Below are 54,231 nucleotides of genomic sequence, written 5' to 3'. Positions count from 1 at the left end.
CGTCGACGAGCACGAGGCGTACGACCGTCCCCGGGTCGTCGGCGCCGGCGGGGTCGGTGTCGGGGAGCGTCGTCACGCGTCCCACGGTAGCCACGCCTCCACCGCGAAGCCGCGCGACCCGTCGGGCGCGCCGTCCGGGCCCGCCGAGAGCGTGCCGCCCAGCAGCGTGGCCCGCTCGCGCAGCCCGACCAGCCCCGTCCCGGTCCCCACGCCGGCGGGGGGCGTGCTGCCCGGGGCGGCACCGTCGTCGGCCACGCGGACCCGGACCTCGCCGGGCGCGGTCGCGACCGTCACCCGCACCGCCGAGCCGGGGGCGTGCCGGCGGGCGTTCGTGAGGCCCTCCTGCACGACGCGGAACACGGCCGTCGCGACGGCGGCGGGCGGGACGTCGTCACCCGTGCGCTCGAAGGCGACCGTGGTGCCGGCGGCGCGCGAGTCGTCGACCAGGCGGCGCACGTCGTCGAGGCCGGGCACCGGGCCGAGGTCGTCGGGGCCGGCCCGCAGCAGCCGGATCACCTGGCGCAGGTCCTCCAGGGCGTCGCTCACGCCGGCACGCACCCGGCCCGCGGCCGCCGCGAGCTGCGCCGGGTCGGCGTCGGGCCGGTACTCCATCGCGCCGGCCGTGGCGGCCAGGAGCGACAGGCGGTGCGCGAGCGTGTCGTGCATCTCGCGGGCGATGCGGGTGCGCTCCGCGGTCCGCGCCTCGGCGACGCGCTGCTCCTGCGCAGCCTCGGCCCGGCGCGCGCGGTCGCGCAGCGACCACAGCACGAGGGCGCGCTCGCGCCCGTACGCGCCCCAGCCGAAGAGCGCGGCGTGCACCGCGACGTCGCACAGGAGCCACCAGCCCAGGGGCAGGCCCACCGGCCGCCACAGCGCCTGGACGGCGTGCCCCAGCACCCCCGCGCCGGCGACCCACGCCGCGGTGCGGACCGGGTACCAGCGCGCCACCTGCAACGTGGCGACGGTCGAGGCGGGCGTCGCCGCCCCCGAGATCGCGGCGAGGGCCGCGAGGGCGACCGCGGCCGCCACGCTGCGGCGCGTGAAGAGCAGCGGGACCAGCGCGACCGCAGCGACGCCGACGGCGACGTCCACGCCCGCGGGCACGAGGACGGAGATCGTCCCGGTGCCGCGCACCGGGGCCGCGCCCGCGACGGCGAACGTCGCGGCCGCCGTCAGCGCGGCGACGAGCGCCCATGCCGCCACGAGGATCCCGCGCGGCGCGGGGGGCGGGCCCTGGTCGGTCGGGGCCCACGGGTCGTACTCCGACCAGCCGCCGGGACGGGCCTCGGCGGGGTTCGGGGTGGTGCCGGTGGTGGTCATGACCGGGACGCTACGGCGGACCTCCCACGGGCGACACCGACGAAAGTCGGGGGTGCTCCCGCCTGGCGGCGCGCCGACGACCGACCACGGCAGGGCGCGCACCAGGTGGCCCGCGCGGGACCGTCGTCCCGTCGGCAGGGCGCCGGCGCCGAAGGAGGGGACGACATGGACGGGACGCAGAGCACGACGGACGGCACCGGCACCGGCACCGGCACCGCGGCGCAGGGCCGGGCGCCCGGCGGCCCGGCGGGGCGCTCCTGGCGCGACCGGGCCTGGTGGAACCGTCCGCGGTCGGTGGTGGTGGGCGCGGTGCTGGCCGGGGCGGTGGTCTTCCTCGTCGGGACGCTGGCCGGCGTCGACCCGCAGGTGCGGGCCGGCACGGGCACTTTCGAGGTCACGATCTCCCTGGTCATCGCGACGAGCCTCACCGCGGCGCTCGGCGGGTGGGGGGTCCGCGCGCTCCTGCTCCGCCGCCCGGGCGGCGGCCGCACGGCGTGGCTGGTGCTGAGCGGCACGGTCCTGCTGGTCTCGCTGCTGGGCCCGCTGGGGGCGGCGAACGCCGGCGCGGTCGTGCTGCTCCAGCTGGAGCACCTCGCCGTGGGCGGCGTGATCATGCTGGGCCTCAGCGGGGCGGAGCCTCGGGAAGCAGGGGCCCGAAAGCCTGCCGCGCCGCGAGCATGAGCACGAGGAGCGGCTCGCGGCGCAGCTCGAACGCGGGCCGGTCGACCAGCCCGCGCTCCGCGCGACGGTGCAGCATGGCGAGCTCGGTGGCCGCCTGCTGGTAGTCGCGCAGGGCGCGGGCGGGGCCGTTCCCGCCCGCGGCACGCACCCGGTCGCGCGCCCGCCGCCGGGCGGGCAGCGACACGAGCATGGCGACGTCCTGCCCGGTCACGACGCCCGCCGCCCGGTACGGCGGCAGGTACCGGCCGATCGACGCGACGGTGCGGACCCGGTCGGCGCGCACGACGACGAGCAGGCCCGCCAGGACGCCGAGGCCCACGACGTAGACGGCGACCGTGGCGCCGGTGCCGAGGGTCGCGGCCCCGTTCCACAGCGCGTGGTACGCGACGGCGCCGAGCAGGCCGAGCAGCACGGGGACCGCCCGGCGCAGGCCGGGGGCGGCGAGGGCCGCCGCCGCGACGCCGATGCCGGTCAGGGACGAGCACAGCGGGTGCACCAGGGGCGTCGCGATCCCGCGGGCGACGAACGTCGCGGCCAGGGCGTCGGGGCCGGCGACCGTGTAGTAGTGGATGTTCTCCACGGTGGCGAAGCCGAGGCCCACCATCGAGCCGTAGATGATGCCGTCGGTCGGCCCGTCGATCTCGTGCCGCCGGAACCAGAGCATCCCCACCAGCACGAGGCCCTTGAGCGTCTCCTCGACGAGCGGGGCCCCGAGCACCGCCGTCACGACGAACCCCTCCTCCTGGCCCAGCAGCGGCGCCCACAGCAGCGTGAGGCCGGCCGTGTTGAGCACCATCGCCAGCAGCACCGCGACGCCCGCGCCCCATAGGAACGCCAGCACGAGGGCGTCGGGCGGCTCCGGCTCGAGGCGGTCGAGGGAGAGGACGCCCGCGAGCAGCAGGGGCAGCGGCAGCAGGGCGAGCAGCAGCCCCTGCGCGAAGGTCGGTCCCTCGCCGGCCGTCACCGCGAGCACCACCAGCAGGCAGAGCGACGACACCGCGATCACGACGAGGGCGCCCACCGGCGGGCGACCGGGCCGCCGACCGGCGAGGATGGCCTTCGGGTCGAGGGCTGCCATGGGCCTCGATCCTAGAACCCGCACCAGGAGGTCGTGTCGTGACCACGGTCGTGTCCACGCTGTTCATCTCGCTCGACGGGGTCGCGGAGATCGACCCCGCCTGGCACTTCCCCTACTACGACGACCGGATGGCGCTCGCCGTCGACGACGACTACCAGGGCACCGACGTGCTGCTGGTCGGCCGCGTCACCTACGACAGCTTCGCGGGTGCGTGGCCCGAGCGGGAGCTGGCGGGCGAGGTCGACGCGCCGTTCGCCAAGCGTCTCGGCGACATGCGGAAGGTGGTCGCCACGCGCGGCGACGCCGACCTCGGCTGGCGGAACGTGGAGCGGCTCGACGGCGACCTGCCGGCCGCGGTCGAGGCGTTGAAGGGCGAGGACGGCGTCGAGAAGATCCTGGTGCCGGGCTCGCTGTCGATCGTGCGGCAGCTCCTCGCGGCAGGCCTGCTCGACGAGCTCCGGCTGCTGGTGCACCCCGTGGCCGCCCGGCACGGCGAGCGGCTCTTCGACGAGGGCGAGCCGATCTACCCGCTCACGCTGCTGCGCTCCGAGGCGCTGCCGACCGGCGTCGTGCGGCTGATCTACGCGCCCAGCGCGCTGCCGAACCACGCCGGCTACGAGGACGTCAAGGACAAGGTGCCGAGCGGCGACTGACCCGACGGCGCGCCGAGGCGCACGATCACGACGGCGACGTCGTCCTCGCGTCCTGCATCGTCGAAGGCGTCGACGAGCCGGTCGCAGGCCTCCGCCGGGGCCAGCCCCGCCAGGGGCGCCGCGGCGGTCACGAGCTCCCCGACGCCCTGGCGCAGGGTGCGGTCGCGCCGCTCGACGAGGCCGTCGGTGACGAGGACGAGGAGGTCGCCGGGCCCCAGGCGGTCCCGGCGCACGGGGCGCGCCGGGGGGCCCGTCAGCCCGAGGAGGCGCGCGCCCGACTTCTCGGCGACCACCGCGCCGTCGGTCCGGACGAGGAGCGGCGGGAGGTGGCCGGCGTCGGTCATCTCCGTCGTGCCGTCGACGGGGTCGACGACGCACACGCAGACGGTGACGAGCTCCGGGTGGTCCTGCTGGAGCGAGTCGTTGAGCAGGTCGAGCGCCTGCGCCGCGTCGTGCCCCTCCCGGAGGTAGGCGCGCAGCGTGAGGCGCACCTCGGCCATCACCGTGGCCGCGCGCAGCGAGTGGCCCTGCACGTCGCCGATCACCACGGCGACCCTGCCGTCGGGCAGGTCGAACGCGTCGTAGAAGTCGCCGCCGACGTCGAGCCGGGCGTCGGACGCCTCGTAGCGCGCCGCGATCTCCAGGCCGCCGCGCACCGCGAGGTCGGCCGGCAGCAGGCGGCGCTGCAGCGCCATCGCGATGCGGTGCTCCTCCGCGAAGGTCCGGAGGTTCGCGAGGGCCACCGTGATGGCCTCCGTGAACCGCGCGGCGACCTCGCGCTCCTCCGCCGAGGGACCGTGGCCGGTGTCGTCGACCTGGAGCGCCAGGCCGCCCACGAGCGCGCCCTCGGCGTCGCGGAGCCACACGGTCCACCACGCCGACCGCGGCACCCCGGCCGCGGCGAGGAGCGGCCGCCAGTGCTCGGGCACCTCGTCCGCCCCGAACCGCGCCGAGCTCGCCGAGCCCGGCGGCAGCACCGGGACGCTCCCGCGGCCGCGGACCAGCGGCGCGTCCCCGGCGGCGGCGACGGCCCGGACCACCGTCTGCGGGTCGACGACGACCATCGCGACCGCCGCCCGCCCCAGGACGTCGCGCGCCCCCCGGGCCACGAGGTCGGCGACGAGCTCCTGGGTGCGTGCCTGGTGCAGGGGGGCGAGGGCGTCCGCGAGGGCCCCGAGGCGCTGGGCCGTGCGCCCGGCGCCCCGCTGGGCGGCGTGGGAGCGGCACAGCGCGCTCACGGTCGCGAGGAACTCGTCCCGGTCGAGCGGCTCGGGCAGGTACGCGTCGGCGCCCCCCTCGAGCCCGGCGGTCCGCGCGGCCGCGTCGATCGAGGTGGCGGAGACGTGCAGCACCGGCACGTGCGCGGTGCCCGCGTCCGCCTTGATGCGCCGGCAGACCTCCGACCCCGTCATGTCGGGGAGGTTGACGTCGAGCACGACCGCGTCGGTGGAGGCCCGCGCGAGCGCCAGGGCCTCGGTGCCGGTCGCGGCCTCGACGACGTCGAAGCCGGCGTCGCGCAGCCACGTCGCCATGACGTAGCGGTGCGCGCGGGTGTCGTCGACGACGAGGACGCTCCGGGCGGTCCCGGGGCTCGTCACGAGTCCTGCCCCTCGGCGCGCAGCGCCCGGACGAGCACGTCCTGGGTGAGACCCGACTTCGGCAGGAAGGCGGCCGGGCGCTCGATGCCGCCCTGCTCGGGAGCGGAGCCGCTCGACATGAGCACGACGGTGAGCCGGGGATGTTCCGCCCGCAGCCGCTCGAGGAGCTGCACCCCGTCGATGCCGGGGAGGCGCACGTCGACGACGGCGGCGTCCGCGGCGGCGTCCCGCAGCAGGGCCAGCGCGTGCTGGCCGTCGTGGGCGACGCTCACCCGCGCGGCGTTCTCGCGGAGCAACCCGGCCACGTAGCCGCCGAACGCGCGGTCGTCGTCGACGACCATCACGTGGCCCAGGTCGAGGCCCCGCGCCTCGTCGGTCGCGGGCGCCGGGGCGGGCGGTCGTGGGGCGGACGCCGTGACGGGGACGGGCGGCGCGGACGGCAGCGCCACCGTGAAGCTGCTGCCGACGTCGGGCTCGGAGCGGGCGGTGAGCGTGCCGCCCAGGGCCTCGGAGGTGCGTCGCGCGTACGGCAGCCCCAGCCCCGTCCCGCGGACCGTCGGCTGGAGCCGGTTGGGGACCTGGACGAACTCCTCGAACACCGCGTCCAGGTGCTCGGGGCCGATGCCCAGACCCGTGTCCTCCACGGTGAACCGGACGGTCCCGTCGGTGGCGCTCGCGTCGAGCCGGACGGCGCCCCGCTCCGTGAACTTCACGGCGTTGGTCAGGAGGTTGCGCAGCACGCGGGCGACCAGCCGCCGGTCGCTCACCAGGGACACGTCGGGGGCGCACACGACCACGAGGTCCACGCCGTCGCGGACGAGGGGGAGCGTCGTGCCGCGCAGCTCCTCGAAGAGCTCGGGCACGTCGATGGGCGCCAGGGCGACGTCCTCGTGGCCCGCCTCGGCGCGGGCGAGGTCGAGGAGCTCGTCCACGAGGGTGAGCAGCGTGGTGGCGCTCTCCCGCACGAAGTCGACCTGCTCGGCCTGCGCGGCGGCGAGGGACGACGACTCGAGCAGCGACGAGAGCCCGATGATCGAGTTCACCGGGCTCCGCAGCTCGTGGCTGACGTTGCGCAGGAACCGCGACTTCGCCTCGTTCGCCGCCGCGAGCTCCCGGCCCCGCTCGTCGAGCTCGGCGTACAGCGCGACGACGCCCGTGTTCGTCTCCTCCAGCTCCGCGGAGAGCTGGTGGTACATCGCGAGGACGCCGCGGTTGGTCTCCTCCAGCTCGGAGTTGAGGCGGCGGAGCTCCTCCTTCTGCGCGAGGAGCTCGTCGTGGGTGCGCAGCAGCTCCGCGTTCTGCACCCGGAGCTCGTCGAGCGCGTCCGCCCCGTACCCCATCGTGACCGACCGGCCGAGGGCGTCGAGCGTGGCGGCGTCGGTCTGCGCGGACGCCCCGAGCCGCACGGTGAGCGTGACGTGCCGGCCGTCGACCGCGCGCGAGACCTCGTCCACCAGCCGCCGGGCCGCGGGGACGCCGCCGTCCGCGGCGAGCCCGGAGTCCTGCAGGGCGGCGGCGGACGCGACGTCCGCCCGCAGCCGGGCGCCGCCGACGCCCCGGTCGAGGTCGATCGTGACCTCCGCGGGTCCGAGGGCGATCGCGGCGCGCCCCACCTCGGAGAGCGCGGTGGCGACGCGGACCTGCGCGTGCAGGTCGAGGCCCAGGGTCCGGGCGATCTCCCGGCCCGCACGGCGCAGCGCGAGCAGGTCGGTGTCCGACTCGAGGCGGGTCGCCAGCAGGGGCGTCGCACGGGCCGGCATCAGGGCCTCGCCCCGACGGGCGCGACGACGACGCACGCGTCGTCCCGGCGCACCGCGAAGTCCCGCATCAGCAGGCCCGCGACGACGAGCGGCCCGGCGTCGGCGACCCGCGGGTAGCCCCCGATCCCCGTGCGGTCCGTCAGCCCGTCCGAGTGCATGAGCAGGAGGTCGCCCGCGTCGAGCGGCAGGGTGGTCTCGCGGACGGTGCGGGTGTGCGTCCCGGCGATCCCGGGCTGGCTCAGCAGGCTGCGGGGCCGGCCGGCGCCCTGCACCGACCCGACGATGTTGCCGAGGCCGGCGTACCGCAGCGTGCCGCCCTCCGCGCGCGCCACGGCGACGGCCGCGCCCCGGGTGCCGCCGAGGGCCGCGTGCACGCGCCCCAGCAGCGCCGACGGGCCCGCGTCCGGCGCGTCGAGGAAGGCCCGGACGGCGGCCTGCGACGCTGCGGCGGCCAGCGGGCCGTGCCCGAGCCCGTCGGCGACGAGGACGGTCGTCGCCCCCGCGTCGTGCCGGATCGCGTGGGCGTCGCCGCTGACCGGCTGCCCGGTCATGGCGCGGACGAGCCCGGCGGGCTCGGCGGGGTCCGGCCGCGCGCCGGGAGAGGCGAAGGTCGCCGCGACCACCGTGCCCTGGCCCGGCGACGACCAGGCGTCCCACGTGGTCGTGAGCCGCGGCAGCGTCCCCAGCCCGATGCCGAGCGTGCCGCGCGACGAGACGCCGTCCCGCATCGCGGCGCCGAGGTCGCGCATGCCCGGCCCCGCGTCGACGGCGAGCACCTCGAGCGCCGCGTGGCCGTCCCAGCGCCGGACGCGCAGCAGCACGGAGCCCGAGCCCGCGTGGCGCGACTGGTTCGTCGCGAGCTCCGACACGACGAGACCGGCCTCCGCGGCCCGGGCGTCGCCGAGCCCCAGCCGGGTCGCCGCCGTCGTCGCCGCGCGGCGCACCGCTCCCACCGCCGACGAGTGGTCGACGGTGTGCCAGACGCCGGCCTCGGAGGCGATCGTCGTCGCGTCCGTCGCGGCACTTCCGGGCCCCGACGTCATCGCGACCAGGTCGCGATCTCGACCCGTGTCCCGGCGCCCGGGCGGGTGTCGATCGAGAAGTGCTCGACCAGCCGGCGGGAGCCGGACAGGCCGAGACCCAGCCCGCTCCCGCTCGTCCAGCCGTCGGTGAGCGCCAGGTCGAGGTCGGGGATCCCCGGCCCCTCGTCGGAGAACACCGCGCGGACGCCGGAGCGCCCGCCGTCGGCGAGGAGCTCGACCTCGACCTCGCCGCCGCCCCCGTACACGAGCGTGTTCCGGGCGAGCTCGCTCGCCGCCGTCACCAGCTTGGTCTGGTCGACGAGCGACAGCCGCGCCTGCTGGGCGACGGCACGGACCAGCTGCCGCACGCGGACGACGTCGGCGTCCGCCCGCACCGTCAGGGTCTCCACGGTCGAGACCGCGGGGGCCGTCGTCATCTCGCCTCGCGCTCGGCGGCGGCGAGCAGGACGTCCTCTGCCGACTCCTCCTCGGGCGCGAGCAGGGCGAGTCCACGCTCGACGTCGAGCGCCGTGCGCACCCCCCCGAGGGAGAGGCCCAGCTCGACCATGGTGATCGCCACGGCAGGACGCATGCCGACGACCACCGTGCGGGCGTCGAGCACGCGCGAGATCGCCGCCACGGCCGCGAGCATGCGGCCGATGAAGCTGTCCACGATCTCCAGGCCGGAGATGTCGATGACCACGCCCCGCGCCCCGGTCCGCGTGATGCGGTCGGCCAGGTCCTGCTGCAGGGCGAGCGCCGTGTCGTCCTGGAGGTCGACCTGGATCGAGACCAGCAGCGTCGACCCGATCTTGAGGATGGGGACCGCGTCGCTCACGCGAGCACCCCGGCGGGGGAGCGGCGACCCTCCCGCAGCGCGTCCACGAGGGCGTCCGCCAGGGTGGCGCGGGTACGGATGTCCCCGAACTCGATGCCGAGGGCCACGATCGTCTGCGCGATCTGGGGCCGGATGCCGCTGATCGTGCACTCCGCGCCCATGAGCCGGGCCGCGACCACGGTCTTCAGGAGGTGCTGCGCGACCTGCGTGTCGACGGCCGGGACGCCCGTGATGTCGATGATGGCCTGCGTGCTGCCGGTCTCCACGAGGGAGTTGAGCAGCTTCTCCATGACGACCTGGGTGCGCGCCGAGTCGAGCGTGCCGACGAGCGGGACCGCGACGATGCCCTCCCACAGCTTCACCACGGGCGTCGAGAGCTCGAGGAGCTGCTCGGCCTGCTCGCTGATGATCGCCTCGCGCGCCGCGGCGAAGGTCTCGAACGTGAACAGCCCGAGCTCGTCGACCAGGCGCAGGAGCGGCAGGAGGTCGGTGGAGCCGCCGGAGCCGCCGGAGCCGTCCGCCAGGGCGTACAGGCCCTCCTTGAGGGCGAAGACGCCGACGGCGGTCTCCCGGGGCGTGAAGCCGAGCCGGGCGCGGGCCGCGGAGACGTCCGACAGGATGCCGCGCAGCTGGTCGAAGGCCTCGGCCCCGACCGTCGTGGCGCCGGCGCGGAGGCCGTCGACGAGGGCGTCGAAGATGTCCGACTGCTCTCGCTCGAGCTCGCCGCGCGTCGTGCGTCCGCGCAGCTCGTGCGCGGCGGCGTCCAGCCAGGCGGAACGGACGGTCTCCGCGCGGTCGGTGAGGGACTGTGCCAGGTCGGCGGGCGCGAGAGTGGGCATCGCGGATCCTCCCGGAGGTGCAGGGGGGTGGCGGCCGGCTGCTCGACCGCGGATCAGTGTACGCAGCGGCGGGCGGGGTGCCGCACCGTGCACGGCACCCCGCCCGCCCCCTGCCGGGATTTCACCCGCCCGCGACGTGGCTCAGGCGCGGTGCTCGCGGTAGTAGCGGATCAGCGCCTGGGTGGAGGAGTCCTGCGCGGCGAGGGCGGCGTCGTCGCCGGAGACCGCCGGCGCGATCTCGAGGGCGAGCTTCTTGCCCAGCTCCACGCCCCACTGGTCGAAGCTGTCGATGCCCCACACGACGCCCTGGACGAACGTGATGTGCTCGTACAGGGCCACGAGCTGGCCCAGCACCGACGGCGTGAGCGACGGCGCGACGATCGACGTCGTGGGCCGGTTGCCGGAGAAGACGCGCGCGGCGACGATCTCCTCGGGCGTGCCCTCGGCGTGCACCTCGTCGGCCGTCTTGCCGAAGGCCAGGGCCTTGGTCTGGGCGAAGAAGTTCGCGAGGAACAGCTCGTGCACGTCGGCGCCCGGCGCCACGGCCTTGCCGTCGCCCTCGGCGTCCGCCAGCGGGTAGGCGGGGGTCGCGACGGCGATGAAGTCGGCGGGGATGAGGCGCGTGCCCTGGTGGATGAGCTGGTAGAACGCGTGCTGCCCGTTGGTGCCCGGCTCGCCCCAGAAGACCTCGCCCGTCTGCGTCGTGACCGGGGAGCCGTCCGAGCGCACGGACTTGCCGTTCGACTCCATCGTGAGCTGCTGCAGGTAGGCCGGGAACCGGTGCAGCTGCTGGGCGTAGGGCAGCACGGCGTGCGTGTGCGCGCCGAGGAAGTTGCCGTACCAGACGTTCAGCATCCCCATGAGGACGGGGACGTTGGCCTCGAACGGCGTGCTGCGGAAGTGCTCGTCGACGGTGCGGAAGCCCGCGAGCAGGTCGCGGAAGACGTCGGGGCCGAACGCGATCGCGAGCGACGTGCCGATCGCGGAGTCCACGGAGTAGCGGCCGCCCACCCAGTCCCAGAAGCCGAAGGCGTTGGCCGGGTCGATGCCGAAGGCCGCAACCTTGTCGAGCGCGGTGGAGACGGCGACGAAGTGCTTCCCGACGGCGGCCTGGCGGGCCTCGTCCGTGTCCTCGATGGCGCCCGCCGCGACCAGGCCCTCCCAGAGCCAGGCGCGGGCGAGGCGTGCGTTGGTGAGCGTCTCGAGGGTGCCGAACGTCTTCGAGGCCACGATGAACAGCGTGGTCTCCGGGTCGAGGTCGGCCGTCTTCTGCGCGACGTCCGTCGGGTCGATGTTCGACACGAAGCGGGCCTCGAGGTCCGCGCGGCCGTACGGCTTGAGCGCCTCGTAGACCATGACCGGCCCGAGGTCGGAGCCGCCGATGCCGATGTTCACCACCGTGCGCACCGGCTTGCCGGTCACGCCCGTCCACGACCCGTCGCGGACCTGGTCGGCGAACGCGCCGAGCTTGTCGAGCTCGGCCTGCACGTCTGCGTCCACGTCCTGCCCGTCGACCACCAGCCGCGGCTGCGTGCCCGGCGCGCGGCGCAGCGCCGTGTGCAGCACCGCACGGTCCTCGGTGACGTTGATGTGCTCGCCGGTGAACATCGCCTCGATGCGCTCCGGCAGGTGCACCTCGTGGGCGAGCCGGACCAGCAGGTCCAGGGTCTCGTCCGTCGCGAGGTTCTTCGACAGGTCGACGTGCAGGTCGCCCGCGACGTGGGTCATGCGCTCGGCGCGGCCCGGGTCGTCGGCGAACCAGCCGCGCAGGTCGCCCCGGAACTCCTGGTAGTGGGCGTAGAGGTCGCCCCAGGAGGTCGTGGTGGTGGGATCGACGGGGGAGGAGGTCATGGGCTCAACGGTACTGACCTCCCCGGCGGCCAGCCACGGCGACCGCCTGTCGGCCGCGCCCCGGGGGCGCTGCCGCTTGGAACGGTTCAGGAGTCCACCCGCCGCAGCGGTTGCGCGGCCCGCGCGCGCTGCCAGGATGACGACCAGCCGGGAACGGGCCCGGCCTGGCGTAGGAGAGGGACGCATGGCGAATTTCACGGTCTGGAAGTTCGACGACCCGGACGGCGCCGACCGCGCCTTCAAGGCCCTCAAGGGCGGCGAGGCCGACGGCCTCGTGAAGGTCGTCGACCACGCGGTGGTGACCTGGCCGGAGGGTGCGGCGAAGCCGGACACCCACGGCTCGCACGACGACACCGCCAAGGCCACCGGCTGGGGCGCCGTCTGGGGCCTCCTGCTCGGCGCGCTGTTCTTCCTGCCGGTCCTGGGCGCCGCTGCGGGCGCCGTGATCGCCGGCATCACCCGGTCGCTGTCCGACGTGGGCATCACCGGCAAGGACCTCGAGACGATGAAGAAGGAGATCGTGCCCGGCACGTCGGCGCTGTTCGTCGTGACCGAGCCGATCGACCCCGACCGCCTGGGGGAGCGCCTGCACGGCATCAACGCGACCCTGGTCAGCACCAACCTCACGGACGAGGAGCGCAGGATCCTGCTGGAGTCCTTCGGCCAGTGAGGCCCGGCCGGCCCTCGCGCCGCCCGGCCGACGAGCCCGCCGCGCCCCTCGGGGTCGGCGGGCTCGCCCGCGTCAGGCGGGCTGCCAGCGGTTGCCCCACCGGCGCGTGAGCACGGCGCCGAAGGTGTCCGCCAGCGCGTCGACCCGGTCGTGCACGGCGTCCGCCACGCGGTGCGCGGCCGCGTCGTCGTCGGCCGTGAAGCGCACCGTCACGCGCGCCCGCCCGCGCACGACCCCGACGTCGAACGCCTCGACGGTCACGAGGTCGCGGGCCGCGCCGGCCGCGGCCGGCAGCACGTCGGCAGGGTCGACGCCCGGTTGCAGGAGGCCGACGCCGAGCGTCACGCGGTAGGAGGGCACGCGGCGATCCTGCCACCCGGGGACGACGGCGGACCTCCCGGCCGCCCCGCGTCGCGACCCGTCCGACGCGCACCGTCCCGTCACAGGTCGCCCCGGTCGCCGACACGCCCGCCCCCGTAGACTCGCCGCCGTGACTGCCGACCCGTCGACCTCACCCTCCCCCGCGCCGGTCCCCGGCCCGGCGACCGGCCCCCGGGCCGTCGCCCTCGAGATCGCCGTGCAGGACGTGGCCGGCGCGCGCGTCGCCGCCGCGGGCGGGGCCGACCGGCTCGAGCTGTGCGCCGCGCTCGCGGGCACCGGCGGCCTCACCCCGTCCACGGGGATGGTCGCCGCCGTCGCCGACGCGCTGCGCGGCACCGGCGTGGGCGTGCACGTGCTCGTGCGGCCCCGCGCCGGCGGGTTCGTCTTCTCGGCCGAGGAGACCGACGTCCAGGTGCGCGACGTGCGCTCCGTGCTCGACGCCGGCGCTGACGGCGTCGTCGTCGGCGCGATGACCCCGGCCGGCGAGGTCGACGCCGCGGCGCTCGCGGCGTTCGTCGCCGCGGCCGGCGACGCGGAGGTGACCTTCCACCGCGCGATCGACCAGGTCGCGCGGCCCGTCGACGTGCTGGAGGTCCTCGCGTCCGCCGGCGTGCGGCGCGTGCTGACCTCGGGCGGGGCGCCGCGCGCGGGAGAGGGCCTGGACGCGCTCGCCGCCCTCGCCGGCCGCGGCCGCGAGCTCGGCGTCGAGATCATGGCCGGCGGCGGCGTCCGGGTCGAGGACCTGCCCGCCCTCGTCGCGGCCGGCGTGCACGCCGTCCACCTCTCCGCGCGTCGCACCGTGGTCGCCGACGGCGGCCCCGGCGGCGGCGGAGCCAGCGGCTACGACGTCACCGACCCCGACGTGGTCGCCGCGACCCGTGCCGCCCTCGACGCCGGGACCGCCCCGTGAGCGGCGCCGTCCAGGCCCTGGCCGTCGCGGCGACGACCGACCCCGCCCAGGGGTACGACGGCTTCATCGGCTGGGTGCTCGGCCTGATGACCACGCTCGGCGAGGTCGGCGTCGGCGCCGCCGTCCTGCTCGAGACGTTCATCCCGCCCATCCCGTCCGAGGCCGTGCTGCCCGCCGCCGGCTTCCTCGCCTACGACGGCCAGATGAACGCCTGGCTCGCCATCGCCGCGGCGACCGCGGGCGCCGTCGTCGGCGCCTGGATCTGGTGGGGCCTGGGGCTCGCGCTGGGCCGCCACCGCACCCGCGCCATCGTCGACGCCATCCCCCTGATGGACGGGACCGACTTCGACAAGGCCGAGGCGTTCTTCGCCAGGTGGGGCCGCATCGCCGTGCTCGCCGGCCGCTGCGTGCCGCTGGTGCGCAGCTTCATCTCCATCCCCGCCGGCATCGAGCGCATGCCGTTCTGGTCGTTCACGCTCTACACCGCCATCGGCTCCGGCGTCTGGAACGCCATCTGGGTGGGCCTGGGCTACGCCTTCGGCCCCGCCATCGAGCCCGTGCTGGAGCAGTGGAGCGGCATCATCTCCAACGCCGTGCTCGTGGTCATCGGGCTGCTCGTGCTGTGGTTCGTCGTGGTGCGGCTGCGGCAGCGCTACCTCGCCCGCCGCGGCCCGCGCGAGCCCGAGCGCCGGCACGGTCGCACGCGCTGACGCACGGCGTCGCCGCGCCGCCGGTGATGTTCCCGGACGCCGCGACGTTCGTCGTCCGCTGACCTACCTCGGCACGATCGGGACTAGCTCGGCGGGGGCGCCGTCGAGGAGCGGACGACGAGGGACGTGGGCAGGCGCAGGTGGCGCTCGCGGGCGGTGCCCTCGAGCAGGTCGAGGACGAGGCGCAGGGCCTCGGCACCCATGCGGTGCATGGGCTGCGCGACGGTGGTGAGCGGGGGAGTGCTGCCCCAGGACTCGGGGACGTTGTCGAAGCCGACGACGGACAGGTCGTCGGGGACGCGCAGGCCCAGCTCCTGGGCGACCTCGAGCACGCGGATGGCGGACAGGTCGTTGGCGGCGAACACGGCGGTGGGCCGGTCGGGGCGGTCGAGCAGGGAGCGGACGGGCGCGTCGGCGAGGTCCGGGCGGTAGCCGCCGACCTTGACGAGCAGCGGGTCGACCGGGATGCCCGCGGCGTCCAGGGCCTGCCGGTAGCCGAGCTCGCGCAGGCGGGCGGACTCCAGGTCCGGGCGGCCGCCCAGGTGGGCGATGCGCCGGTGCCCGAGGGCGATGAGGTGCTCGACGGCCTCGCGGGCGCCGGTCGTGTTGTCGGAGTCGACGGTGGGGGTGCCCTCCGGCCCGGTGTGCGGGTCGACCGCGACGACGGGGACGGGGGAGTCGGGCGACATCACCATCGTGGGCGTCACGACGATGGCCGCGTCCACGAGCGTCCCGGCGAGCCGGGACAGCGACCGCCGCTCCCAGCCGGCCTGCGCGCCGCCGTCGGTGCGGCCGGCGTAGGCGAGGAGCTCGTAGCCGGTGCCGTCGACGGCGGCGGAGATGCCCTTGAGCAGCTCGGTGGAGTACGGCTCGAACTCGGCGACGAGGACGCCGATGACGTTGGTGCTGGTGCGGCGCAGGCTGCGCGCCACCAGGGAGGACTCGTAGCCGAGGTCCTCGACGACGGCCAGCACCCGCTCCGAGGTGGCCGCCGCGACGCCGTACCGGCTGTTCACCACCTTCGACACGGTGGCCACCGAGACGCCGGCGACGCGCGCCACGTCGGAGATGGTGACGCGCCCCGGTGCGGGGGCGGGGACACCCGCGGCGGGCGGGTCGGCGGCGGTGCTCACGAGTCGACAGTATGCGGCACGGGCGCGCCCGTCACGCGGCTCGCCCGCCGTCTGGAGGGGGAGGGGGTGAGGTTTCGAAATCGTTATCGACAACGATTGACGAATCGGCCGGGCGCCTGCCACTCTCGTGCTCAGGCACTCACCACCTCGCGGCAGCGCCGCTGCCGTGCCCGTCGACGAAGACAAGGGATCGATGATGACGAGGACGAGGATCATGCGCGGCGCCACCGCGGTCGCGCTCGGGACCACCGTGGCGCTCCTGGGCGCCGCCTGCGCGGGCCAGGGCAGCGGCTCCCAGGGCGGCGACGACGGCGGCAGCACGGCCGACGCCAGCACGATCACGTGGTGGCACAACTCGAACACCGGCGAGGGCAAGGAGTACTACGACAAGGTCGCCGCCGACTTCGAGAAGGACCACCCCGGCACGACCGTCAAGGTCAGCGCCATGCAGCACGAGGACATGCTGACCAAGCTCGACGCCGCCTTCCAGGCCGGCGACGCCCCCGACGTGTTCATGGAGCGCGGCGGCGGCGAGCTCGCCTCCCACGTCGAGGCCGGCCTGCTCAAGGACATCTCCGAGCCCGCCGCCGACACGATCAGCACCATCGAGCCGTACATGTCCGGCTTCCAGGTGGACGGCGCGTCCTACGCGCTGCCGTTCTCCATCGGCGTCGTCGGCTTCTGGTACAACAAGTCGCTCTTCGACAAGGCGGGGATCACCGAGACCCCCACCACGATGGACGAGCTGTACGCCGACTTCGACAAGCTGAAGGCCGCGGACGTCACGCCCGTGTCCGTGGGCGCCGGCGACAAGTGGCCGGCCGCGCACTACTGGTACTACAACGTGATCCGGCAGTGCTCCGCGGACACGCTCGACGCGGCGATCAAGGACGTCGACTACTCCGACCCGTGCTTCGTCAAGGCCGGCGACACCCTCGACGAGCTCATCGCCACCCAGCCCTTCAACAAGGGCTTCCTCACCACCCCGGCGCAGTCCGGCCCGACGTCGGCGTCCGGCCTGCTCGCCACCGGCAAGGTCGCGATGGAGCTGGCCGGCCACTGGGAGCCCGGCGTCATGCAGGGCCTCACCGAGGACGGCAACGGCCTCGGCGACGACACGGGCTGGTTCCCGTACCCGTCCATCGAGGGCCAGCAGGGCACCGACGGCGCCCAGATGGGCGGCGGCGACGCGTGGGCCGTGTCGAAGGACGCGCCGGACGCGGCGGTCGACTTCGCGCAGTACCTGCTGAGCGACGAGGTGCAGAAGGGCTTCGCCGAGCTCGACATGGGCCTGCCGACCAACCCGACGGCGTCGTCGTCGGTCTCCGACCCGGCGCTCGCCGAGCTCCTCGACGTGCGCGACAACGCCCCGTCGATCCAGCTCTACCTGGACACGCTGCTCGGCACCTCCGTGGGCGGCGCGATGAACGACGAGATCGCCCTGCAGTTCGCCGGCAAGGCGACCCCGCAGGACGTCGTCGACGCGGTGCAGTCCGCGGCCGAAGCGGACCAGTGACCGGCCGATGACGGACACCGTCCTCCGGTCCGCCGACCGTGCCTCCGCACGGTCGGCGGACCGCCGTCCGCACGGGCACCGCAGCACGGCCGCGGTGTGGCGCAAGCGGGCGGAGATCGCCCTCTTCGTGACGCCGGCCCTCGCGCTCCTGGTGGCCTTCGTGGTGGTCCCGATCGCCACGGCCGTGCAGATGTCGCTGTACAGGTGGAAGGGCTTCGGCCCGATGGTCGACTTCGTCGGCCTGCGCAACTACGTCTCGGTGCTGACCAACGAGGTCTTCACGGACGCCGTCGTGCACAACCTCGTCATCGTGGTGGGCTCGATCCTGCTGCAGCTGCCCCTCGGCCTCGCGATCGCGCTGCTGCTCAACCGCAAGATGTGGGGCCAGGGCCTGCTGCGCACCATCATCTTCGTCCCGTACGTGCTGGCGGAGGTCATCGCGGGCGTCGTCTGGTTCCAGCTGCTGCAGCCGGAGTACGGCGTCATCGACACGATGCTCGCGGCCGTCGGGCTGCACGGGCCGGAGCAGGGCTTCCTCGGCACCCCCGAGTACGCCCTGTGGACCGTGCTCGTCGTGCTCACCTGGAAGTACCTGGGCCTGGCCGTGATCCTCTTCCTCGCCGGCCTGCAGGGCGTGCCCGAGGAGCTGTACGAGGCCGCCCAGCTCGACGGCGCCACCTGGTGGCAGGTGCAGCGCCGCATCACCATCCCCCTGCTCGGGCCGACCATGCGCACGTGGGGGTTCCTGTCGATGATCGGCTCGCTGCAGCTCTTCGACATGGTGTGGATCCTCACCGGCGGCGGCCCCGCCAACGCGACCACCACGATGGCCACGTTCCTGGTCAACGAGGGCACCAAGCGGCAGAACTTCGGCATCGCCGGCGCCGCCTCGGTGGTGCTGTTCGTCGTCGCCCTGGTGCTCGCCCTCGCCTACCAGCGCTTCGTGCTGCGCCGTGACACCCAGGAGGCCGACCAATGAGCCGCAGACGCGCCGGCGGCGGCAACGTCCTCGTCTACGCGATCGCCCTCGTGGTGGTGGCCGTGACCCTCGGCCCCGTGCTCTACGGGGTGCTCGGCGGGTTCCGCACCAACGCGCAGATCGCCGAGGACCCGGCCGCGATGCCCAGCCCCTGGGTGCTGTCCAACTACGCGAAGGTGCTCGCGCCCGGGTCGCCGTTCTGGGGCTACTTCCTCAACTCGACGATCATCGCCGTGCTCACCACCGCCGTCGTGGTCGTGTTCGGCGTGATGGCCGCGTACCCGCTGGCGCGCTACCGGTTCAAGGGGCGCGAGGCGCTGTTCCTGGTGTTCGTCATCGGGCTGCTGTTCCCCGCCACGGTGGCGATCATCCCGCTGTTCATCCTCGTGACGCAGAACTACCAGATGGGCAACACCTGGTGGGGCGTCGCGCTGCCGCAGGCGGCGTTCGCGCTGCCCATGACGGTCGTGATCCTGCGCCCGTTCCTCATGGCGCTGCCCGCCGAGCTCGAGGAGGCGGCGCAGCTCGACGGCGCCAGCCGGATCGGGTTCTTCTGGCGGATCCTCGTGCCCCTGTCGGGGCCCGGGATGGTGACCGTCGGCGTGCTCGCGTTCGTCGGGTCCTGGAACGCCTACCTCCTGCCGCTGCTCCTGCTGCAGGGCGACATGCGGACGCTGCCCCTCGGCGTCGCCGACTTCTCCTCGGAGCACTCGGCCGACACCGCGGGCGTGTTCGCCTTCACGACGCTGGCGATGATCCCTGCGCTGGTGTTCTTCCTCGCGATGCAGAAGCGCATCGTGAACGGCCTGCAGGGAGCCGTGAAGGGATGACCGAAGGAGAGCACGTGACCCACGCCCCCGCGACGCCCGCGCCCGCCGCGCAGCCCCCGCTGCCCGCGACGCCCGTCGTGACCGAGCGCGTCCGCGCGCTGCACGCCCGGATGACGCTCGAGGAGAAGCTCGCGCAGCTCGTCGGGTACTGGCTCGACCAGGGCGGCGAGGTGGTGGCACCGATGCAGGGGGAGATGGCGGCCGGCGACGGCGGCCGGCTCGAGGAGATCACCCGGCACGGCATCGGCCACTACACCCGCGTGTACGGCACCCGGCCGGTGGACCCGGCCGAGCGGGCCGCCTGGCTGTGGGCGGAGCAGCAGCGCCTGCGCCGCGAGACCCGGCTCGGCATCCCCGCCCTCGTGCACGAGGAGTGCCTCACCGGCCTGTCCGCGTGGAAGGCCGCGACGTTCCCGACCCCGCTGGCGTGGGGCGCGTCGTTCGACCCGGAGCTCGTGGCCGAGATGGGCCGCGTCATCGGCGCCTCGATGCACGAGCTGGGCGTGCACCAGGGGCTCGCGCCCGTGCTCGACGTCGTCCGCGACCCCCGCTGGGGCCGCGTCGACGAGTGCATCGGCGAGGACCCGTACCTCGTCGGCACGGTCGGCACCGCCTACGTGCGCGGCCTGCAGGACGCCGGCGTGCACGCCACGCTCAAGCACTTCGTCGGGTACTCCGGCTCCCGCGCCGGGCGCAACCACGCGCCCGTCTCGGCGGGCCCCCGCGAGATGGCCGACGTCTACCTGCCGCCGTTCGAGATGGCGGTGCGCGACGGCGGCGTGCGGTCCGTCATGGCGTCGTACGTCGACGTCGACGGCGTGCCGATGCACGCCAGCGCGGAGCACCTCACGGAGATCCTGCGCGAGCGGTGGGGCTTCGACGGCACCGTCGTCGCCGACTACTTCGGCGTCGCCTTCCTCGAGGTGATGCACCGCGTGGCCGCCGACCGTGGCGAGGCCGCCGCCCAGGCGCTCGAGGCCGGCCTCGACATCGAGCTGCCGTCGGGCGACGCGTACCTCGAGCCGCTCGCGGAGCTCGTCCGCGCGGGCGGGCTCGACGAGCGGTACGTGGACCGCGCCGTGCTGCGCGCCCTCGCGCAGAAGGAGGAGCTCGGGCTGCTCGACGACGACGCCTTCGCCGGCGAGCCGCCGGCGGTCGTCGACCTCGACTCGCCCGCGCACCGCGACGTGGCCCGCCGCCTCGCCGAGGAGTCGCTCGTCCTGCTCACCAACGACGGCGTGCTGCCCCTGAAGGGATGGAGCGCCGCGCCCGCGCGCGTCGCCGTCGTCGGCCCCAACGCGCACCGCAGCGACGCCCTCATGGGCTGCTACTCGTTCGCCAACCACGTGCTGGCGCACCACCCCGAGGTGCCGAAGGGCTTCCACATCCCCACCGTCTTCGAGGCGATCGGGGGCGCGTTCCGCTCCGCCGGGCTGCCCCAGCCGGAGCTGGTGCACGCCGCCGGCTGCGACGTCGAGGGCGAGGACACGTCCGGCTTCGCGGAGGCCGTCGCGGCCGCCGCGTCCTCGGACGTGGCCGTCGTCGTGGTGGGCGACCACGCGGGACTCTTCGGCCGCGGCACCGTGGGCGAGGGCAACGACGCGGAGTCGCTGGAGCTGCCCGGCGTGCAGCGGGGCCTCGTCGAGGCCGTGCTGGCCACCGGCACCCCCGTCGTCATGGTGGTGCTCAGCGGCCGCCCGTACGCGATCGACTGGGCGCTCGACGTCGCCGGGGACGACGACGACCGCCGTCCCGGCGCCGTGCTGCAGGCCTTCTTCCCGGGGGAGGAGGGCGGCACGGCCGTCGCCGCCGTGATCGCGGGCGCCGTCAACCCGTCCGGCCGCCTGCCCGTCTCGCTGCCCCGGTCGGCGGGCGCGCAGCCCTACTCCTACCTGCACCCCGTGCTGGGCGGGCCGTCCGACGTCACGTCCACCGACTCGACGCCGCTGCGGCCGTTCGGGTTCGGCCTGTCGTACACGTCGTTCGCGTACACCGACCTGGACGTCGACGCCGAGGTGGCCGCGGGCGGCGACTTCGCGGCCGCCGTGCGCGTCACGAACACGGGGACGGTCGCCGGGTCGGACGTCGTGCAGCTCTACGGGCGCGACGTGCACGGGTCGGTCACCCGGCCCGTGGCGCAGCTCCTCGCCTACCACCGGGTGGCGCTGGAGCCGGGGGAGTCGGCGGTCGTGCGGTTCGACGTCCCCACGACGCGGCTCGCGTTCGCCGACCGCCGCCTCGTGCGCGTCGTCGAGCCCGGCGACGTCGAGGTGTGGGTCGGGTCGCACGTGGCCGCCACGCCCGACGCAGACGCCGAGGACGTGCAGCACGCGACCGGCGGCGCCATCACCAGCTCGCGCCGCTCGGAGAAGCGGGACCTGCCGGGCACCGCGACGCCCCGCGCCACGCTGCTCGTCACGGGCGAGACGTACGCGGTGACCGTCGCCGACCGCCGGGTGGTGACGTCCACGCTCGCGTGACGTCGCCCGACGTGCAGCAGGGTGGCCGTGCCCCGGTCAGGATGGGGCATGGCCACCCTGCTGCACGTCGTCCGGTCCGCCGTCGCGCCCGTGACGCGCACGCGCACCTTCCGGGCGGTGGCGCCGCGGGCGCTGCCGCCCGTCGAGCGGGCGCTGGCGCGGCTCACCCGCGGGCGGTTCCAGCTCAGCGCGGTGCTGGTGCCGTCGCTCGTGCTGCACACGACCGGGGCGCGGTCGGGGGAGCCTCGCGACACCTACCTCATGTACACGCCGCTGGGCGCGGGGCGGCTCGTGGTGGCGGGCACGTCGTTCGCGCGCGACCGGCACCCGGCCTGGACGTACAACCTGCTCGCCCACCCGGACGCGGCGGTGAGCATCCGCGGCCGGCGCTACCCGGTGCGGGCCACGCTGGTCGAGGACGACGCGGAACGGGACGCCGTGTGGGAGCGCATCGAGGCGCAGTGGCCGGGCTACCGCGCGTACGAGCGGGACTCCGGGCGGGTGGTGCGCCTGTTCCGGCTCGAGCGCGCCGGCCGCCCGGTCTGACGGCGACGAGCGACGGGGGACGGGGCGTGTCCGGGACGCACTTCGAGCAGATGGCGGACGCCTACGCGGCCGCCCGGCCGCCGTACCCCGCCGCGCTGTACGACGCGCTCGTCGCCGAGGGGGCCGCCGGCCCGGGCGTCCGCGCGCTCGAGGTGGGTGCCGGGTCGGGGCTCGCCACCGCGGAGCTGGTCCGCCGGGGGACGGACATCGTCGCGCTCGAGCCCGGCGCCAGGCTCGCCGCGCTCCTGCGCGAGGCGGTGCCCGGCACGGAGGTGCTCGTGTCCCGGCTGGAGGACGCCGTCTTCCCGCGGGCAGGGTTCGACGCCGTCGTGGCGGCCACCGCGATGCACTGGGTGGACCTCGACGCGGTGCTGCCGACGCTGCACGACGCGCTGCGCCCGGGCGGTCGCCTCGCCGTCTGGCGCAACGTCTTCGGCGACGACGCCGTGCGGACCGCCTTCCGGGACCGTGTGGGCGAGATCGTCGCCCGGCGCCGTGGCCCCGACGACGCCCCCGCCCGCGAGGCGCGCCCCACGATGGCGGAGCTCGGTGCCGGCGGCTGGTTCGAGCCGGTCCGCACCGAGCGGTGGCGGTGGTCGGTCGAGCTCACCGGGGGCCAGGTGCGCGGCCTCTTCCGCACCTTCAGCGACTGGACCGCGGACGAGGCCGAGGAGGCGGGCGCCGCGGCGGACGAGCTCGGCGGCCGCGTCACCGAGCACTACCGGTCGGTGCTGCACCTCCTGCGCCGCCGAGACCGGTGACCACCGCGTGCACCGTCGCGGCGACGAGGCCGCGGTCCAAGGGCTCGTCGTCGGACGCCCGGTGCATGGGCCAGCCCTCGATCAGCGCGTCGAGGGCGCGGCACACCGGCTCGGCGAAGTGCATGCCGAGGCTCGCGCGGCTGCGCAGCAGCCAGGCGCGCATCGTCGCGGCCACGGCCGGGTGGTGGTTGGCGTACGCGTACATCTCGAACAGGAGCGTCACCTCGCGGGCCGTGGCGTAGGCGGGCCCGCAGACGAGCTCGACGACGGCGGCCTCCGCCTCGGCGGGCGTCGCGGCGTCGGCGAGGGCTCGGTGGTACTGGACCGACATCGTGTCCGCCAGGCGCGCGAACGCCTGGGCGAGCAGGTCGTCCATGCCGTCGAAGTAGTAGGTGACGGACCCGAGCGGCACCTGCGCGCGGGCGGCGATCCGGCGGTGGGTGGTGCGGTGCACGCCGACGTCGCCGACGACGTCCAGCGCGGCGTCGAGGATGCGGTCCCGCCGCCCAGGGTCGTTGGGGACCTCTCGCCGTGTGCCGCTCACGCGGCCATCCTCCCCGACATCGCCGCCCTCCCCAAGTGTGTACGCTTGTACAACTCGCCTTCGTGACCCGGGAGCCACCCCCTCGTGACCGCCAGCCTCCGCGCGCGCCGCAACGCGCTGTACGCGCTCTTCTTCCTCAACGGCATCGCCATCTCCTCGTGGGTCACGCGCACCCCCGACGTGCGCGACCTCGTCGGCGCCACCACCGGGCAAATGGGGCTCATCCTGTTCGGCCTGTCCGTGGGGTCGATGATCGGCATCCTGGCCTCCGGCCCGCTCGTGGCGCGCTGGGGCACCCGGCCCGTCACGGCGGTGGGGGTCGGCGCGATGGCGGTCGGCGTCGGGGTGGTCGGCGTGGGCGCGGCGCTCGGCTCGGGCGCCGTGGTCGCCCTGGGGCTGGGCCTCGTCGGGTGCGGCATGGGCGGCGGCGAGATCGCGCTGAACGTCGAGGGCGCGGAGGTCGAGCGGCTCCTCGGCCGCTCCGCGCTGCCCGCCATGCACGGGTTCTTCAGCCTCGGCACCGTCGTGGGCGCCACCGTCGGGATGGTGCTCACGGCCGTCGCGTCCCCGGTCGTCGTGCACCTGCTGGCGGCCGCCGCGGTGATGCTCGCCGGGCTCGCGGTCGCGATCCGGCCGATCCCCGCGGGCGTCGGCCGGCGGGACCCCGCCGCGCGGCGCGCCGACGTCGTCGCCGGGCCGCCCGTGTGGAAGGACACCCGGCTGCTGCTCATCGGCGGCATCATCCTCGCGCTCGCGCTGGCCGAGGGCGCCGCCAACGACTGGCTGCCGCTCGTCATGGTCGACGGGCACGGATTCGACGCGGCCCTCGGGTCCGCCGTGTACGCCGTGTTCGCCGCCTCCATGACGCTCGGCCGGTTCGTGGGCGGGCGGTTCGTGGACCGGTTCGGGCGTGCGGCCGTGCTGTGCGCCAGCGCGGTCGTGGGAGCGGCCGGTCTCGCGCTCGTGATCTTCGCGGACCAGCAGTGGGTCGCGGCGGGCGCCGCCGTCCTGTGGGGGCTCGGCGCGTCGCTCGGCTTCCCCGTGGCGCTGTCGGCCGCGGGCGACTCCGGCCCGAACCCGGCCGCGCGGGTGTCCCTCGCCGCCACCCTCGGCTACGTCTCGTTCCTCGTGGGGCCGCCGGTGCTCGGCTTCCTCGGCGACCACTACGGCCTGCGTTCCGCGCTGATCGTCGTCCTCGTGCTGGTCGCCGCGGCCGCGTTCCTCGCGCCCGCGGCGGGGACCCCGCACCCGGCGGCCGTCGTCGACCGGGACCTGCCCCGGGACCCGCGCGCCGTCGAGGCCGCGCTCCGCGACGGCGGGGGCACGGACCGGCTGGTCGCGATGGTCCACGGGTCCGAGGCGCTCGCCGACGACGCCTACGTCCGGACCCTGCTCGCCGTCGTCCGCGACCCGCGCCAGGAGGACCTGCTGCGGCAGGAGGCCGTCACGACCGCGGCGCTCGCCGTCGCGCCCGGTGCCGGGGACCTGGAGGACGAGCTCGTCGACGCCCTGCTCGTCGCGGCGCACGACGACGACTGGTGGCCCACCCAGGTCGAGGCGCTCGACCGGCTGCGCGGGCGCTCCCTGCCGCCGTCCGCGGTCGCGCGGCTCGACGCCCTCGCCCGCGACGACGCGACCTTCGAGCTGGTGCGCGACGCGGCGAGGGCGGCCCTGCCGACCGCGGAGGAACCGGCCTGACGTCCGTCGCCCTGCCGGTACGGCCCGCGCGCGAGAGGATCGACGTCGGACCCGGGCGCCGCGCCCGGGAGAGCGGCAGGAGGGCCGGCATGACCACCGACGGCGACATCCAGCAGACCATCGGCGACCTCATCGCCCGCGAGCGCGAGCTGCGCGCCCGGCTCGCGCAGGGGGAGATCGACGCGAGCACCGAGCACGAGGAGCTCGCCGCGACCGAGACCCGCCTCGACCAGTGCTGGGACCTGCTGCGGCAGCGGCAGGCGGCGCGCGAGTTCGGCGGCGACCCGGCGCAGGCGAAGGTCCGCCCGGCCGACGTCGTGGAGCACTACCGGGGGTAGCCGGGCGGCGTCAGCGCCCGACCATGCTCATGCCGGCGTCGTCGTAGCGGTTCCCCCGCACGCCGAGGCGGGTGGCGAGGGCGTCGAGCCCGGCGCGCTCGTCGGCCGACAGCGGCACCTCCGTGGCGGCGGCGTTCTCCTCGACGCGCTCGATGCGGCGGGTGCCCGGGATCGGCACGACCCAGGGCTGCTGGGCGAGGAGCCAGGCGAGCGCGATCTGGCCGGGGGTGGCGCCCTTGGCCGCGGCGAGCGCGCGCACGTGGTCGACCAGGGCCTGGTTCGCGGACCGGTTCTCCGCCGTGAACCGGGGGATGGTGCGGCGGATGTCCCCCTGGGCGAACGACGTGCCGGTGTCCACGGTGCCGGTGAGGAAGCCCTTGCCCAGCGGGCTGAACGGGACGAACCCGATGCCGAGCTCGGCGAGCGTGGCGAGCACCTCGGTCTCCGGGTCGCGGGTCCACAGGGAGTACTCGCTCTGCACGGCGGTCACGGGGTGCACGGCGTGCGCCCGGCGGATCGTCGCGGCGGACGCCTCGGAGAGCCCCAGGTGGCGCACCTTGCCCTCCGCGACCAGCTCGCCGACCGTGCCCGCGACGTCCTCGATCGGCACGTCCGGGTCCACGCGGTGCTGGTAGAACAGGTCGATCCGGTCGGTGCGCAGCCGCCGCAGCGAGGCGTCGGCGACGCGACGGATCTGCTCGGGCCGGCTGTCGAGGCCGGCCACGCGGCCGTCGCGGATGTCCCAGCCGAACTTGGTGGCGACCACCACCTGGTCGCGGACGGGCTCCAGGGCCTCGCCCACGAGCTCCTCGTTGACGTAGGGGCCGTACACCTCCGCGGTGTCGACGAACGTGACGCCGCGCTCGACGGCGCCGCGCAGCACGCCGATCATGTCGTCGCGGCTGCCCGGGTTGGGGCCGTAGCTCTGGGACATGCCCATGGCGCCGAGGCCGATCGCCGAGACGTCGAGGCCCTGTCCGAGGGTGCGGGTGTGCATGGGTGGCTCCTGATCTGCAGGTGGTCCGGTCGGTGGTCGGTGGGTCGGGACCCGGTCACGCGTCGGAGGCCGTCAGCCGCCCGGAGGCGACGGCGTCCAGGAAGGCGGCGTAGTCGCGGTCGTTCTGGTCCGCGTAGTCGGCGGCGAAGTCGGCGACCGCCACGTCGAAGCGGTCGCTGGCGCCGAGGTAGGCGGCGAGGGCGACGCGGTCGCCGGAGCGGGCGTGCGCCCGGGCCAGCGCGTCGCCGCAGAGCTGGGCGTAGGTGCGCGCCCCGGCGGCGCTCATCGCCTCCACGTCCACACCGCCCTTCCAGTCGTAGAGCTGGCGGAGGTAGTAGTCGCGGGCGACGCCGTCGACGCCCGCGACGCGCTGCCAGCCGAGGAAGACGTCGCCCGCCGCCTGCATGAGACGCTGCCCGCGTACCACCCGCTCGCCGTGGTTGTCGTACCGGCTCCGCGGCAGGAAGCGCTCCAGGACGGAGGCCTCCGCCTGCTTGGCCTGCAGCACCAGGGTGTCCGCGTCGTCGCGGCCGCGCAGCAGCACCACCCACGCGCGCGTCCCGACGCTGCCGACGCCGACCACCTTGCGGGCCATGTGCAGGTACGTGTACTCCGCCATCGGGTGGTGCTCCTGCTGGAGCGTCGGCAGGTAGGAGGAGATGAGGCCCCGCATCCAGTCCTCCGCCCGCTCGCGGTCGCGGGCGAGGGGGAACAGGTCCTCGATCGGCACGACGAGGGGCGGGCTGGCCGCGATGCGCAGCTCGCCGCCGGTGACCTCGACGAGCTTGGCCGTGGCGCGCGTGCTGTCCTTGGTCCGGGCCTTCGCCAGGTCCGCCTCCAGCCGTTCCACCTGCTTGCGGCCGACGCGCCTGGCCCGGTGCTCCGCCTCGACGTACGCCACGACGCGGTCCGTGTCGAGGCGGTCGTACCACCCCTCGAGCACGCCGGTGCCGGCCAGCTGCAGCATGCGCTCCCGGTAGGCCCGCACGGCGGCGAGGTCGATGTCGCGGCGCTCCGCGTCGCCGAACCCTCTGTGCCGGCCCGCCACCTCGACGCTGGCCGCCAGGCGCTTGACGTCCCACTCCCACGGGCCCGGGAGGGTCTCGTCGAAGTCGTTGATGTCGAACACCATGGCCCGCTCCGGCGTGCCGAAGACGCCGAAGTTCGACAGGTGCGCGTCGCCGCAGACCTGCGTGACGATCCCCGACACGGGGGTGCGCGCCAGGTCGGTGGCCATGAGCAGCGCGGCGCCGCGGTAGAACGTGAACGGGGAGACCATCATCCGCCGGTGCCGGATCGGCACGAGCTCCGGCACCCGCGTGGCCTCCTGCTCCTCGAGGAGCGCCACCGGGTCGGCGCGGTCGGGCGGGGGCGCCCACCCCGCGTGGGACGTCCGCGGGGTGCGGCGCCGGGCGGCCCTCCCGTGCTCGGCCCGGCGCGCGAAGTCGGTGGGCGGGGGCGGCGCGAGCTCCTCGGTCACGTCCTCACGGGTGCCCACGGGACCACCTCCCTGCCTCCTCGTCCGATCGTGGGCCTCGCCGCCGGGCGTCGCACCCGGGCGGCCGCGACCGGGGGGCGCACAGGTCAGCGCGGGTCCACGCGCAGGGTGGTCGAGGTGGCGGTCGCGCTGGTGATCGACCGCACGGCCGAGCCGTCGCCGTACTTGGCGTGGTAGGCGGCGTCGATCGCGTCGTCGTGGGTGTCGTCGCGGGTGAAGGTCACCTCGGCGCGCACGCCGCCGGCGTCGATCTCGCCGGTCCCGGTGCGCTGCACGCCCCGGTACCAGGCGCCCTCGGTCCCGCGCACGGAGCGCAGGTAGAGCGCGCCGTCGACGACGACGTGCCACACGATCCGGGGCGTGCGCAGCGTGCCGTCGGGGCGGTGCGCGGCGACGCGGAGCTCGCCGTCGCCGTCGATCGCCGCCAGGTCGGCGGGGTTCCAGCCGGTCATGACTCCTCCTCGGTGGTGGGCTCGGTGGTGGGCTCGGCAGGGGACGGCGCGACGCCGTCGAGGGCGCGCAGCGCGTTGAGGGTGCGCGGGTAGCCGACGACGGGCAGCAGGTGGGTGACGACCGAGACCAGCGTGGCGCGGTCGTTGCCGACGTTGAGGTTCGCGCGCACGTGCCCGGCCACCTGCGGGTCGGCGCCGCCGAGCGCGACGAGCAGCGCCAGGGTGACGAGCTCGCGGGTCGGCACGTCCAGGCCGCCGCGGGTGTAGTGGTCGCCGAAGCAGTGCGCCGCCAGGGCGCGCTGCACGTGCTGCTCGTCGGCGGGGGTGCTCGCGTGCATGGCGTCGACCGTGTCGCCGCCGACGATCCGCCGCTGCACGGCGAGGCCGTCGGCGGCCCTCGTCTCGGGGGTCACCGTGGCCTGCCCGGGCAGCGGCAGCTCGACGTCGTGGTCGGCGAGCAGCTCGTTCGCCACGACCAGCGCGTCGACCGCGCGGCCGAGCCCCGCGTACGGGACCGCCTGGTAGAGGACCTCCTTCAGCTCGACCGGTGCGACGCCGGCGGCGATGGCGTCGTCGAGCTCCACCCGCAGGACGGCGGTGCCGCCCCGTCGCGACGACGGCGGCGACCCGGAGCAGGGCCCGGAGGCGGGGGGCGAGCGGTGCGTCGCGCTCGACGTCCCCGGCGAACCGGTCGGCGATCGCGACCACCTCGGGGTCGGTGGCCGCGAGCGAGGTGTCGGCGAGGGGCACGGGTCAGGCCTCCGGGATCTCGCGACCGAAGGTCTCGAGGGTGACGGCCTCGGGCTCGGGGCCGCCGCGGCGGCCGGTGTCCAGGGCGTCGATGGCGGCGAGCTCGGCGGCGGTGAGCTCGAAGTCGAGCACGTCGAAGTTCTCCGCGATGCGGTGCGGGGTGACGGACTTGGGGATCGCGGAGCGGCCCTGCTGCAGGTGCCAGCGCAGCATGACCTGCGCGGCGGACTTGTCGTGCGCCTCGCCGATGCCCAGGATGGTCGGGTCCTGCAGGGTGCTGGTGTGCTCGCCGTCGCGGTAGAAGGTGATGCCGCCGATGGGGGACCAGGCCTGGGTGAGGATGCCGTGCGCGGCGTCGGCGGCCAGGACGTCGGGCTGGCGGAAGTACGGGTGCACCTCGACCTGGTTGACGGCCGGCACCACGGACGTCTCGGCCAGCAGCCGGTCCAGGTGGTCGGGCATGAAGTTGCTGACGCCGATCGCGCGGACCCTGCCGTCGGCGAGGAGGGTCTCGAGGGCCTTGTAGGCGTCGACGGTGAGGTCGAACCGCGACGGCAGGGCCTGGTGCAGGATCAGCAGGTCGAGGGTGTCGACGCCCAGCTTGCCGGCGGACTTGTCGAACGCGTGCAGCGTGGCGTCGTAGCCGTAGTCGCTGATCCAGACCTTCGTCTCGAGGAAGACGTCGGACCGGTCGACACCGGAGCGGCGGAGCGCCTCGCCGACCTCGCGCTCGTTGCCGTACGCGGCGGCGGTGTCGATGTGCCGGTAGCCGACGCGCAGCGCCTCGGCCGTCGCCGCGACCGTCTCGTCCGGCGGGGTCTGGAAGACGCCGTACCCGAGGGCGGGCAGCTCGACGCCGTTGTTCAGGGTGAGGGTGGGCACGGGGTTCGTCATGTCCTTCACGCTAGGCACACGACGACGGTCCTGGGAGACCCTGCTGGTACCCCGCTGGCCCGTCCCCCGCACGGTCATCGCCGCGCCCGCCGGGCGGCGGGCAGCACCAGGAGCGCCGCGGCGGCGAGGGCGCCGAGCAGCAGGACGGCGCCCGCGGTCATCGCCGCCGCGTACGTGCCGGTCAGGGCCAGCACGAGGCTCATGCCGAGCGCGCCGCCCAGCTGGTGCACGGAGTTCACGACCCCCGACGCGGCGCCGGCCTGCGACCTGTCGACGCCCGCGATGCCCGACGCCGTGAGGGGCCCGAAGGCCAGGCCCTGCCCGGCGCCGATCAGCGTCATCGGCAGCGCGATGCCGACGGCGTACGACGTGCCCGCGTCGAGGGCGCCCAGCCACGCCGTGCCCGCGACGGCGAGCACCAGCCCGGCCACGAGCAGCACCGCGCCGCTCGCCCGGCGCTGCAGGCGCGGCACGGCGAGCGCGACCACGAAGTTCACCGCCGTCATCGGGAAGTACGCGAACCCGGCCGCCAGGGCGGAGAACCCGCGCTCGTCCTGCAGGTACTGGCTGGTGAAGAGGAAGAAGCCCATCATCGCGCCGATGAAGAGCAGGCGGGCCACGTAGGCGCCGACGCGCTCGCGGCTCGCGAACAGGCCGAGCGGCAGCACGGGCTGCGCCGCGCGGCGCTCGACGACCACGAGGGCGGCCAGGAGCGCGACGCCGAGCGCCAACGCGGCGACCGTGGCCGGATCCGACCAGCCCTCGTCGCCGGCGCGGACGAAGCCGTACACCAGCGCCGCCGGGCCGAGCGTGGCCAGCAGCGCCCCCGGCACGTCGAAGCGGCCGGGGGTCCGCGGTGTCTCCGGCAGCACCCGCAGCCCGGCGACCAGCATGACGGCGCCGACGGGCAGGTTCACGAGGAAGCCCGCGCGCCAGGAGACGAGGTCGGCGAGCAGGCCGCCCACGACGAGCCCGACGCTGGCGCCGATGCCCGCGACGGCGCCGTACGCCGCCGTCGCGCGGGTGCGCTCCGGGCCCTCGGGGAAGCTCGCCGTGAGCAGCGCGAGGGTCGACGGCGCGAGCACGGCCGCGCCCACGCCCTGGAGCGCGCGGGCTCCGACCAGCCAGCCGCCCGTGGGCGCGAGCCCGACGGCGACGGACGCCAGCGTGAACAGCGCGAGCCCGACGACGAACATGCGCCGGCGGCCGAGGACGTCGCCGGCGCGGGCGCCGAGCAGCAGCAGGCCGCCGAACGCCAGCAGGTAGGCGTCCTGCACCCAGGCGAGCGCCGTCGCGGACATGCCGAGCTCGGCGCGGATGTGGGGCAGACCGGTGATCACGATCGAGTTGTCGAGGATCACCATGAAGTAGCCGACCAGGATGATCGCGAGGACGGCGGCGGTGCCGCGGCGTGCGGCCGGCACGGGGGGAGGCGGCGCCGCGACGGGTGGTGCGGCGGGAGCGAGGGGTGCGCTGGTCATGGCGTCCATCTGACGGCGGCGCGCGCCGGCGGGGGAGTCCCGGGCGTCCCCGGTCCTGCCAGTACCTCCCACGGCCGAGCGTGCCGACGTACCGTCGTGGGCATGGACCTGAAGGCGGAGACGCGCGAGTTCCTGGCCACGCGCCGGGCGCGGATCACCCCGGACAAGGCGGGCCTGCCGGCGTACGGCGGCAACCGGCGCGTGCCGGGGCTGCGGCGCGAGGAGGTGGCGATGCTCGCGGGCGTGAGCGTCGACTATTACACCCGGCTGGAGCGCGGGAACCTCGGCGGGGTGTCGGAGGAGGTGCTGGAGGCGCTCGCGGAGGCGTTGCAGCTCGACGAGGCGGAGCGGCTCCACCTGTTCGACCTCGCGCGCGCCGCGAACGCGTCCGGCGCCGCGCGGTCACGCGCCCGCCGGACACCGCCCGGCACTCTGCGCCCCGCCGTGCAGCGGATCCTCGACGCGATGGGCGACGTCCCCGCCTTCGTCCGCAATGGCCGGCTCGACGTGCTCGGCACCAACGTCCTGGGCCGCGCGCTGTACGCGCCGCTGTACGACTCGCCCGAGCAGGCCGCGGGCAAGCCGGTCAACAGCGCCCGGTTCCACTTCCTCGACCCCGGCGCCGCCGCCGCGTTCTTCGGTGAGAAGTCGCCGCGGATGGCGCACGACGCCGTCGCGATCCTGCGCGCCGAGGCGGGCAGGAACCCGTACGACAAGTCCCTCACCGCCCTGGTCGGGGAGCTCTCCACCCGCAGCGAGGACTTCCGCCGGCTGTGGGCCTCTCACGACGTGCGGCTGCACCGCACGGGCACCAAGGTGTTCCACCACCCGGCGGTCGGCCTGCTCGAGCTCGACTACGAGGCGCTCCTGCTGCCCGCCGACCCGGGCCTGCAGATGAACGTGTACACCGCGCAGCCCGGCTCGCCGTCGGAGGACGGGCTCAAGCTCCTGGCGTCGTGGGCGGCGACCACGCTCGCGGCGCCCACCTCCCCGGAAGGGATCACCGGACGATGAAGAAGCTCCCCCGCCCCGCCACCACCAAGAACCCGCCCGAGCAGTTCCGGGGCGACGTCTGGCTCGACCCGATCGCCGTCCCGCAGGAGGGCGACCAGCGGATGGTGGTGGCGCTCGTGCGGTTCGCGCCCGCGGCGCGCACGGCGTGGCACTCGCACGCCCGCGGGCAGACGCTGCACGTGGTGTCCGGGGTGGCGCTGGTCGGCACGCGCGACGGCGTCGTCGTGGAGGCCCGGCCGGGCGAGACGGTCTACTGCCCGCCGGGGGAGGAGCACTGGCACGGGGCGTCGCCGGACGACTTCATGGAGCACCTCGCGATGCTGGAGAACGCCGACGACCCGGCGGCCACGACCACCTGGCTGGAGCACGTCACGGACGAGCAGTACGACGCCGCGCCCTGGCTGGACGTCTGAGACCCGCTCAGATCAGCAGCGGCGCGATCCCGAAGCCGAGGGCGACGGCGGTCCCGACGGCCACCAGCCCCGGCACCATGAACGAGTGGTTGAACAGGTACTTCCCGATGCGGGTGGTGCCGGTGTCGTCGAGCTCGATCGCCGCGACCACGGTGGTGTAGGTCGGCAGCAGGAACAGCCCCGTGACGGCGGGGAACGACGCGACCATCGTCGTCGCGGCCACGCCCATGCCGGCCGCGACGGGCATCAGCGCGATCGTCGTCGCGGCCTGGGAGTAGAGCAGCGCGGAGGCCAGCAGCAGCACGACGGCGAGCATCCACGGGTACTGGCGGATGAGGTCGCCGCCCAGCTCCTCGATCTCGGCGGTGTGGCCCTGCACGAACGTGTTTCCCAGCCACGCGACGCCGATGATGCAGACGGCGGCGCTCATGCCCGACCGGAACGTCTGCTGCGTGATGACCGTGCTCACGTCGATCTTGCAGAAGACGGCGATGAGCAGCCCCGCCAGCAGCATGAACGTCATGATGGCGCCGCTGCGGGTGATGGTCGGGTCCCTGATGAGGCCCACCGAGTCGGACACCGCGGTCGAGTACAGCACCACGACGAGCAGCGCGGCGGCGAAGATGACGAGCGACAGCAGAGCGCGCGGCTTGGCGACGAACTCGGTGCGCTCGCGGCGCTTCACGAGCCCCTTGGCGAGCCGCTCCTGGTACACCGGGTCGTCCTGCAGCTCGACGCCCTGCCGGGACGCGACGACCGCCCCGACCATGCAGCCCACCAGGGTCGAGACGCCCGCCACGGTGAGCAGGGTGATGTAGTCGACGCCCAGCGGCTCCACGACGGCGGCCATCGCCACCACCGCCGCGGAGATGGGCGATGCCGCGATCGCCATCTGCGACGCGACCACCGCGATCGACAGCGGCCGTGACGGGCGCACGTTCGACTCCTTCGCCACCTCGGCGATCACCGGGAGGGTGGAGAAGGCGACCTGGCCCGTGCCGGCGAACACGGTCATGAAGTAGGTGACGAGCGGCGCGAGGAAGGTGATGTTGCGCGGGCGGGCGCGCAGCAGCACCTCCGTCTTCGCCACGAGGTAGTCGAGCCCGCCGGCGGCCTGCATCGCGGCGATGGCCGCGATGACGCACATGATGATGCCCAGCACGTCCCAGGGGACGCCGGTCGCGGGGTCGACCTCGAGGCCCAGCAGCCCGAGGACGATGACGCCGGCGCCGCCCGCCAGCCCGATCCCGATCCCGCCGATGCGCGCACCGATGAAGACGAAGACCAGGACGACGACGAACTGGACGACGATCACCGCGCGGCCTCACCCTCCTCGTCGGCCGCATGGTGCTCGTGCTCCGGGTCCGAGGGGGCGCCCGTGGCGTCGTCGGACTCCACGACGGTCGACGACCCGCCGTCCTCGCCGGGCGCAGGGATGCCGCGCTCGTCTGGCGCGTAGAACCGGCCGGAGTAGCGCGGGTGCAGGAAGTTCTCCGTGGTGAGGATCGCGTCCACCTCCTCGGCCGTGAGCAGGCCGCGGGCGACGACGACGTCGCGCACGGAGCTGCCCGTGCGGGCGGCCTCCTTGCCGACCAGGTCGCCGTTGTGGTGGCCGATGACCTCGTTGAGATAGGTGACGATGCCGATCGAGCCGAGCACGTGCTGCCGCATGACCTCCGCGTTGGCGGTGATCCCGACGACGCACTTGGTGCGCAGCGCGTCGCAGGCGTTGGTCAGCAGGCGGATCGACTCGAACATCGACTCCGCGAGCACGGGCTCCATGACGTTGAGCTGCAGCTGGCCGGCCTCGGCGGCGTGCGTGATGGTGACGTCGTTGCCCATGACCTTGAAGCAGACCTGGTTGACCACCTCGGGGATCACCGGGTTCACCTTGGCGGGCATGATCGACGACCCGGCCTGCAGCTCGGGCAGGTTGATCTCGTTGAGCCCCGCGCGCGGCCCGGAGGACAGCAGGCGCAGGTCGTTGCAGATCTTCGACAGCTTGGCCGCGAGCCGCTTCACCGCGGAGTGCACGGCCAGGTACGCGCCGTTGTCGTAGGTGGCCTCGACCAGGTTCTCCGCGGGCACCGTGCCGAGCCCGCTGACCTCCGCGAGGCGTCGCGCCGCGACCTTGGGGTAGCCGGGCGGGGTGTTGAGGCCCGTGCCGATCGCCGTCGCGCCCAGGTTCACCTCGAGCAGCAGGTCGGCCGCGTTGCGCAGGCGCTTGACCTCCTCGGCGACGTTCACCGAGAAGCCGGCGAACTCCTGGCCCAGGCTCATGGGCACCGCGTCCTGCAGCTGGGTGCGGCCCATCTTGGGCAGGTCCGCGAACTCGGAGGCCTTCTCGTCGAACGCCCGCGACAGCCGCCGCACCGCCACCACGAGCGCCTCGGTCAGGGCGTGCACGGCCAGGCGGAAGCCGGTGGGGTAGGCGTCGTTGGTGGACTGCGACTTGTTGACGTGGTCGTTCGGGTTGATGACGTCGTAGCGGCCGCGCGGGAAGCCGGACAGCTCCAGCGCGAGGTTCGCGATCACCTCGTTGGTGTTCATGTTGACGCTGGTACCCGCGCCGCCCTGGAACACGTCGATGGGGAACTGGTCGAGGCAGCGGCCCTTGACCAGCACCTCGTCGCACGCGCCGATGATGGCGTCCGCGATGTCGCGCTGGATGGCGCGCAGCTCGCGGTTCGCGAGCGCCGCCGCCTTCTTCACCATCACCATGCCGCGGATCATCTCCGGCACGTCGCTGATGGTGGTCCCGGAGATGGGGAAGTTCTCCATCGCCCGGACGGTGTGGATCCCGTAGTACGCCTGCGCAGGGACCTCTTTCGGTCCGAGCAGGTCTTCCTCGACGCGTACGCCGGCCTGGGGTGCGGCCGGGGTGCCTGCCATGGGTTCAGCCATGGGGCAGACGCTAGCAACGCCGGTACCCCGGCACCCGGCGAGGGCCCGAGTGCGTGCATCCGAGGTCGGGCGTGTCCTGGAAGGGCACGAGTCGTCAGGGGGCATCACCGGTGGTCGTCGCACGGCTGCCCGACGAACGAGGAGGAGCCCATGACGAGGTCCAACCCGATGGCCTGGCTGGGACGGCAGGCGCGCCGGGGCCTGACGGACCTGCCGCGCAACGTGCGGTGGGCGCTGGACGCGGGAGTGACGAACCCGGCCCGGTCGGCGGGCCGCACCGTCCAGTCCGCGGGCCGCACCGTCCAGGCAGCGGGGCAGCACGCGGCCACGTCGCTCGCCGAGGCCACCCCGTTCCCCCGGGACGGCGACCGCCGTCTCAACCGGGTGGACGCGGCGATGGAGCGGGCGCACGAGCTCGAGGTGCGCGCCCACGAGGAGGCCCGGAACGCGAAGGAGCAGGCGGACGCCGTCGCCGCCGCCGAGGCGGAGAGCGACCGCCAGGTCGCGGAGGCCCGGCAGGAGGGCGACCGCGAGGTGGACCGCGTGGTGGCCGAGGCGCAGCGCGAGGCCGACGAGTACGTGGCCGCGAAGCGGGAGCGGGCGCAGGAGATCACCGCGCGGCACGTCGAGGAGACGGAGGCCGAGACCGGGAAGCAGGTGGAGCAGGCCCGGGAACGGGCGGACAAGGCGCGAGCGTCGGCCGAGCAGGCGATCGAGCGCGCGCGAGAGCAGATGAGGCATGCGCGCGAGCTCGCCGAGGAGGCTGCGGACGACGCCCGGAGGGCTGCGGACGAGGCGCGTGCCCGCGCGGACCGGCTGGCGGGCGAGGCGGAGGACGAGGCGCAGCAGGCGCGCCGGAGGGTGGAGGAGGCCGACCGCCGGAAGCAGGAGACGGCTGCGGAAGCCCGCCAGCTCGGCGGGGACGCCGACACGGGCCCGATGGACCTCGACGACATGACCAAGGACCGGCTCCGCGCGCTGGGCACCGAGATGGGGCTCGACCTCCCGTCCTCGCTGCGCAAGCCGCAGATCGTCGCCGCGATCCGCAGGCACAAGGAAGAGGACAGGCGGAAGGCGGGAGCACGATCATGACGTGGTGGCGCAGGAAGGCGACCTTCGCCGACCGGGTCGCGGAGGCGCTCGGGCGCAGGCCGCGACGTGTTGGCAGCCCGGCGCTCCGAGGCGGTCTGGTCGCGCTCGGCGCGGCCGCGGGCGTGACGGCCGCGAGCGCGGCCGTGTCGGCCATCCGGTCCCGGCAGGACCGGTCGGGAGAGGAGGGCCAGGATGATCGGTCGTAGGACGGTCGGTCGTGCCCTGTTCTTCGGCCTGGGGTACGTCCTCGGCACGCGGGCCGGGCGAGAGCGGTACGCCCAGATCCAGGCGGGCGCCCGGGCCGTCATGGTCGGCCTGCGGTCCCGCCTCGACGGCGGCGACGGGGCAGGCTCGCCGTCGGGGTCTCCGTCGTCGAGGCCGCCGCGTGGCGCGGCGGACCCGTACGACGACATCCGCCTCGGCGGGTAGGCGGCAGCGGCCATGATCATCAGGATCCAGCTCCTCGCACGGTTGCTGCGCATCCGGCTGCTCCGGGTGGAGGGCGTCGTCGCGATCAGCGACGACGTCCGCCCGGAGCAGCCCGGGGCGGGAACACCCCTCGTGGACGTCCGTGCGGACCGCGCGGCGGCGCTCCGCTCCGGGCGACCGCAGGTGCCCGTGTACGGCCGCGACCTCGCGGAGGCAGAGACCCTTCTGGCGCAGGTGTCGCCACCGGAGCGAAGGAGCAGGGAGTCGTCATGACCTACCAGATCGGCTACATCGTCGGGAGCCTCGCGAAGGCGTCCATCAACCGCACGCTGTCCCGGGCGCTCGTCCGGCTGGCGCCCGCGGACCTCGAGTTCACGGAGATCCCCATCGGGGACCTCCCGCTCTACAGCTGGGACTACGACACCGACTACCCGCCCGAGGGCCGGGCGTTCAAGGCGGCGGTGGAGGCGTCCGACGGGCTCCTGATCGTGTCACCGGAGTACAACCGGTCGATCCCGGGCGCCCTGAAGAACGCCATCGACTGGGGCTCGCGGCCCTGGGGCCAGAACTCGTTCGCGCGCAGGCCCGTCGGCATCATCGGGGCCTCGCCCGGCGGCATCGGCACCGCGGTGATGCAGTCGTCGATGCGCGGCGTCCTCAGCTTCCTCGACGCGCCGCAGCTCAACGCCCCGGAGGCCTACATCACCTACGTCGCCGACGACTTCGGCCCCGACGGCGAGGTGACGAACGAGAGCACCGCCGGCTTCCTGCGGCACTACATGGACGAGTACTGCGCGTTCGTGCAGCGCGTGCTCGCCGTGACCGCGCCGGGGCACATCGGCGACAGCGACCCGGCGTCGGCCAAGTAGGCGCGGCCCCCGCGGACGGCCCGCGGGCGAGGTGCGCGGCGTGAGAGGCTGACGACGTGCGCGTGGACGTGTGGTTGTGGGCGGTGCGGCTCTTCAAGAGCCGGTCGGCGTCGGCCGCCCTGCTGCGGTCGGGCCGCGTGCGGGTGAACGGCACGGTGGCCAAGCCCTCGACGCACGTGGCGGTGGGCGACACGGTGACCTGGCGCGACCCGTTGCGCGACCGCAAGGTCGTGGTCGTCGAGCTGCTGCCCAAGCGGGTGGGCGCGCCGCTGGCCGTCAAGGCCTACCGCGACGAGAGCCCGCCGGTGCCCACGCGCCAGGAGCGGGAGGCCGTCGGGGTCCGCGACCGCGGCGCCGGCCGCCCCACCAAGCGCGAGCGCCGCGACATCGACCGGCTGCGCGGCGCCCGGCGCGACTGACCGCCCGCGCCGGACGCCCGCTCAGGCCTGCCGGCCGACCGACCGCAGGTACTCCTCCCGGTGCAGCGGGTCGCCGTCCCGCCGCCGGCGGCGGGGGACCTCGCCCCGGACGGGGCGGTACCGCGCGAACCGCGACTCCAGCACGCCCTCGCCGCGCGTCGCGCCGGGGAGCTGCTGGTGCAGCCGGTGCAGGTGCGCCGCCGGCACCTCGCCCTCGACCACGACGCGCCGGCCGCGCGTGACGGTCGACAGGGGGACGGCGTCCTCCCGCGCGAGCAGCGGCAGCACCGCGGCGAGCGTGTCGGCCGGGGCGTCGAGCGTGAGCGTGTGCAGCGGCTCGAGCACCGTGGTCCCCGCGCGGCGCAGCGCCGCCATGAGCACCAGGGGCGTCAGCCGGCGGAAGTCGCTCGCCGAGCTCGACCAGATGCTCCAGCCGTAGGGCGGGGGCGGCACGTACCCGGACTCCGTCAGCACGACGGTGCAGTCGGTCACCTGCCACCCGGCGAGCCCCTGCCCGAGCGTCGCGACCACCGTCTCCTCGACCGCGCGACGGAACGCCAGGGTGAGCGAGCCGGGCTCGATGCCGAGCCGGAAGCGCACGCCGGAGCCCTCCGGCCCGGGCTCGACGCGCAACCCGACGGTCGCGTTGAACGGGTTGCCGTCGGCGCCCATGCGCTCGGCCGCCTCGCCGACGCCGACGGGCCGTTCCACGTGGAACGTCGTCGTCTCGCGGAACGACACGGCGACGCCGAACTCCTCGGCGAGCGTCGCCCCGACCACCTCCTTCTGCACCTCGCCGTAGAGCGAGAGGGCCGCGTCGCCGGCGTCGTCGAGCCGGAGCCCGATGAGCGGGTCCTGCTCGGCGAGCTGCGTGAGCGCGGCGTGCAGGGCGGCCCGCTCCCCGGGCTCGTCGGCCACGACGACGGTCTCCAGGACCGGCGGCGAGAAGCGGAAGCCGTCGGTGCCGTGCGGCGCGCCGAGGTCGTCGCCGACGCGGACGCCGGCCAGGCCCCACACCTGCGCCACCTGCCCGGCGTGGGCCTCCGCGCGCTCCACGGCGGCACCGCGGTGCACGACGCGCACGGCGGTGACCTTGTCGTCGCCGACCCGGTCCCGCTCGCGCAGCGTCCCGGACCAGAGCCGCACGGAGGCGACACGCTCGCCGGCGGGTCCCCGCTCGACCTTGAACACCCGCCCCGAGAGCGGCCCGTCGGGGTCGCCGTCGGCGCTGGGCAGCAGCTCGGGCAGCGCCGCGAGCAGGTCGTCCACGCCCGCGCCGGTGACGGCGGAGCCGCCCAGCACCGCGTGCAGCAGCCCGCGGCGCGACAGCGCGGCCAGCGCCGCGCGGAGGCGGCCCTCGCCCACCGCCCCGGTGCGGACGTACTCCGCGAGGACGGCGTCGTCGTGGTCGGCCACCGCGTCGAGGGCCCGGTCGGCGTCGAGCCCCGCCCGCCACGTGGCGGCCCGCGTCCCGGCGCCCTCCGCCGCGCCGAGGGGCACGAACGGCAGGTCGTCGAGCGCCGCGTCGTCGAGCGCCAGGTCCGCGCGGGCGCCGGCCCGGTCGACCTTGTTGACGAACACGACGGTGGGGACGCCGGACCGGCGCAGGGCCCGCGCGAGGACGCGCGTCTGGGCCTGCACGCCCTCGACGGCGGAGACCACGAGGACCGCGCCGTCGAGCACGCCGAGGGCGCGCTCCACCTCGGCGACGAAGTCCGGGTGGCCGGGGGTGTCGATCAGGTTGACGGTGACGTCGCCGACGGCGAACGAGGCGACCGCGGAGCGGATCGTGATGCCCCGCCGCCGCTCGAGGTCGAGGGTGTCGGTCTGGGTGCTGCCCGCGTCGACGCTGCCGACGGCGTCGATCGCCCCGGCCGCGTGCAGCAGCCGTTCCGTGAGGCTGGTCTTACCCGCGTCGACGTGCGCGAGGATCCCGAGGTTGAGCGTGCGTGCCAAATGTCCTGTCCTTTGCGTGGGCCGTGACGTGCTCGTGGGGGGACACGACGGCTGCACGCATCGCAGGCTCCTTCGCTCGGGTCGATCGGACGGACGGCGCCCAGTCCACCAGCGTCGCGGTGCGCCGCCAAGGTGTTTTCGGGCCGAGCGAGTGTTTTCGGGCGATCGTGGGTGGATAGGGTCGCCGGATGACGACCGAGCAGACCGACAGGATCGCCGCCCTCCTGCGCGAGCACCCCGTCTGGGACGGGCACAACGACCTGCCGTGGGAGGCGCGCGACCAGGTCGCCTACGACTGGTCCCGGCTCGACCTGGAGGCCGGCACCGAGGGCCGCACCCACACGGACGTGCCGCGGCTGCGCGCCGGGGGAGTGGGGGCCCAGTTCTGGTCGGTCTACGTGCCCTCCAACCTGCCCGGCAGCGCCGCCGTGACCGCCACGCTGGAGCAGGTCGACGCCGTGCACCGGATGGTCGCGCGCTGGCCGGAGCACTTCCGGCTCGCGACCGGCGCCGACGACGTCGTGGCCGCGTGGGCCGAGGGCCGCGTCGCGTCGCTCATGGGGGCCGAGGGCGGGCAGTCGATCGACTCGTCGATGGGCGCCCTGCGCATGCTCTACGAGGTGGGCGTCCGGTACCTGACGCTCACGCACAACCACCACAACCCCTGGGCGGAGTCCGCGACCGACGCGCCCCCCGCCGACGGCCGCTTCGCGGACGGCGGCCTCACCGCCTTCGGGCGCGAGGTGGTGCGCGAGATGAACCGCCTCGGGATGCTCGTCGACCTCTCGCACGTCTCCGCGGGCACGATGCGCGCCGCCCTCGACGTCTCCGAGGCGCCGGTGATCTTCTCGCACAGCTCGGCCCGCGCCGTCTGCGACGTGCCGCGGAACGTGCCCGACGACGTCCTCGCGCGCCTCGCCGCCAACGGGGGCGTGTGCATGGTGACGTTCGTGCCGAGCTTCGTCACCCCCGCGATCGGGGAGTGGCGGGCCGAGGCCGGCGAGGCCGCGAAGGCCGCGGGGATCGCGCCGAACGACTACGCCGAGTTCGACCGGTTCGCCACGGCCTGGGCCGAGACCCACCCCAAGCCCCCGACCACGCTGGCCGACGTCGTCGCGCACGTCGAGCACGTGCGCGAGGTCGCGGGCGCCCGGCACGTGGGCCTCGGCGGCGACTACGACGGCGCGGGCGGCTTCGCCGACGAGCTCCGCGACGTCTCCGGCTACCCGAACCTGTTCGCGGCCCTCGCCGACCGCGGCTGGTCGGACGCCGACCTCGCCGGCCTGGCCAGCGGTAACGTGCTGCGGGCGCTGCGCGAGGCGGAGGACGTCGCCGCCCGGCTGCAGACCGAGCGCGCGCCCAGCGTCGCCCGCATCGAGGACCTGGACGGCTGAGGACTGCCCCGACCGTCGCCCCTGACCACCGCCCCGCCGGGAGCCCCCGGGAGGGCTAGGTTGAGGCCATGACCGGCGCGCCCGTGCGGGTGTTCCTCGTCGACGACCACGAGGTGGTGCGTCGCGGCGTGGCCGACCTGCTCGGGATGGAGGGCGACCTCGAGGTCGTCGGCGTCGCCGGGACGGCGGCCGAGGCGCTCGCGCGCGTCCCGGCGCTGCGGCCGGACGTGGTCGTCCTCGACGTGCGGCTGCCCGACGGCGACGGCGTCAGCGTGTGCCGGGAGCTGCGCTCGCGCACCGACGTGGCGGTGCTGATGCTCACGTCGTTCGACGACGACGAGTCGCTGTTCGACGCGATCCTCGCAGGCGCCTCCGGGTACGTGCTCAAGCAGGTGCGGGGCACCGACCTCGTCGCCGGGATCCGCACGGTCGCGGCGGGCGGCTCCACGCTGGACCCGAAGGCCGCGGGCCGGCTCATGGAGCGGATGCGCCACCAGGGGGAGGACGACGACCCGCTCGCGGACCTCACGCCGCAGGAGCGCCGCATCCTGGGCCTCGTGGGCGAGGGGCTGACGAACCGGCAGATCGGGGCGGAGCTGTTCCTGGCCGAGAAGACGGTGAAGAACTACGTGTCCAGCCTGCTCGGGAAGCTGGGCCTCGAGCGTCGGGTCCAGGCCGCGGTGCTGGCCGCGCGTCTCGAGCGGGCGGGTCGTCCGCTCGAGCCCGAACGGCCCCCGGCCGAGCACTGACCCCGCCGTCAGGGCTCCGTCGGCAAGGGGGCCAGCGGCACGCGCCAGCGCAGCGCGGTGCCGCCCGTGCGGCCGGGCAGCACCTCGAACGACCCGCCCAGCTCCGACGCCCGGCGCTCGAGGTTCGCCAGCCCGCTGCGGGGCGCGTCCGTGGCGATCCCGGTGCCGTCGTCCACCACCGTCAGCACCAGGTCGTCGCCCGCCCGCAGGCTCACGTGCACCTGCGTGGCCCGGGCGTGGCGGGCGGCGTTCGACAGGCTCTCGCGCAGCACCGCCACCAGGTGCGCCGTCGTCGTGGACGGGACCTGCGCGTCGATCGGCCCCTCGAACCGGACCGTCGGCGCGAAGCCCAGGGCGTGGGTCGCGGCCTCCGCCTCCGCGAGCAGGAGGGACCGCGTCGCGAGCCGGCGCGGGCCGGCGACGCCCGGGTCGCGCAGGCCGCGGATCGTGGTGCGGATCAGGTCGATCGTCTCGTCGATCTGGTCGATCGACTCCCCGACCCGGGCGGCGATCTCGCCCCGGCCCGTGGAGCCGAGGGGCCGCACGTCGGCGAGCCGCCGGTCCACGGCCTGCAGCGACAGGCCCGTCGCGTACAGCCGCTGGACGGCCAGGTCGTGCAGGTCGCGGGCGATCCGGTCGCGGTCGCGCACCACCGCCAGCCGGGCGGCGTCCGCGCGCCGCTCCGCGAGCTCCAGCGCGACGGTCGCCTGGTTCGCGAACGCGCCGAGGGCCTCGACGACCACCGTCGGGAAGGGCTCGGCGCCCCGGACCCGCGCGACGACCAGCACCCCGAGGACCCGCTGCCCGCGACCGACCAGCGGGAGCGCGGCGAGCGGGCCGAGCGTGCCCTCGGGGTGGAGCACCACCTCCGCCCGGTCGTCGGAGGTCGCGTCGGGCGAGACGATGACCCGGCGCTCCAGGAACGCCTTGGCCGTGAACGACCCGGGGTTGCGCATCAGGCGCCCGCGCAGCATGTCCGCCCGGATGCCGACCGCGGTCCGCACGACGAAGACCGGCTGCCCCGCGGTCCCCTCGTCGTCCTCGACCGGGACGGCGAGCCCCGCCGTGTCGGCCGCCGCCACGTCGATCGCCTCGGACGCGACCAGGTCCAGCACCGTGTCCGGGTCCTCGCCCGACAGCAGGCGCCGGGCGATCTCGTCGTCGGCGCGCGACCACCGCTCGCGCAGCCGGGTCTCCTCGTACAGCCGGGCGTTCTCGACGGCGAAGCTCGCCGCGGACGCGAACCCCTCCAGGAGGCGCTGGTCGTCGTCCGTGAACTCCCCGCCGCCCCGCTTCTCCGTGAGGTACAGGTTGCCGAACGGCGCCCCGTGCACCTGCAGCGGCACCCCCAGGAAGCTGCGCATCGGCGGGTGGTGGGGCGGGAAGCCGACCGACCGCTCGTCGGCGGCGATGTCCGGCAGGCGCAAGGGGTGCGGGTGCCGGATGAGCTCGCCCAGGAGCCCGTGCCCCGTGGGGAACGGGCCGACCGCACGGATCTCCGCCTCCGTCATGCCCGCCGTGATGAACCGCGCGATGCGCTGGTCGCCGCCGAGGACGCCGAGCGCGGCGTAGCGCGCGTCGACCACCGCGGCGGCCGCCTTCACCACCCGGTGCAGCGTCGTCTCCAGCTCCAGGCCCCGGCCCACGGAGACGACGGCGTCCAGCAGGACGTCCATGTCCCGGTCCCGGCGGCCCTGTCGCGGGCTCACCATTCCCACGGTAGTACGGGTTGCCCGGGAATTCCGGGTGATCCCCGAAGGTCACGATCGGGACCTTCGGCCTGTGGGTGAAGGGCCCGCCGTCCCGGGCCCCGGGGCGTTCGGCTCTGCCGGGCGCGCACGCCGCCGTGGCGCACTGGTGGCGAACGGAGGTGGCCCATGAGCAGCAGTGTCGGTACGCCCGTCCGGGACGTCGTGGTGGGCGTCGACGGGTCGGAGGGCGGCTACCACGCGATGGCGTGGGCGGCCGGCGAGGCCGCGCGCCTGGCGGCACGGCTGGTCGTGCTGCACGCGTACGCCCTGCCGATGGGGGTGGGGGCGATCGCCGCGCCGGCCGGCCACCCGGACCCGCGGGCCGAGGCCGAGGTGCTCCTCGCGCGCGCCCGGGCCCGCTTCGACCGCACGACGAGGATCGGAGCGCTCGCGGCCGAGCCCACGGAGGTGGGCTACGCGACGGTGCGCGGCGACGCCAGCGCCGTCCTCGTGCACCACGCGCGGCGCGGCGCCGTCGTCGTCGTCGGCCGCCGTGGTGTCGGGACGTTCGACCGGGTGCTCATGGGCTCCGTGTCGTCGGCGGTCGCGGCGCTGGCGCCCGGCACGGTGGTCGTCGTGCCGCGCGCGGCCCGCGCGCAGGAGCCGCGGCGGGTGGTCGTGGCCGTCGCCCCCGGCGAGCCGCTCGACCGCGTGCTCGAGGCGGGGTTCGACGAGGCCGACCGCGCCGGCGCCGAGCTGCTCGCGGCGCACGCCGCCGACCGGGGGATGTTCACCGGCGTCACGGAGGGCGACCTGGACTGGCTCGAGCGGCTCCGCGCGGAGGCCCGGGCGGACCTGGAGGCCCGCGTCAGCCTCTGGGGCGAGAAGTACCCCCGGGTGCGCTGGTCCGTCGAGGGGCGTGGCGGTCACGCGCCGGGCGCGCTGCTCGCGGTGCTCCGCTCCGACGACCTCGTCGTCACCAGCGGGCACGACGTGCGGAAGGTCGTCCGCGGCTCGATGCCCGACCGGCTCGTGCGGCACGCGCCGTGCGCGGTGACGGTGGTGCACCCCTGAGGCTTGCGGCCGCGCGCCCGTCGACTCCCCCGAGCGGGTGCACGGCCGCAGGAGGCCGCGCGTCGCCTCAGGCGCTCAGCGAGCGCTGCGACCAGCTCACGCCGAGGGTGCGCAGCACGTCCTGCGGGTCGCGCCGGGTGGCGTCCGTGTAGGCGCGCAGCGACATGACCGACGCCGTGAGCATCGTGGTGAGCACCTCGCGGGCGAGCCGGGCGTCGTGGCTGGCCTCGTCGAGCAGCTCCTGGACCACCCGCGAACGGATGCCGAGGTCGGGCTCCGAGCAGGCGGTCAGCAGTGCGATCGTCATGGACCCGGCGTCGGCGCCGGGGCGGATGCTGTCCTCGTCAGTGCTCATGGCGTCCCCCTCCGCGGCCCGACCCCTTTGGTCTACCGCACGGGGCGCGCACCCGCACGCGGAACCGTCGCCCCACCAGGGCGGACGCGGGGCGTCGGGAGGCGGCTTGCGGCGCACGCGCGCCGCGCGGAAGGATGCGGCGCGATGAGCCCGTCGCCCGCGTCCCGCCGCCGTCCCGCCCTGCTCGCCCTGCTGGGCGCGGGCCTCGTCGGGGCGCTCGTGCTCGCCGGCCCGGCCGCCGTCGCGGACGAGGGGCTCACGGAGGAGTCGCACAGCCGCTACGAGCTGCGGGCGTCCGGCAGCGAGGTCCGCGCCACGGTGACCACCACCATCGGCAACGTGACCCCCGACCGGGGGCTGACGTACTACTTCTACACGTCGTACGCGATCCCGGTCCCGGCCGGCGCCGAGCGCGTCCGGGCCACCAGCGGCGGAGCACCGCTGAGCGTGTCGCTCGAGTCGACCGAGGACCCGAGCACCCGGTACGCGGTGGCCTCGTTCGCGCCGCTGCGCTACGGGCGCACGCGCACCATCGAGTGGAGCTTCGACGTCCCCGGCGAGCCCGTGCGCTCGAAGGACTACACGCGGGTGGGCGACGGCTTCGCCACGTTCGCCGCGTCGGGCGTGGGCGACGTCGGCCGCACGACGGTCGAGGTGGTGCTGCCCGCCTCGATGACGTTCGACGCGACGTCCGACTCCTTCACCGAGAAGCGCACCGGCAAGACCGTGACCTACACGGCCACCGAGAACTCGGACAAGGACGGCATCTGGGCCGTGGTCTCGGCCCGCGACCCGAAGAAGGCGGACGAGAAGCGCGTCGACGTCGCCGGCACCACGCTCACGCTGCAGAGCTTCCCGGGCGACAAGAAATGGACGACGTTCGTCTCGCGCAAGCTGACGAAGGGCCTGCCGGCGCTGGAGGACGTGGTGGGGCGGCCCTGGCCGGGCGGTCTGGAGACGATCCGCGAGGACGTGTCGCCCAAGGTGCTCGGGTACGCGTGGTTCGACCCGGGCAAGGACGAGATCGTCATCCCCGAGGACCTCGACGACGTCACGCTCTACCACGAGCTCGGGCACGCCTGGCTGAACCCGGACCGGCTGAAGGAGCGCTGGCTGTCGGAGGGGATGACGGAGGTGGTGGCCCACCGCGTCGTCGCGCGCACCGGCGGCACCAGCGACCCGTGGAGGGCGCCCGACCGCGGCTCCGACGTCGCCCTGCCGCTCTCGGACTGGGAGGCGAGCCCCGGCGAGCTCGACGCGGACGTCGAGGCCTACGGGTACGCCGCCTCGTACACGGCCGTCCAGCGGCTGATCGGCGGGCTCGACGACAACGCGTTCACGGCGGTCGTCTCGGCGTCCCAGGCGGGGGAGAGCGCCTACGAGCGGCCGGGGTCGACCGACGAGAACCACGGCCGCACGGACTGGCGGCGCTTCCTCGACCTCGTCGAGACGCGCGGCGACGTGGCCGGGGCGCCGAAGGTGCTGCGCACCTGGGTGCTCACCGGCGACCAGCAGGCGAAGCTCAAGGCCCGCTCCGCCGCGCGCGACGCGTATGCCGCGCTCGACGAGGCGGACGGCGCGTGGGAGCCGCCGCTGGGGCTGCGCACCGCGATGACGGAATGGGAGTTCGGCGACGCGAAGGCCGCGCGGTCCGCGCTCAACGGCGCGGCCGCGGACGCCGGCGCCGTGCAGGCCGCCGCCGACGCGGCGGGGTTGGAGGTGCCGGCCACCGTCCGCGCCGCCTACGAGGACGCGTCCGACGACGCGCAGTACGCCGAGCTTGCGACCCTGCTGCCGCGCGCCGCCGACGTCACGACGCAGGTCGGGGAGGCCGTGCGCGCCGCGGAGGCGGACCGGGACCCGGTGTCGGGGCTGGGGGCGTCGGTGCTCGGCGTCGAGCGGTCGGCCGAGCGCGCGCGGGACGACCTCGCCGCCGGCGACCTGGACGACGCCGCCGCGCACGCCGGTGCGGCCTCCGACCGGGCCGGGGTCGCGACGGCCGCCGGCGCCGGGCTGGTCGTGCTCGTGCTCGCGGCGGGCGGCGGCGTGGTCGCCCTGGTCGTGCGCGGACGGCGGCGCGCGCGGCGTCGCGCCCAGGAGGCCGCGGCCGCGGGCCCCGCGCAGCCGTCCGTGGTGGCGGGGTCAGTCGTGGAGGATCCGCTGGAACAGGGCGTGGTCCTGCCAGCGGCCGGCGATGCGGAGGTACCGCGGCGCGGTGCCGATCCGTTCGAAGCCGGTCCGCGCCAGCACCCGCTGTGACGCCTCGTTGTGCAGCAGCGTGGCGGCCTGCACGCGGTGCAGGGCCAGGTCGTCGCGCGCGTGGGTGCACGCGGCCTCGACCGCCGCGGTCATGATGCCGCGGCCGGCGAGGGCCGCGTCGACCCAGTAGCCGAGGTGCGCGCTGCGGAACGCGCCGAGCACGACGTCGCTGAGGTTCACCCGCCCGACGACGTCCCCGTCGCGCTCGAGCACGAGGGGCGCGGAGCGCCCGGAGCCGTGCGACAGCAGCTCCACGGGGATGCGCTCCGCGTGGTAGTCCGCCTCGTAGAACGCCGCCGGCCGTTCCGGCTCCCAGGGCGTCAGGTGGTCGCGGTTCCGGGCGTACGCCGCGGCGAGCGCGGGGCCGTCGCCGCGGCGCAGGAGGCGCATGACGACGCCGTCGGGCAGGTCGGCGGGCAGGGTGGGGGGCGGGGTGGGGGCTGGGTCTCCGGGCGCGGGCACGACCGCGAGCCTAGACCCGGGCCTGGTCGCGCAGGGCGGCGAGCGCGTCGCGCACCTCGTCCGCGACGGGCCGCGCCTGACCGGAGGCGATCCACGCCTCGAACCCCACCCGGAACGCCGCGACCCCGGCCTCCGCGACCATCGACGCGGCGGGCTCCGCGGAGCCACGGTCCCGCAGCGCCGCCGCGGCGGCGTCGCGCAGCGCGGAGAGCTTGAGGAGCTCGCGCTCCTGCAGGCGGGGCGTGGCGGCGACGACCGCGGCGCGGCGGGCCGCGAACTCGCGACGCTCGTCGAGCGCCGACGCCGCGGTGCAGAAGGCCGCGCCGACGACGTCCAGCGGGTCGGCGTCGTCGGGTGCCTCGCGGACGGAGGACACCACGGCCTCCTCGAGCTCGTGCGAGCCGTCGAACAGCACCTCGCGCTTGTCCGCGAAATGGCGGAAGTAGGTGCGCTCGGTGACGCCGGCGCGCTCCGCGATCTGCGCGGTCGTCGTCTGCTCGAACCCCTGCTCGGCGTACAGGTCGAGGGCGGCACGCGTCATGCGTCCGCGGGCGTCGGGTTCCCATCGGGCCATGCCGGACAGTCTAGTGATGACAGTGCCAGACATCAGGTGTAGCGTGAGTGATGTCAGCAACTGACATCACCTGAGGAGAACCCATGCGCGTCTTCGTCACCGGAGCCTCCGGCTGGATCGGCTCCGCCACCGTCCCCCATCTGCTCGCCGCGGGCCACGAGGTCGTGGGGCTGGCCCGGTCCGACGCCTCCGCCCGTGCGGTCGAGGCCCTGGGCGCCACGGCCTACCGCGGCAGCCTCGACGACGTGGCCGGCCTGCGGGCCGGTGCCCGCGACGCCGACGCCGTCGTCCACCTCGCGTTCAAGCACGACTTCTCGGACTACGCCGGCGCGGGCCGCACCGAGCGGGCCGTCGTCGAGGGCTTCGTCGACGAGCTGGCCGGCAGCGGGCGGCCGCTGCTGCTGGCGTCCGGGCTGGTCGGGGCGCCCGGGCAGGTCCTCACCGAGCGTGACCCGTCCACGTTCGCGGGGCCGGACGCGCCGCGCGGCGGCTCCGAGGGGCTGGCGCTCGACGCCGTGGAGCGCGGCGTCGGGTCGGTGGCCCTGCGGTTCTCGGCCACCGTGCACGGCGCGGGCGACCACGGGTTCACGTCGGTGCTGGTGCGGACGGCGCGCGAGCGCGGCGTCTCCGGCTACATCGGCGACGGGGCGAGCCGGTGGCCCGCCGTCCATGTGGACGACGCCGGGCGGCTCGTCGCCCTCGCGGTCGACAAGGCGCCCGCGGGCTCCGTGCTGCACGCCGTGGGCGAGGAGGGCGTCGTCCACCGGGAGATCGCCGAGGCGATCGGTCGTCTGGTGGGCGTGCCTGCCGTCTCCGTGGACCCGGCGGACGCGGCCGAGCACTTCGGCTGGCTCGGCACGTTCTGGGGCATGGACGCCGTCGCGTCGAGCGCCCTGACGCGCGAGCTGCTCGGCTGGGAACCCACCGGCCCGACCCTGCTCGAGGACCTCGCCGCGGGGGCCTACGACCACGCGGTGCGCGGCTGACGCCGCGCGGCGGGCCGGGCGGGCCGGGTCAGGCCTGCCGGTCCTCGTCGGCCAGTCGCGGCTCGGTGCGCAGGGCCGGCCGCAGGCCCGCCTTGTCGGCGTAGAACGCGCGGATGTCGTCCATGTCGGCGCGCACGTCGCCGGTGAGGCGGAGGGTCGGGCCGAGGCCGGTGGTCATGGTGGTGCGGTCCACGTAGCCGAGCGTCACGGGGAGGTCGGCGGCGCGGGCGATGCGGTAGAAGCCGGACTTCCAGCCGTCGCCGGACCGTGTGCCCTCCGGCGTGACGACGAGGTGGAAGACCTCGCCGGCCCGGACGCGGGCGAGGACGTCGTCGACGACGCGGCTGGGGTCGCGGCGGTCGACGGCGATGCCGCCGAGCGCGCGCATCAGCGGCCCCCGCCAGCCGGCGAACAGGGTGTGCTTGCCCAGCCAGCGCACGTCGAGCCCGAGCCGCCACGCGATGGCGAGCATCAGCACGAAGTCCCAGTTCGACGTGTGCGGCGCGCCCACGAGCACGCCCGCCTGTGCCGGAGCGGGCTCGCTGCGGAGGGTCCAGCGGCTGAGCCGCCAGTAGGTGCCGGCGAGCGCCCGCCGCAGGGTTCTGAGCATCGGGCGACTCTACCGGCCGGCCCGGGGATGTGATGGAATTTGAACATGTTCAGACTGAACGTGTTCAGAATCGGCCCGACGCGATGACGGGGCCGGAGGGGTCGACGCGCGACCTCGTCCGCCGCACGGCGCTGCGGATGTTCCGCGAGCGAGGCTTCGCGGCGACGACGATGCGGGCGATCGCCGCCGAGGCCGGCGTCGCGACCGGCGTCGCGTACTACTGGTTCGGGTCCAAGGGCGACCTGGTCCAGGAGCTCTACCTGGAGGTCAACGAGGACCACGCCCGGCGCGCGGCCGGCGCCCTGGAGGGGGCGGGCGGCGGCCTCGGGCCGCGGCTGCGCGCGCTGTGGCACGCGGGCATCGACGCGTTCGAGCCGTCGCACGACCTGGGTGCGGAGCTCGTCGCCGTCGCGATCCGTCCGGGTGCCGCCGAGAGCCCGTTCTCGTCCGCCTCCGCGGAGACCGCGCGCCTCAGCCGGGCCCTTCACGAGCAGGTCGTGGAGGGTTCGTCGACCCGGGTCCCCGCGGCCGTGCGCGAGGAGCTGCCGCGCCTGCTCTGGCTGGCCTGGCTGGGCGTGACCCTGTTCTGGGTGCACGACGGCTCGCCCGGGCGGCGCCGGACCCGCGCGCTCATCGACGGCGCGGCGCCCCTGGTCGCCCGGCTGGTGCGGGTCGCGGGCCTGCCCGGCGTGCGGTCCGTCGTGGACGACGTCGTCGGCCTGGCGCGGCAGGTGGAGGCGTGAGCCGCGAGGCGGCGGCCGTCGCCGCGCGCACGTGCGCGTGGGCGTGCGTCGTCCTCCTCGCGGTCGTCGTCGTGGCGGCCTTCGTCGTGGGCATCGTGACGGCGGTGTCGGGGGACGACGGGACGGCGGGAGTGGGGACGGCGTTCTTCGGCCTCATGCTGTGGGCCGTCGTCGCGGCGGTGGCGTGGGCGCTGGGTTGGCCGCTGGGGATCGTCGTCGAGGGGCTGCTCGCGCGGGCGGGCGCCGGGACGGGATCGCGGGCGGTGGCACTCGCCGCGGCGGCGGGTGCGGTGGCCCTCGCGGCCGCGGCCGCCATCGGCTTCCTTCCCGAGGGGTGGGTGGTCGCGGTCGTCCTCGCCGTGGTGGGTGCGGCTGCTGCCGGGATCGGGCGTGTCGTGGTCGCCGCCCGCGACCGGCGCGCCGGCACGGACAGGGCCGATGCCCCGCTCCGCGTCGCGCTGGTGGGGTCGGGGGCGGGCAGCACCGCTGCGCACGTGCTGGAGGCGGCGCGCGCGCCGGGGGCCGGGCTCGACGTGCGCCTGGTGGTGGGCAACAACAGCGGGTCGGGGATCTTCGACGTCGCCCACGCGCACGGGGTGCCGACGACGCACCTCAGCGGTGTCACGCACCCCGACCCGGTCGCCCTCGATGCCGCCCTCCTGTCCGCGCTCGAGGGTGCGGGCGTCGAGGTCGTCGTCCTCGCCGGGTACATGAAGAAGCTCGGGCCCCGGGTGCTCGCGCGTTACGAGGGCCGCGTCCTCAACACCCACCCGGCGCTCCTGCCGGAGTTCGGCGGTGCGGGCATGTACGGCGACCGCGTCCACGCGGCGGTGCTCGCGGCAGGGCGCCCGACGTCGGGGGCGACGGTGCACCTCGTGACGGCGGGGTACGACGAGGGCCCGGTCGTGGCGCAGGCCGAGGTCCCCGTGCTGGCCGGCGACGACGTGCCCGCGCTGCGGGCGCGCGTCCAGGCCGCGGAGAAGGGGCTCCTCGTCGACGTGCTGCGGGGCTGGACGCGCTGAGCCGGCGTGCCGCCGGGCGTGTCGTCGCCTCGCGCGGGCTGTCGTTTCGTGGTGAGTCGGCCAGACCGGATCGGTGACGGACAGGCCGCACCGGGGCCGCCCCAGCGGGAGATGACGTCTCTGCCGGAGTGGTGCCGGCTGGGCGGGCGCTGCTCCTGACCTGCCGACAGGACGAAAGACCACGGTGTCGGGGCGGCGGGGACACGCCGTGGGACACGCCGGGTGCCGGGTGCAGGGACCCGATGTCGGAGGGTCGCGGGACGCTCCACGGATGAGCGAGCACGCGCACGGCGTCCACCACACCATCGACTACGTGGAGCTTCCGGTCACGGACCTCGCGGCGGCGCAGGAGTTCTACGCCGCGGCGTTCGGCTGGGAGTTCACCTCGTACGGCCCCGGGTACGCGGGCATCCGCACGGCCGCGGAGCGCGCCCCGGCGGAGGCGGGCGGGCTGCGTCTCGCGGAGGCGGGCGAGGTGTCGCGCGGCGGTCCGTTCGTGCTGCTGTTCTCCGACGACCTCGACGCGACCCTCGCCGCCGTCACGCGGGCGGGCGGGCGGGTCGCCGCGGGGCCCTACGAGTTCCCCGGCGGGCGCCGGTTCCACTTCCTCGACCCGAGCGGCAACGAGCTCGGGGTGTGGGCCACGTCCTGACCGGCGCTGCCGGCGGCCTCAGCCCGCCGCGGCGAGCGCCAGCACCCCCGCCGCGACGGCGAGGGGCGCGACGACGACGCCCTGGGCGACGACGCGGCGCACCAGCCCCGCGGGGGCCGAGAACGTGTGGCGCCGGTACTGCTGCAGCCACAGGAGCGTGGCGAGCGACGCCCACGGGGTGATCAGCGGGCCGGCGTTCACGCCGACGAGGAGCGCGGCGAGCCGGGCGTCGTCACCGGTGACCGTCGGCGCGAGCGCGAGGTAGGCCGGCAGGTTGTTCACCGCGTTGGCGGACGTCGCGCCGACGGCGGCGACCTGGGCGAGGCTGCCGGCGTCGTCGCCCGTGCCGACGAGCGGGGCGAGGAGCTCCGTGAGCCCGTGCGCGTGCCAGGTGCCGACGACGACGAACAGGCCCGCGGTGACCACGACCGTGCGCCACGGCACGAGCTCCCGCACCGGGACGGGCAGCGGGGCCCGTCGCCACGCCGTCGCCACGCCCAGGACGGCGGTGGCGCCGAGCGCCACGGGCAGCACGGGGAGCTCGGCCGCGAACCCGGCGCCCATGAGCAGCACGACGACCGCCGCGACGCGCAGCAGCACCGGGTCCGCCGCCGCACGCCGCGCAGGGACGGCGTACCCGCCGCGCAGGGCGGACGCGTGCAGGGCCGCGAGCGCGAGGAGCACGACCGCGAGCACGGCCAGTGCGGGTGCGGCCATCACCCCGAGGTAGCCCGCGTCGAACGACGGCGCCGCCATGAGGTTGGTCAGGTTGGAGACGGGCAGGAGCAGCGAGGCCGTGTTGGCGAGGGCCAGCACGGTGAGGGCCAGGGGGAGCGGGTCGCGGTCGAGGCGCCGCGCCACCGCGACGACGGCCGGGGTGAGCAGCACCGCCGTCGTGTCGAGGGACAGCACCACGGTGCACGTCGCCGCAGCGCCGGCCACGAGCAGCCACAGCACCCACGCGCGGCCGCGGGCGAGGCGGGCGGCGCCGTCCGCCACCGCGTCGAACAGCCCGGCGCCCGCGCAGAGCTCCGACACGACCGTCAGCAGCACGACGAACCCCAGCACCGGGCCCGTCAGGGCGGCGAGGGAGCGGGCGTCCTCGGCGGGGAGCGCGCCCGTCAGCGGCAGGAGGACGACGAGCAGCAGCGCCGGCACCCACAGGGGCGGAAGGAGCTTCCGGACCCGGCGGCCGGGGCCGGTCATCGCCGGCTCGCGGGGCGTGTCACGGGCCGAGCGTAGTGCGCCGCCCCGGAGTTCCTCGGGTCGGGACGGTAAGGATCGGGCCCCTGCCGGCAACTGAGGGGTATGAGCACACGCCGACGACGCCCTGGGGACGCCTCCGCCGCGCTGCTC

56 protein-coding genes and 1 pseudogene (2 of these 57 cut by a window edge) are annotated in these 54,231 nt (G+C 75.4%); 29 read left to right on the top strand and 28 right to left on the bottom strand.

Features of this window, described 5'->3' with window-relative positions:
* Window positions 1-76, bottom strand: partial view of a response regulator transcription factor gene (locus ACFU5J_RS10625; RefSeq protein WP_430578698.1) — the start only. It extends 620 nt beyond the left edge of the window; 76 of the gene's 696 nt are visible here — the first part of the coding sequence; it begins with the start codon at window positions 74-76; its stop codon lies off the left edge, out of view.
* On the bottom strand, window positions 73-1,320 hold the full coding sequence (locus tag ACFU5J_RS10620) for a sensor histidine kinase (protein ID WP_430578697.1): 1,248 nt from the start codon (window positions 1,318-1,320) through the stop codon (window positions 73-75). The genes ACFU5J_RS10625 and ACFU5J_RS10620 overlap by 4 nt, the downstream gene beginning before the upstream one ends.
* Window positions 1,321-1,485: 165 nt before the next feature.
* On the opposite strand from ACFU5J_RS10620, the gene ACFU5J_RS10615 reads away from it, so the two are divergent.
* The gene (locus tag ACFU5J_RS10615; protein WP_430578696.1) at window positions 1,486-2,001 is read left to right on the top strand and encodes a DUF6069 family protein; all 516 of its coding nucleotides are present in this window, start codon (window positions 1,486-1,488) and stop codon (window positions 1,999-2,001) included.
* On the opposite strand, the gene ACFU5J_RS10610 is transcribed toward ACFU5J_RS10615, so the two are convergent.
* Window positions 1,943-3,079 carry a PrsW family intramembrane metalloprotease gene (locus ACFU5J_RS10610; RefSeq protein ID WP_430578695.1) on the bottom strand — a complete coding sequence of 379 codons (1,137 nt, stop codon included), beginning with the start codon at window positions 3,077-3,079 and terminating at the stop codon, window positions 1,943-1,945. The genes ACFU5J_RS10615 and ACFU5J_RS10610 overlap by 59 nt on opposite strands.
* A gap of 38 nt (window positions 3,080-3,117) precedes the next feature.
* Between ACFU5J_RS10610 and ACFU5J_RS10605 the strand changes: the two genes are divergently transcribed.
* Window positions 3,118-3,732, top strand: a complete 615-nt coding sequence (locus ACFU5J_RS10605) for a dihydrofolate reductase family protein (RefSeq protein WP_430576949.1) — start codon at window positions 3,118-3,120, stop codon at window positions 3,730-3,732.
* Here the strand turns inward: ACFU5J_RS10605 and ACFU5J_RS10600 are convergent.
* The 7 genes from ACFU5J_RS10600 to pgi form a co-directional block, all read right to left on the bottom strand.
* Complete coding sequence (locus ACFU5J_RS10600) at window positions 3,693-5,330, bottom strand: SpoIIE family protein phosphatase (RefSeq protein WP_430578694.1); 1,638 nt, start codon at window positions 5,328-5,330, stop codon at window positions 3,693-3,695. The genes ACFU5J_RS10605 and ACFU5J_RS10600 overlap by 40 nt on opposite strands.
* Window positions 5,327-7,090, bottom strand: coding sequence for an ATP-binding protein (locus ACFU5J_RS10595; RefSeq protein WP_430578693.1), 1,764 nt, complete (start codon window positions 7,088-7,090; stop codon window positions 5,327-5,329). The genes ACFU5J_RS10600 and ACFU5J_RS10595 overlap by 4 nt, the downstream gene beginning before the upstream one ends.
* Complete coding sequence (locus tag ACFU5J_RS10590) at window positions 7,090-8,133, bottom strand: SpoIIE family protein phosphatase (RefSeq protein ID WP_430578692.1); 1,044 nt, start codon at window positions 8,131-8,133, stop codon at window positions 7,090-7,092. The genes ACFU5J_RS10595 and ACFU5J_RS10590 overlap by 1 nt, the downstream gene beginning before the upstream one ends.
* Complete coding sequence (locus tag ACFU5J_RS10585; RefSeq protein ID WP_430578691.1) at window positions 8,130-8,549, bottom strand: ATP-binding protein; 420 nt, start codon at window positions 8,547-8,549, stop codon at window positions 8,130-8,132. Before ACFU5J_RS10585 ends, ACFU5J_RS10590 begins: the two co-directional genes overlap by 4 nt.
* Window positions 8,546-8,950 carry an STAS domain-containing protein gene (locus ACFU5J_RS10580; protein ID WP_430578690.1) on the bottom strand — a complete coding sequence of 135 codons (405 nt, stop codon included), beginning with the start codon at window positions 8,948-8,950 and terminating at the stop codon, window positions 8,546-8,548. The genes ACFU5J_RS10585 and ACFU5J_RS10580 overlap by 4 nt, the downstream gene beginning before the upstream one ends.
* A complete protein-coding gene (locus ACFU5J_RS10575; RefSeq protein ID WP_430578689.1) occupies window positions 8,947-9,789 on the bottom strand; it encodes an STAS domain-containing protein in 843 nt (280 codons plus the stop codon). Before ACFU5J_RS10575 ends, ACFU5J_RS10580 begins: the two co-directional genes overlap by 4 nt.
* Window positions 9,790-9,930: 141 nt before the next feature.
* On the bottom strand, window positions 9,931-11,640 hold the full coding sequence (gene pgi / locus ACFU5J_RS10570; protein WP_430578688.1) for a glucose-6-phosphate isomerase: 1,710 nt from the start codon (window positions 11,638-11,640) through the stop codon (window positions 9,931-9,933).
* Between the two features lie 184 nt (window positions 11,641-11,824).
* On the opposite strand from pgi, the gene ACFU5J_RS10565 reads away from it, so the two are divergent.
* Entirely contained in the window at window positions 11,825-12,310 is a 486-nt protein-coding gene (locus ACFU5J_RS10565; RefSeq protein WP_430576941.1) for a DUF1269 domain-containing protein, read from the top strand.
* A gap of 72 nt (window positions 12,311-12,382) precedes the next feature.
* On the opposite strand, the gene ACFU5J_RS10560 is transcribed toward ACFU5J_RS10565, so the two are convergent.
* A complete protein-coding gene (locus ACFU5J_RS10560; RefSeq protein ID WP_430576940.1) occupies window positions 12,383-12,670 on the bottom strand; it encodes a hypothetical protein in 288 nt (95 codons plus the stop codon).
* A gap of 211 nt (window positions 12,671-12,881) precedes the next feature.
* Between ACFU5J_RS10560 and ACFU5J_RS10555 the strand changes: the two genes are divergently transcribed.
* Together ACFU5J_RS10555 and ACFU5J_RS10550 are read left to right on the top strand one after the other, a co-directional pair.
* A complete protein-coding gene (locus tag ACFU5J_RS10555) occupies window positions 12,882-13,601 on the top strand; it encodes a copper homeostasis protein CutC (RefSeq protein ID WP_430578706.1) in 720 nt (239 codons plus the stop codon).
* 86 nt (window positions 13,602-13,687) lie between these two features.
* On the top strand, window positions 13,688-14,311 hold the full coding sequence (locus ACFU5J_RS10550; protein ID WP_430576981.1) for a DedA family protein: 624 nt from the start codon (window positions 13,688-13,690) through the stop codon (window positions 14,309-14,311).
* Between the two features lie 83 nt (window positions 14,312-14,394).
* On the opposite strand, the gene ACFU5J_RS10545 is transcribed toward ACFU5J_RS10550, so the two are convergent.
* On the bottom strand, window positions 14,395-15,444 hold the full coding sequence (locus ACFU5J_RS10545) for a LacI family DNA-binding transcriptional regulator (protein WP_430576938.1): 1,050 nt from the start codon (window positions 15,442-15,444) through the stop codon (window positions 14,395-14,397).
* 196 nt (window positions 15,445-15,640) lie between these two features.
* Between ACFU5J_RS10545 and ACFU5J_RS10540 the strand changes: the two genes are divergently transcribed.
* Genes ACFU5J_RS10540 through ACFU5J_RS10515 form a run of 6 tightly spaced genes read left to right on the top strand, consistent with a single transcriptional unit; the run spans window position 15,641 to window position 22,556 of the window.
* The gene (locus tag ACFU5J_RS10540) at window positions 15,641-16,960 is read left to right on the top strand and encodes an ABC transporter substrate-binding protein (protein ID WP_430578687.1); all 1,320 of its coding nucleotides are present in this window, start codon (window positions 15,641-15,643) and stop codon (window positions 16,958-16,960) included.
* A 7-nt stretch (window positions 16,961-16,967) separates the two neighbouring features.
* A complete protein-coding gene (locus ACFU5J_RS10535) occupies window positions 16,968-17,939 on the top strand; it encodes a carbohydrate ABC transporter permease (protein ID WP_430578686.1) in 972 nt (323 codons plus the stop codon).
* Window positions 17,936-18,769: a carbohydrate ABC transporter permease gene (locus tag ACFU5J_RS10530; protein ID WP_430576935.1), complete on the top strand. Its 834-nt coding sequence runs from the start codon at window positions 17,936-17,938 to the stop codon at window positions 18,767-18,769. The genes ACFU5J_RS10535 and ACFU5J_RS10530 overlap by 4 nt, the downstream gene beginning before the upstream one ends.
* A complete protein-coding gene (locus ACFU5J_RS10525; RefSeq protein WP_430578685.1) occupies window positions 18,766-21,249 on the top strand; it encodes a beta-glucosidase in 2,484 nt (827 codons plus the stop codon). The genes ACFU5J_RS10530 and ACFU5J_RS10525 overlap by 4 nt, the downstream gene beginning before the upstream one ends.
* 48 nt (window positions 21,250-21,297) lie before the next feature.
* Window positions 21,298-21,795 (top strand): nitroreductase family deazaflavin-dependent oxidoreductase, encoded by a 498-nt coding sequence (locus ACFU5J_RS10520; protein WP_430578684.1) that lies wholly within the window; start codon window positions 21,298-21,300, stop codon window positions 21,793-21,795.
* A 26-nt stretch (window positions 21,796-21,821) separates the two neighbouring features.
* Entirely contained in the window at window positions 21,822-22,556 is a 735-nt protein-coding gene (locus tag ACFU5J_RS10515; protein ID WP_430578683.1) for a class I SAM-dependent methyltransferase, read from the top strand.
* On the opposite strand, the gene ACFU5J_RS10510 is transcribed toward ACFU5J_RS10515, so the two are convergent.
* Complete coding sequence (locus tag ACFU5J_RS10510; protein WP_430578682.1) at window positions 22,504-23,100, bottom strand: TetR/AcrR family transcriptional regulator; 597 nt, start codon at window positions 23,098-23,100, stop codon at window positions 22,504-22,506. The genes ACFU5J_RS10515 and ACFU5J_RS10510 overlap by 53 nt on opposite strands.
* Before the next feature lie 84 nt (window positions 23,101-23,184).
* Here ACFU5J_RS10510 and ACFU5J_RS10505 point away from each other — a divergent pair, with 84 nt between their 5' ends.
* Complete coding sequence (locus ACFU5J_RS10505) at window positions 23,185-24,798, top strand: MFS transporter (protein ID WP_430578681.1); 1,614 nt, start codon at window positions 23,185-23,187, stop codon at window positions 24,796-24,798.
* A gap of 89 nt (window positions 24,799-24,887) precedes the next feature.
* A complete protein-coding gene (locus ACFU5J_RS10500; RefSeq protein ID WP_430576929.1) occupies window positions 24,888-25,136 on the top strand; it encodes a DUF2630 family protein in 249 nt (82 codons plus the stop codon).
* Window positions 25,137-25,146: 10 nt separating this feature from the next.
* On the opposite strand, the gene ACFU5J_RS10495 is transcribed toward ACFU5J_RS10500, so the two are convergent.
* The 6 genes from ACFU5J_RS10495 to ACFU5J_RS10470 all read right to left on the bottom strand — a co-directional run bounded on the left by ACFU5J_RS10495 (window position 25,147) and on the right by ACFU5J_RS10470 (window position 31,208).
* Window positions 25,147-26,133 carry an aldo/keto reductase gene (locus ACFU5J_RS10495; RefSeq protein ID WP_430576928.1) on the bottom strand — a complete coding sequence of 329 codons (987 nt, stop codon included), beginning with the start codon at window positions 26,131-26,133 and terminating at the stop codon, window positions 25,147-25,149.
* Between the two features lie 55 nt (window positions 26,134-26,188).
* Entirely contained in the window at window positions 26,189-27,631 is a 1,443-nt protein-coding gene (locus ACFU5J_RS10490) for a DUF2252 domain-containing protein (protein ID WP_430576927.1), read from the bottom strand.
* An 86-nt stretch (window positions 27,632-27,717) separates the two neighbouring features.
* Entirely contained in the window at window positions 27,718-28,083 is a 366-nt protein-coding gene (locus tag ACFU5J_RS10485; protein WP_430578680.1) for a DUF2255 family protein, read from the bottom strand.
* Window positions 28,080-28,667: a carboxymuconolactone decarboxylase family protein gene (locus tag ACFU5J_RS10480; RefSeq protein ID WP_430578679.1), complete on the bottom strand. Its 588-nt coding sequence runs from the start codon at window positions 28,665-28,667 to the stop codon at window positions 28,080-28,082. Before ACFU5J_RS10480 ends, ACFU5J_RS10485 begins: the two co-directional genes overlap by 4 nt.
* 169 nt (window positions 28,668-28,836) lie before the next feature.
* Window positions 28,837-29,727, bottom strand: coding sequence for an aldo/keto reductase (locus tag ACFU5J_RS10475; protein WP_430578678.1), 891 nt, complete (start codon window positions 29,725-29,727; stop codon window positions 28,837-28,839).
* Window positions 29,728-29,801: 74 nt separating this feature from the next.
* The gene (locus tag ACFU5J_RS10470) at window positions 29,802-31,208 is read right to left on the bottom strand and encodes an MFS transporter (protein ID WP_430578677.1); all 1,407 of its coding nucleotides are present in this window, start codon (window positions 31,206-31,208) and stop codon (window positions 29,802-29,804) included.
* A 102-nt stretch (window positions 31,209-31,310) separates the two neighbouring features.
* Between ACFU5J_RS10470 and ACFU5J_RS10465 the strand changes: the two genes are divergently transcribed.
* Together ACFU5J_RS10465 and ACFU5J_RS10460 are read left to right on the top strand one after the other, a co-directional pair.
* A complete protein-coding gene (locus tag ACFU5J_RS10465) occupies window positions 31,311-32,222 on the top strand; it encodes a helix-turn-helix transcriptional regulator (RefSeq protein WP_430576923.1) in 912 nt (303 codons plus the stop codon).
* Window positions 32,219-32,635, top strand: coding sequence for a cupin domain-containing protein (locus ACFU5J_RS10460; protein WP_430578676.1), 417 nt, complete (start codon window positions 32,219-32,221; stop codon window positions 32,633-32,635). The genes ACFU5J_RS10465 and ACFU5J_RS10460 overlap by 4 nt, the downstream gene beginning before the upstream one ends.
* A gap of 7 nt (window positions 32,636-32,642) precedes the next feature.
* Here the strand turns inward: ACFU5J_RS10460 and ACFU5J_RS10455 are convergent, their stop codons facing one another.
* Both ACFU5J_RS10455 and aspA read right to left on the bottom strand, forming a co-directional pair.
* Entirely contained in the window at window positions 32,643-33,950 is a 1,308-nt protein-coding gene (locus ACFU5J_RS10455) for an anaerobic C4-dicarboxylate transporter (RefSeq protein WP_430578675.1), read from the bottom strand.
* Between the two features lie 131 nt (window positions 33,951-34,081).
* A pseudogene (aspA, locus tag ACFU5J_RS10450) lies at window positions 34,082-35,527 on the bottom strand (aspartate ammonia-lyase); the annotation flags it as partial.
* A gap of 162 nt (window positions 35,528-35,689) precedes the next feature.
* Between aspA and ACFU5J_RS10445 the strand changes: the two are divergent.
* The 5 genes from ACFU5J_RS10445 (at window position 35,690) to ACFU5J_RS10425 (ending at window position 38,348) form a co-directional block, all read left to right on the top strand.
* The gene (locus ACFU5J_RS10445; RefSeq protein WP_430576920.1) at window positions 35,690-36,631 is read left to right on the top strand and encodes a hypothetical protein; all 942 of its coding nucleotides are present in this window, start codon (window positions 35,690-35,692) and stop codon (window positions 36,629-36,631) included.
* Window positions 36,632-36,823: 192 nt separating this feature from the next.
* The gene (locus ACFU5J_RS10440; protein WP_430578674.1) at window positions 36,824-37,060 is read left to right on the top strand and encodes a hypothetical protein; all 237 of its coding nucleotides are present in this window, start codon (window positions 36,824-36,826) and stop codon (window positions 37,058-37,060) included.
* Window positions 37,061-37,072: 12 nt separating this feature from the next.
* Window positions 37,073-37,333: a hypothetical protein gene (locus ACFU5J_RS10435; RefSeq protein ID WP_430578673.1), complete on the top strand. Its 261-nt coding sequence runs from the start codon at window positions 37,073-37,075 to the stop codon at window positions 37,331-37,333.
* Complete coding sequence (locus ACFU5J_RS10430; RefSeq protein WP_430576917.1) at window positions 37,330-37,929, top strand: NADPH-dependent FMN reductase; 600 nt, start codon at window positions 37,330-37,332, stop codon at window positions 37,927-37,929. The genes ACFU5J_RS10435 and ACFU5J_RS10430 overlap by 4 nt, the downstream gene beginning before the upstream one ends.
* A gap of 56 nt (window positions 37,930-37,985) precedes the next feature.
* Entirely contained in the window at window positions 37,986-38,348 is a 363-nt protein-coding gene (locus ACFU5J_RS10425; RefSeq protein WP_430576916.1) for an RNA-binding S4 domain-containing protein, read from the top strand.
* A gap of 21 nt (window positions 38,349-38,369) precedes the next feature.
* Here the strand turns inward: ACFU5J_RS10425 and ACFU5J_RS10420 are convergent, their stop codons facing one another.
* Window positions 38,370-40,304, bottom strand: a complete 1,935-nt coding sequence (locus ACFU5J_RS10420; RefSeq protein WP_430578672.1) for a GTP-binding protein — start codon at window positions 40,302-40,304, stop codon at window positions 38,370-38,372.
* A gap of 188 nt (window positions 40,305-40,492) precedes the next feature.
* Between ACFU5J_RS10420 and ACFU5J_RS10415 the strand changes: the two genes are divergently transcribed.
* Both ACFU5J_RS10415 and ACFU5J_RS10410 read left to right on the top strand, forming a co-directional pair.
* Complete coding sequence (locus tag ACFU5J_RS10415; RefSeq protein WP_430578671.1) at window positions 40,493-41,698, top strand: dipeptidase; 1,206 nt, start codon at window positions 40,493-40,495, stop codon at window positions 41,696-41,698.
* 68 nt (window positions 41,699-41,766) lie between these two features.
* A complete protein-coding gene (locus ACFU5J_RS10410; protein WP_430576913.1) occupies window positions 41,767-42,447 on the top strand; it encodes a response regulator in 681 nt (226 codons plus the stop codon).
* 8 nt (window positions 42,448-42,455) lie between these two features.
* Here ACFU5J_RS10410 and ACFU5J_RS10405 read toward each other — a convergent pair whose 3' ends face one another.
* A complete protein-coding gene (locus ACFU5J_RS10405; protein WP_430578670.1) occupies window positions 42,456-44,156 on the bottom strand; it encodes a GAF domain-containing protein in 1,701 nt (566 codons plus the stop codon).
* A gap of 168 nt (window positions 44,157-44,324) precedes the next feature.
* Here ACFU5J_RS10405 and ACFU5J_RS10400 point away from each other — a divergent pair, with 168 nt between their 5' ends.
* A complete protein-coding gene (locus ACFU5J_RS10400; RefSeq protein WP_430576911.1) occupies window positions 44,325-45,212 on the top strand; it encodes a universal stress protein in 888 nt (295 codons plus the stop codon).
* Window positions 45,213-45,279: 67 nt separating this feature from the next.
* Here the strand turns inward: ACFU5J_RS10400 and ACFU5J_RS10395 are convergent, their stop codons facing one another.
* Window positions 45,280-45,567: a hypothetical protein gene (locus ACFU5J_RS10395; RefSeq protein WP_430576910.1), complete on the bottom strand. Its 288-nt coding sequence runs from the start codon at window positions 45,565-45,567 to the stop codon at window positions 45,280-45,282.
* A gap of 144 nt (window positions 45,568-45,711) precedes the next feature.
* Here ACFU5J_RS10395 and ACFU5J_RS10390 point away from each other — a divergent pair, with 144 nt between their 5' ends.
* Window positions 45,712-47,826, top strand: a complete 2,115-nt coding sequence (locus tag ACFU5J_RS10390) for a hypothetical protein (protein WP_430578669.1) — start codon at window positions 45,712-45,714, stop codon at window positions 47,824-47,826.
* On the opposite strand, the gene ACFU5J_RS10385 is transcribed toward ACFU5J_RS10390, so the two are convergent.
* Complete coding sequence (locus ACFU5J_RS10385) at window positions 47,710-48,288, bottom strand: GNAT family N-acetyltransferase (RefSeq protein WP_430578668.1); 579 nt, start codon at window positions 48,286-48,288, stop codon at window positions 47,710-47,712. The genes ACFU5J_RS10390 and ACFU5J_RS10385 overlap by 117 nt on opposite strands.
* Before the next feature lie 10 nt (window positions 48,289-48,298).
* On the bottom strand, window positions 48,299-48,862 hold the full coding sequence (locus tag ACFU5J_RS10380) for a TetR/AcrR family transcriptional regulator (RefSeq protein ID WP_430578667.1): 564 nt from the start codon (window positions 48,860-48,862) through the stop codon (window positions 48,299-48,301).
* An 83-nt stretch (window positions 48,863-48,945) separates the two neighbouring features.
* On the opposite strand from ACFU5J_RS10380, the gene ACFU5J_RS10375 reads away from it, so the two are divergent.
* Window positions 48,946-49,848, top strand: coding sequence for an SDR family oxidoreductase (locus ACFU5J_RS10375; protein WP_430578666.1), 903 nt, complete (start codon window positions 48,946-48,948; stop codon window positions 49,846-49,848).
* Window positions 49,849-49,876: 28 nt separating this feature from the next.
* On the opposite strand, the gene ACFU5J_RS10370 is transcribed toward ACFU5J_RS10375, so the two are convergent.
* Window positions 49,877-50,458: a 1-acyl-sn-glycerol-3-phosphate acyltransferase gene (locus ACFU5J_RS10370; protein ID WP_430576905.1), complete on the bottom strand. Its 582-nt coding sequence runs from the start codon at window positions 50,456-50,458 to the stop codon at window positions 49,877-49,879.
* An 83-nt stretch (window positions 50,459-50,541) separates the two neighbouring features.
* Between ACFU5J_RS10370 and ACFU5J_RS10365 the strand changes: the two genes are divergently transcribed.
* From ACFU5J_RS10365 to ACFU5J_RS10355, 3 genes are all read left to right on the top strand, one after another.
* A complete protein-coding gene (locus tag ACFU5J_RS10365; protein WP_430578665.1) occupies window positions 50,542-51,201 on the top strand; it encodes a TetR family transcriptional regulator in 660 nt (219 codons plus the stop codon).
* Complete coding sequence (locus ACFU5J_RS10360; RefSeq protein WP_430578664.1) at window positions 51,198-52,223, top strand: formyltransferase family protein; 1,026 nt, start codon at window positions 51,198-51,200, stop codon at window positions 52,221-52,223. The genes ACFU5J_RS10365 and ACFU5J_RS10360 overlap by 4 nt, the downstream gene beginning before the upstream one ends.
* Window positions 52,224-52,494: 271 nt before the next feature.
* Window positions 52,495-52,875 (top strand): VOC family protein, encoded by a 381-nt coding sequence (locus ACFU5J_RS10355; RefSeq protein WP_430576902.1) that lies wholly within the window; start codon window positions 52,495-52,497, stop codon window positions 52,873-52,875.
* Window positions 52,876-52,893: 18 nt separating this feature from the next.
* Here the strand turns inward: ACFU5J_RS10355 and ACFU5J_RS10350 are convergent, their stop codons facing one another.
* On the bottom strand, window positions 52,894-54,081 hold the full coding sequence (locus tag ACFU5J_RS10350; protein WP_430578663.1) for an SLC13 family permease: 1,188 nt from the start codon (window positions 54,079-54,081) through the stop codon (window positions 52,894-52,896).
* Between the two features lie 102 nt (window positions 54,082-54,183).
* Here ACFU5J_RS10350 and ACFU5J_RS10345 point away from each other — a divergent pair, with 102 nt between their 5' ends.
* Window positions 54,184-54,231, top strand: partial view of a hypothetical protein gene (locus tag ACFU5J_RS10345; RefSeq protein WP_430576900.1) — the beginning only. Its footprint extends 540 nt past the window's final position; the window shows 48 of its 588 coding nt (coding positions 1-48); the start codon lies at window positions 54,184-54,186; the stop codon falls past the right edge of the window.

The sequence above is a fragment of the Isoptericola sp. NPDC057559 genome (assembly GCF_042801555.1).
In the GTDB taxonomy this organism is placed as follows: domain Bacteria; phylum Actinomycetota; class Actinomycetes; order Actinomycetales; family Cellulomonadaceae; genus Isoptericola.
This window is presented reverse-complemented; position numbering and strand designations above follow the sequence as displayed.

What these genes read in the sequence shown, in the direction of transcription:
- ACFU5J_RS10620 (WP_430578697.1), bottom strand. Translation starts at nt 1,320, where the DNA reads ATGACCACCACCGGCACCACCCCGAACCCCGCCGAGGCCCGTCCCGGC.
- ACFU5J_RS10615 (WP_430578696.1), top strand. Translation starts at nt 1,486, where the DNA reads ATGGACGGGACGCAGAGCACGACGGACGGCACCGGCACCGGCACCGGC.
- ACFU5J_RS10610 (WP_430578695.1), bottom strand. Translation starts at nt 3,079, where the DNA reads ATGGCAGCCCTCGACCCGAAGGCCATCCTCGCCGGTCGGCGGCCCGGT.
- ACFU5J_RS10595 (WP_430578693.1), bottom strand. Translation starts at nt 7,090, where the DNA reads ATGCCGGCCCGTGCGACGCCCCTGCTGGCGACCCGCCTCGAGTCGGAC.
- ACFU5J_RS10590 (WP_430578692.1), bottom strand. Translation starts at nt 8,133, where the DNA reads ATGACGTCGGGGCCCGGAAGTGCCGCGACGGACGCGACGACGATCGCC.
- ACFU5J_RS10585 (WP_430578691.1), bottom strand. Translation starts at nt 8,549, where the DNA reads ATGACGACGGCCCCCGCGGTCTCGACCGTGGAGACCCTGACGGTGCGG.
- ACFU5J_RS10575 (WP_430578689.1), bottom strand. Translation starts at nt 9,789, where the DNA reads ATGCCCACTCTCGCGCCCGCCGACCTGGCACAGTCCCTCACCGACCGC.
- pgi (WP_430578688.1), bottom strand. Translation starts at nt 11,640, where the DNA reads ATGACCTCCTCCCCCGTCGATCCCACCACCACGACCTCCTGGGGCGAC.
- ACFU5J_RS10565 (WP_430576941.1), top strand. Translation starts at nt 11,825, where the DNA reads ATGGCGAATTTCACGGTCTGGAAGTTCGACGACCCGGACGGCGCCGAC.
- ACFU5J_RS10550 (WP_430576981.1), top strand. Translation starts at nt 13,688, where the DNA reads ATGACCACGCTCGGCGAGGTCGGCGTCGGCGCCGCCGTCCTGCTCGAG.
- ACFU5J_RS10540 (WP_430578687.1), top strand. Translation starts at nt 15,641, where the DNA reads ATGACGAGGACGAGGATCATGCGCGGCGCCACCGCGGTCGCGCTCGGG.
- ACFU5J_RS10535 (WP_430578686.1), top strand. Translation starts at nt 16,968, where the DNA reads ATGACGGACACCGTCCTCCGGTCCGCCGACCGTGCCTCCGCACGGTCG.
- ACFU5J_RS10530 (WP_430576935.1), top strand. Translation starts at nt 17,936, where the DNA reads ATGAGCCGCAGACGCGCCGGCGGCGGCAACGTCCTCGTCTACGCGATC.
- ACFU5J_RS10525 (WP_430578685.1), top strand. Translation starts at nt 18,766, where the DNA reads ATGACCGAAGGAGAGCACGTGACCCACGCCCCCGCGACGCCCGCGCCC.
- ACFU5J_RS10520 (WP_430578684.1), top strand. Translation starts at nt 21,298, where the DNA reads ATGGCCACCCTGCTGCACGTCGTCCGGTCCGCCGTCGCGCCCGTGACG.
- ACFU5J_RS10500 (WP_430576929.1), top strand. Translation starts at nt 24,888, where the DNA reads ATGACCACCGACGGCGACATCCAGCAGACCATCGGCGACCTCATCGCC.
- ACFU5J_RS10495 (WP_430576928.1), bottom strand. Translation starts at nt 26,133, where the DNA reads ATGCACACCCGCACCCTCGGACAGGGCCTCGACGTCTCGGCGATCGGC.
- ACFU5J_RS10485 (WP_430578680.1), bottom strand. Translation starts at nt 28,083, where the DNA reads ATGACCGGCTGGAACCCCGCCGACCTGGCGGCGATCGACGGCGACGGC.
- ACFU5J_RS10475 (WP_430578678.1), bottom strand. Translation starts at nt 29,727, where the DNA reads ATGACGAACCCCGTGCCCACCCTCACCCTGAACAACGGCGTCGAGCTG.
- ACFU5J_RS10470 (WP_430578677.1), bottom strand. Translation starts at nt 31,208, where the DNA reads ATGACCAGCGCACCCCTCGCTCCCGCCGCACCACCCGTCGCGGCGCCG.
- ACFU5J_RS10465 (WP_430576923.1), top strand. Translation starts at nt 31,311, where the DNA reads ATGGACCTGAAGGCGGAGACGCGCGAGTTCCTGGCCACGCGCCGGGCG.
- ACFU5J_RS10460 (WP_430578676.1), top strand. Translation starts at nt 32,219, where the DNA reads ATGAAGAAGCTCCCCCGCCCCGCCACCACCAAGAACCCGCCCGAGCAG.
- ACFU5J_RS10445 (WP_430576920.1), top strand. Translation starts at nt 35,690, where the DNA reads ATGACGAGGTCCAACCCGATGGCCTGGCTGGGACGGCAGGCGCGCCGG.
- ACFU5J_RS10440 (WP_430578674.1), top strand. Translation starts at nt 36,824, where the DNA reads ATGATCGGTCGTAGGACGGTCGGTCGTGCCCTGTTCTTCGGCCTGGGG.
- ACFU5J_RS10435 (WP_430578673.1), top strand. Translation starts at nt 37,073, where the DNA reads ATGATCATCAGGATCCAGCTCCTCGCACGGTTGCTGCGCATCCGGCTG.
- ACFU5J_RS10430 (WP_430576917.1), top strand. Translation starts at nt 37,330, where the DNA reads ATGACCTACCAGATCGGCTACATCGTCGGGAGCCTCGCGAAGGCGTCC.
- ACFU5J_RS10415 (WP_430578671.1), top strand. Translation starts at nt 40,493, where the DNA reads ATGACGACCGAGCAGACCGACAGGATCGCCGCCCTCCTGCGCGAGCAC.
- ACFU5J_RS10410 (WP_430576913.1), top strand. Translation starts at nt 41,767, where the DNA reads ATGACCGGCGCGCCCGTGCGGGTGTTCCTCGTCGACGACCACGAGGTG.
- ACFU5J_RS10400 (WP_430576911.1), top strand. Translation starts at nt 44,325, where the DNA reads ATGAGCAGCAGTGTCGGTACGCCCGTCCGGGACGTCGTGGTGGGCGTC.
- ACFU5J_RS10395 (WP_430576910.1), bottom strand. Translation starts at nt 45,567, where the DNA reads ATGAGCACTGACGAGGACAGCATCCGCCCCGGCGCCGACGCCGGGTCC.
- ACFU5J_RS10390 (WP_430578669.1), top strand. Translation starts at nt 45,712, where the DNA reads ATGAGCCCGTCGCCCGCGTCCCGCCGCCGTCCCGCCCTGCTCGCCCTG.
- ACFU5J_RS10380 (WP_430578667.1), bottom strand. Translation starts at nt 48,862, where the DNA reads ATGGCCCGATGGGAACCCGACGCCCGCGGACGCATGACGCGTGCCGCC.
- ACFU5J_RS10375 (WP_430578666.1), top strand. Translation starts at nt 48,946, where the DNA reads ATGCGCGTCTTCGTCACCGGAGCCTCCGGCTGGATCGGCTCCGCCACC.
- ACFU5J_RS10370 (WP_430576905.1), bottom strand. Translation starts at nt 50,458, where the DNA reads ATGCTCAGAACCCTGCGGCGGGCGCTCGCCGGCACCTACTGGCGGCTC.
- ACFU5J_RS10365 (WP_430578665.1), top strand. Translation starts at nt 50,542, where the DNA reads ATGACGGGGCCGGAGGGGTCGACGCGCGACCTCGTCCGCCGCACGGCG.
- ACFU5J_RS10355 (WP_430576902.1), top strand. Translation starts at nt 52,495, where the DNA reads ATGAGCGAGCACGCGCACGGCGTCCACCACACCATCGACTACGTGGAG.
- ACFU5J_RS10350 (WP_430578663.1), bottom strand. Translation starts at nt 54,081, where the DNA reads ATGACCGGCCCCGGCCGCCGGGTCCGGAAGCTCCTTCCGCCCCTGTGG.